Origin of the sequence: Massilia sp. TWR1-2-2 (assembly GCF_049897565.1) — a bacterium.
In the GTDB taxonomy this organism is placed as follows: domain Bacteria; phylum Pseudomonadota; class Gammaproteobacteria; order Burkholderiales; family Burkholderiaceae_D; genus JAFCUW01.
The window spans coordinates 1-57,671 of sequence record NZ_JAFCWM010000022.1; the positions used below are offsets into that span (position 1 = coordinate 1).

Consider the following 57,671-nt stretch of genomic DNA (forward strand, 5'->3'; position numbering starts at 1 on the left):
CAACCCGATCGCGATGGAAGAAGGCCTGCGCTTCGCCATCCGTGAAGGCGGTCGTACCGTCGGCGCCGGCGTCGTTGCCAAGATCCTCAGCGAAGGTAAATAATCTTAGGGGAAAGACCCTGTGGGTCCGTCTCCTCCGATCATTGCAGTACAAGAGGGGATCGGCCCTGGGCCGGTCCCCTTTGTAGATTTGGGATCGTGTGATTCCAGGTCGAGGAAGTTGGCGGCTTGCCCGGACGCGTGTCCGATGGTACAATCGTCGATTCCACTGAAGTTTTACGTAGGGACGTAGCTCAATTGGCAGAGCGTCGGTCTCCAAAACCGAAGGTTGGGGGTTCGATGCCCTCCGTCCCTGCCACCGTTCTGGTGCTGGGCACCGAAAGTAAAAAAGTATGTCTAATCAAACCGTGCAAACCGTAAGCACGTCGAACGACAAGTTTAAGGTGGCGCTGGCAGTAGTTGCCGCGATTGCAGGGGTCGTCGGGTTCTTCTACCTGAAAGGCCAAAATAAACCAGCTTTGATGTGCGCCGGCGCACTCGTGGCTGGTTTGGCTATTGCCGTCCTGCTTTTGTGGACTTCCGCCACGGGCCGTGAATTCCTCAGCTTTGCCAAGGAAGCTGTTCGCGAGACCAAGAAGGTTGTCTGGCCGACGCGCAAGGAAGCGACGCAGATTACCATGATCGTGTTCGCGTTCGTGCTGGTGATGGCGATGTTCCTGTGGGGTACGGACAAGATCCTGGAATTCCTGCTGTACGACTTAATCCTGGGTTGGAAACAATAATGAGCGAAATTGTACAAGACGATGCGGCCGGCGAAGAAGTCCCGGCACAAGACGCTGGTGCACCGCTGAGCGTTCCAGTTAGCAACAAGCGCTGGTATGTCGTGCACGCGTATTCGGGCATGGAAAAGAGCGTCATGCGCGCCCTGACCGAGCGCGTCGAACGCGCCGGCATGCAAGACCAGTTCGGCCAGATTCTGGTGCCGGTCGAAGAAGTCGTCGAAGTCAAGAACGGCGTCAAGTCGGTCTCCGAGCGTCGTTTCTTCCCTGGCTACGTGCTGGTCGAGATGGAAATGACCGACGAGACGTGGCACCTGGTGAAAAACACCAGCAAGGTCACCGGTTTCATCGGCGGCAAGTCGAACAAGCCGACGCCGATTCCGGCGCGCGAGATCGACAAGATCATGCAGCAGATGCAAGAGGGCGTCGAGAAGCCGCGTCCGAAAGTGCTGTACGAAGTGGGCGAGCAGGTGCGTATCAAGGATGGTCCGTTCACTGACTTCAACGGCAACGTCGAAGAAGTCAACTACGAGAAATCCAAGGTGCGTGTCTCGGTCACCATCTTCGGCCGCGCAACGCCAGTCGAACTCGAATTCGGCCAGGTCGAGAAAGTCTAAACATATTGGTGTCAATGCTGCGCACCGCAGGTGCGTTGCTTTGATACCGACATTTCAGATAAACATCCGCCTAACCGGGGCGGCGCCGAAGTCAGGCAAATCCCGGTAAGAGGAGCCTCGCCATTGTAATTCCGGCGGGGCGCTACTACTCAAATCAAGATAGGAGCCATCATGGCAAAGAAAATCATTGGTTTTATCAAGCTGCAAGTACCGGCTGGTAAAGCAAACCCATCTCCACCGATCGGCCCGGCACTGGGTCAGCGCGGCCTGAACATCATGGAATTCTGCAAGGCGTTCAACGCCCAGACCCAGGGTGTCGAGCCAGGTATGCCAATTCCAGTCGTGATCACCGCGTTTGCGGACAAGTCGTTCACGTTCGTGATGAAGACGCCGCCTGCGACCTACCTGATCAAGAAAGCCGCCGGCATCACCAAAGGTTCGCCAAAGCCACATACCGACAAAGTCGGTTCGCTGACCCGCGCCCAAGCTGAAGAAATCGCAAAAACAAAACAGCCAGATCTGACCGCTGCCGACATGGATGCCGCAGTGCGCATCATCGCCGGTTCCGCGCGTTCGATGGGCATCACGGTGGAAGGGATCTAATCATGGCAAAACTGTCCAAGCGCGTCAAAGCAATCAAGGCCAAGGTCGACCGTAACAAGTCGTATGGCTTCGACAATGCAGTAGCCCTGATCAAGGAATTCGCCACCGCCAAGTTCAACGAGTCGATCGACGTCTCGGTGCAGCTGGGTGTGGATCCGAAGAAATCGGACCAGGTTGTCCGCGGTTCCGTCGTGCTGCCAGCTGGCACCGGCAAGACCGTTCGCGTTGCAGTGTTCGCCACCGGCGACAAGGCTGAGCAGGCGAAAGCTGCCGGCGCCGACATCGTCGGCATGGAAGACCTGGCTGAGATGGTCAAAGCCGGCAACATGCCTTTCGATATCGTCATCGCGTCGCCAGACACGATGCGTATCGTCGGTACCCTCGGCCAGATCCTCGGACCACGCGGCCTGATGCCTAACCCGAAAGTCGGCACCGTTACCGCCGACGTCGCTACCGCGGTGAAAAACGCGAAAGCCGGCCAGGTTCAGTACCGTACCGACAAGGCAGGCATCATTCACGCCACCATCGGCCGCAAGTCGTTCGCCGATGCTGACCTGAAGAGCAACCTGGTCGCGCTGATCGATGCACTGAACAAGGCCAAGCCAGCCACGTCGAAGGGTGTGTACGTACGCAAAGTATCGCTGTCGTCGACCATGGGCGGCGGCGTGCGCGTCGACCAGACCAGTCTGGCAGCTTAAGAATCAAATCCGCGCGCTTCGGCGTGCGGTAAATCTTTGGGCTGGTCGGGGATTTTCCCCGGCCAGACAATCAAAGACCGTTGGGCCAAAGGCAGAAGGTGAGCCGGAGGTTAAAAGGACTTACCCAACGCAGATGGTGTACCCGAGCAAGTTTTGTAGTCCATGCTGCGTGAATTCATCCGCTCAGTTGTACTCTTTACTTCGGACGCCGTTGTTCGAACCGATGCGAGGCATTTGCCGAGCATCATTTAAGGAGGTTGACCGTGGGTCTCAATCTGAATGACAAAAAGGCCGTCGTCGCCGAAGTTTCCGCAAAAGTAGCATCTGCGCAAACGATCGTCGTGGCCGAATATCGTGGCATCCAGGTTGGTCACTTGACGCAACTTCGTGCTAAAGCGCGTGCTCAAGGCGTGTACCTGCGTGTGTTGAAAAATACGCTCGCTCGTCGCTCCGTCGAAGGCACGCCGTTTGCTACCCTGGCTGACGCCATGACCGGTCCGTTGATCTACTCGATCTCGGACGATGCAGTTGCAGCAGCGCGAGTCATCAATGACTTCGCTAAAACCAACGACAAACTGGTCATCAAAGCTGGTAACTACGCAGGCAAGTCGCTCGATAAAGCGGCCGTTGCAGCGTTGGCAAGCATTCCTAGCCGTGAAGTTCTCATCGCGCAGTTGTTGGGCGTGATGCTGGCTCCGGTGTCGGGCTTTGCACGTGGTCTGGCTGCCCTGGCAGCGAAAAAAGGCGAAGGCGCCGCTCCAGCAGAAGCTGTTGCAGAAGAAGCCCCAGCAGCAGCGTAATCGTTGCGCTTTTTTCAGTTAATACCAACTTGTGGGGCAGATCCAGGCGCAGCCTGGTCTGTCCTCAACACTATAAGTACACAAATTAGGAGTTTCAAATGGCAATCAGCAAAGACGACATCCTGGCAGCAGTTAGCGAAATGTCCGTAATGGACCTGAACGACCTGGTCAAGGCATTCGAAGAAAAGTTCGGCGTTTCGGCAGCAGCAATGTCGTCGGGCCCAGCGGCCGGCGGCGCAGCAGCAGCTGCTGTTGAAGAGCAGACCGAGTTCAACCTGGTCCTGTCGGACTTCGGCGCGAACAAAGTCGGCGTCATCAAGGCAGTTCGCGAAATCACCGGCCTGGGCTTGAAAGAAGCTAAAGACCTGGTCGACGGCGCACCGAAGACGGTTAAAGAAGCAATCTCGAAAGCGGACGCAGAAGCTGGCAAAGCCAAGCTGGAAGCCGCTGGCGCGAAAGCTGAAATCAAGTAATAGCAGTATCAGGCGGCAGTACCGCGCCAGAGTCAAAGCTTGCGGTTTCCCTCTGAAAGGAGGGGAATGCGGCTTTGGCTCTTTTGTCGTCCCCGTCGTATATGTAGTAAGGTAGTACCCTGTATCTGTTCGATCTTCTTTTCACCTGACATAAAGTTCGAGACTTGAGGCCTTTCCAGTGCGCCGGACCCTGGAAATTCCTGAATTCTCATCCTTTAGTCACTCACGGAGTGTCCATGCACTACTCATTTACTGAGAAGAAACGCATTCGCAAGTCATTCGCGAAGCGCGCCAACGTTCACAACGTTCCTTTCCTTCTGGCTACCCAGCTTGAATCCTACGAGAACTTCTTGCAAGCGGATACCATTCCGTCGACCCGCAAGAACGACGGCCTGCAGTCGGCTTTCACCTCGATTTTCCCGATCGTGTCGCACAATGGTTTTGCGCGCCTCGAGTTCCTGTCGTACGTCCTGGGCGACCCTGCCTTCGACGTCAAGGAATGCCAACAGCGTGGCCTGACGTTCGCGTCGCCGCTGCGCGCCAAGGTGCGCCTGGTGATCCTGGACAAGGAATCGCCGACCAAGCCTGTGGTCAAGGAAATGAAAGAGCAGGAAGTGTACATGGGCGAACTGCCGCTCATGACCACCACCGGCTCGTTCGTCATCAACGGTACCGAGCGCGTCATCGTGTCTCAGCTGCACCGCTCGCCTGGCGTGTTCTTTGAGCACGACCGCGGCAAGACCCACTCGTCGGGCAAGCTGCTGTTTTCCGCGCGTATCATTCCTTACCGCGGTTCGTGGCTCGACTTCGAGTTCGACCCGAAAGACATCCTGTTCTTCCGTGTCGACCGCCGCCGCAAGATGCCTGTCACGATCCTGCTCAAAGCGATCGGCATGTCGCACGAGCAGATCCTGGCGAACTTCTTCGTGTTCGACAATTTCAATCTGCGCTCGGAAGGCGCCGAGATGGAATTCGTCGCCGAGCGCCTGCGTGGCGAAGTGGCCCGTTTCGACATCGTCGACAAGTCCGGCAAGACCCTGGTGCTGAAGGACAAGCGCATCAACAGCAAGCACGTGCGCGACATCGAAGCGGCTGGCATCAAGCACATTTCCGTGCCTGAAGACTACCTGCTCGGCCGCGTGCTGGCAAAGAACATTGTCGATCCGGAAACCGGCGAAGTCGTGGCATCCGCCAACGACGAGCTGACCGAAGAGCTGATGGGCAAGCTGCGCGAAGCCGACATCACCGAAATCCAGACGCTCTACACGAACGACCTGGACCAGGGCGCCTATATTTCGCAGACCCTGCGCATCGACGACACCGCCGACCAGATGGCCGCGAAAGTGGCGATCTACCGCATGATGCGTCCTGGCGAGCCGCCGACCGAAGACTCGGTCGAGGCGCTGTTCAACGGCCTGTTCTACAGCCCTGAGCGTTACGACCTGTCGGCCGTCGGCCGCATGAAGTTCAACCGCCGCATCGGCCGCGACGAACTGACCGGCATGATGACCTTGTCGAACGACGACGTGCTGGCCGTGATCAAGATCCTGGTGGAACTGCGCAATGGCCGCGGCGAAGTCGACGATATCGATCACCTCGGTAACCGCCGCGTGCGTTGCGTGGGCGAACTGGCCGAAAACCAGTTCCGCGCCGGCCTCGTGCGCGTCGAGCGCGCCGTCAAGGAACGCCTCGGCCAGGCCGAAGCGGACAACCTGATGCCGCATGACCTGATCAACAGCAAGCCGATTTCGGCCGCGATCCGTGAATTCTTCGGTTCGTCCCAGCTGTCGCAGTTCATGGACCAGACCAACCCGCTGTCGGAAATTACCCACAAGCGCCGCGTATCGGCGCTTGGACCCGGCGGTCTGACGCGCGAACGTGCTGGCTTCGAGGTGCGCGACGTGCACCCGACCCACTACGGCCGCGTGTGCCCGATCGAAACCCCTGAGGGCCCGAACATCGGCCTGATCAACTCGCTGGCGCTGTTTGCCCGCCTGAACGAATACGGCTTCCTCGAGACGCCGTACCGCAAGGTCGAAAACAGCATGGTCACCGACAAGATCGACTACCTGTCCGCCATCGAAGAAGGCCGCTACATCATCGCTCAGGCGAACGCGACCATCTCGCCGGAAGGCGCGCTGTCGGACGAACTGGTCTCGGCCCGTGAAGCCGGCGAGACGATCCTGGTGTCGCCGGAGCGCATCCAGTACATGGACGTGGCCCCAGGCCAGATCGTGTCGGTTGCAGCGTCGCTGATCCCGTTCCTCGAGCACGATGACGCGAACCGCGCATTGATGGGTGCAAACATGCAGCGCCAGGCGGTTCCTTGCCTGCGCCCTGAAAAAGCATTCGTCGGTACCGGTATCGAGCGTACCGTCGCGGTCGACTCGGGCACCACCGTGCAAGCATTGCGCGGCGGCGTGGTTGACTACATCGATGCAGGCCGTGTGGTGATTCGCGTCAACGACGACGAAGCGACCGCGGGCGAAGTCGGCGTCGACATCTACAACCTGATCAAGTACACCCGTTCGAACCAGAACACCAACATCAACCAGCGTCCAATCGTGCAGGTTGGTGACCGCGTCGCCAAGCGTGACGTGATCGCCGACGGCGCCTCGACCGACCTGGGCGAATTGGCCCTGGGCCAGAACATGCTCGTGGCGTTCATGCCATGGAATGGTCTGAACTTCGAGGATTCGATCCTGATCTCGGAAAACGTCGTCAAGGACGACCGCTACACCTCGATTCACATCGAAGAGCTGTCGGTTGTTGCACGTGACACCAAGCTGGGCGCGGAAGAAATCACCCGCGACATCTCGAACCTGGCGGAGAACCAATTGGCTCGCCTGGACGAGTCGGGCATCGTCTACATCGGCGCTGAAGTGCAAGCCGGCGACACGCTGGTCGGCAAGGTCACGCCAAAAGGCGAGACCCAGCTGACGCCTGAAGAAAAGCTGCTGCGCGCGATTTTCGGCGAGAAGGCATCGGACGTCAAAGACACCTCGCTGCGCGTGCCATCGGGCATGATCGGCACCGTCATCGACGTCCAGGTCTTCACCCGTGAAGGCATCGTTCGCGACAAGCGCGCCCAGCAGATCATCGATGATGAGCTCAAGCGCTTCCGCCTCGACCTGAACGACCAGATGCGTATCGTCGAAGGCGACGCTTTCCAGCGTCTCGAAAAAATGCTGATCGGTAAAGTCGTCAACGGCGGCCCCAAGAAGCTGGCCAAAGGCGCCAAGATCGACAAGGCCTACCTTGACGACCTCGACAAGTACCACTGGTTCGACATCCGTCCGAGCGAAGACGACGCTGCCACCGCCCTCGAAGCGATCAAGGAATCGATCGCCGAGAAGCGCCACCAGTTCGACCTGGCCTTCGAAGAGAAGCGCAAGAAGCTGACGCAAGGCGACGAGCTGCAGCCAGGCGTACAGAAGATGGTCAAGGTCTACCTGGCCGTCAAGCGCCGCCTGCAGTCGGGCGACAAGATGGCCGGCCGTCACGGTAACAAGGGTGTCGTTTCCCGTATCGTGCCAGTCGAAGACATGCCATACATGGCGGACGGTACCCCGGCCGACGTGGTGCTGAACCCACTGGGCGTTCCTTCGCGAATGAACGTTGGTCAGATTCTTGAAACGCACTTGGGCTGGGCCGCGCGCGGTCTGGGCCTGCGCATCGGCGAAATGCTGAAGGCGCAAGCGAAGGTCCAGGAAATGCGCAAGTTCCTGAACACGATCTACAACGAGACCGGCAAGCAGGAAGACCTCGACAGCTTCAGCGACGACGAAATCATGTCGCTGGCGGACAACCTCAAGAGCGGCGTGCCGTTCGCGACGCCGGTATTTGACGGCGCGCACGAGTCCGAGATCCATCGCATGCTGGACCTGGCCTACCCGGACGAGATTGCCAAGAAGCTGGGCATGACGCCGTCGAAGAACCAGGTCACGATGTATGACGGCCGCACCGGCGAATCGTTCGAGCGCAAGGTTACCGTTGGCTACATGCACATGCTCAAGCTGCACCACCTGGTCGACGACAAGATGCACGCGCGTTCGACCGGTCCGTACTCGCTGGTGACGCAGCAGCCACTGGGCGGTAAAGCCCAGTTCGGCGGCCAGCGCTTCGGTGAGATGGAAGTGTGGGCACTGGAAGCGTACGGCGCATCGTACGTGCTGCAGGAAATGCTGACGGTCAAGTCGGACGATGTGAACGGCCGTACCAAGGTCTACGAGAACCTGGTCAAAGGCGACCATGTGATCGAAGCCGGTATGCCGGAATCGTTCAACGTGCTGGTCAAGGAAATCCGTTCGCTGGGTATCGACATCGACCTGGAACGGAACTAAGTCCAAGGGTCTGACCCCACGGGTCAGACCCAGATTTAACTGCCGCCGTAGTACGGGACCTCGGTCCCAAGTATTTAGAAATTCAATCACCTGGAGTGATACATGAAAGCACTGCTCGATCTATTCAAGCAAGTTCAAACGAATGAAACCTTCGACGCCATCAAGATTGGCCTGGCGTCGCCTGAAAAAATCCGTTCGTGGTCCTACGGCGAAGTCAAAAAGCCGGAAACCATCAACTACCGTACCTTCAAGCCTGAGCGCGACGGCCTGTTCTGCGCCAAGATTTTTGGTCCTATCAAGGACTACGAGTGCCTGTGCGGCAAGTACAAGCGCCTGAAACACCGCGGCGTGATCTGCGAAAAGTGCGGCGTCGAAGTCACGCTGGCCAAAGTGCGCCGCGAGCGCATGGGCCACATCGAGCTCGCTTCGCCAACCGCGCACATCTGGTTCCTGAAGTCGCTGCCGTCGCGTCTGGGCATGGTCCTCGACATGACCTTGCGGGACATCGAACGCGTCTTGTACTTCGAAGCATACGTGGTCACCGACCCGGGCATGACGCCGCTGAAGAAGTGCCAGATCATGTCGGAAGACGACTACGCCGCCAAGTACGAAGAGTACGGCGACGACTTCACCGCATTCATGGGCGCCGAAGGCATCCGTGAGCTGCTGCGTTCGATCGACATCCACCGCGATGCCGAGGCGCTGCGCGTCGAGCTGAAAGAGTCGAAGTCCGAAGCGAAGATCAAGAAATACGCCAAGCGCCTGAAAGTGCTCGAGGCATTCCAGCGTTCGGGCATCAAGCCGGACTGGATGATCATGGAAGTGCTGCCGGTGCTGCCGCCGGAACTGCGTCCACTGGTCCCGCTGGACGGCGGCCGCTTTGCGACCTCCGACCTGAACGACCTGTATCGCCGCGTCATCAACCGTAATAACCGCCTGAAGCGCCTGATGGAACTGCGCGCGCCGGAAATCATTACGCGTAACGAAAAGCGCATGCTGCAAGAAGCGGTCGACTCGCTGCTGGACAACGGCCGTCGCGGCAAAGCGATGACCGGCGCCAACAAGCGTCCGCTGAAGTCGCTCGCCGAAATGATCAAGGGCAAGGGCGGTCGTTTCCGTCAGAACTTGCTGGGCAAGCGTGTCGACTACTCGGGCCGTTCGGTCATCGTGGTCGGTCCTCAGCTCAAACTGCACCAGTGCGGCCTGCCGAAACTGATGGCCCTCGAACTGTTCAAGCCGTTCATCTTCAACAAGCTCGAACTGATGGGTCTGGCAACGACGATCAAGGCCGCCAAGAAGCTGGTCGAGATCCAGGAACCGGTCGTCTGGGACATCCTGGAAGACGTGATCCGCGAACACCCGATCATGCTCAACCGTGCGCCTACGCTGCACCGTCTGGGTATCCAGGCATTCGAGCCGGTCCTGATTGAAGGCAAGGCCATCCAGCTGCACCCACTCGTCTGCGCGGCGTTCAACGCCGACTTCGACGGTGACCAGATGGCTGTCCACGTCCCGCTGTCGATCGAAGCGCAGATGGAAGCGCGCACGCTGATGCTGGCGTCGAACAACATTCTGTTCCCGTCGAACGGCGAGCCGTCGATCGTTCCTTCGCAGGATATCGTGCTCGGTCTGTACTACGCGACCCGCGAAGCGATCAACGCCAAGAACGAAGGCATGTTGTTTACCGACGTGTCGGAAGTCATTCGCGCCTACGACAACAAGGAAGTGGAACTGACGACCCGTATCACGGTCCGTATCGTCGAGAACCCGAAAGATGCCGAGACCGGCGAATTCGTGCGCACCGTCACGCGCTACGAAACCACCGTCGGCCGCGCCATCCTGTCCGAAATCTTGCCGCATGGCCTGCCGTTCTCGGTACTGAACAAGGCCCTGAAGAAGAAAGAGATTTCGAAGCTGATCAACACGTCGTTCCGCAAGTGCGGCCTGCGTGCCACCGTCGTGTTCGCCGACAAGCTGATGCAGTCCGGTTTCCGTCTCGCGACGCGCGCCGGGATCTCGATCGCCGTCGACGACATGCTGGTACCGCCGCAGAAGGTCACCCTGATCGCGGCCGCGGAGCAGGAAGTCAAGCAGATCGAACAGCAGTATTCGTCCGGCCTGGTCACTTCCGGCGAGCGTTACAACAAGGTCGTCGACATCTGGGGCAAGACCTCGGACGAAGTCGGCAAGGCGATGATGGACCAGTTGAAAGTAGAAGATGTCATCAAGCGCGACGGCACCAAGTCGACGCAGGAATCGTTCAACGCCATTTACATGATGGCCGACTCCGGCGCGCGCGGTTCCGCGGCCCAGATTCGCCAGTTGGCCGGTATGCGAGGCCTGATGGCCAAGCCGGACGGTTCGATTATCGAGACGCCGATTACCGCGAACTTCCGCGAAGGCCTGAACGTGCTTCAGTACTTCATCTCGACCCACGGCGCTCGTAAAGGCCTGGCCGACACCGCGCTGAAAACCGCGAACTCGGGTTACCTGACGCGCCGCCTGGTCGACGTGACGCAGGATCTGGTTGTCATCGAGGACGATTGCAACACCACCAACGGCGCGCTGATGAAGGCGCTGGTCGAAGGCGGTGAAGTCATCGAGCCGCTGCGCGACCGTATCCTCGGCCGTGTCAACGTGCACGACATCGTCAATCCGGAAAGCCAGGAAACGCTGTACGAAGCAGGTTCCCTGCTCGACGAAGACATGGTCGAAGAAATCGAACGCCTGTCGATCGACGAAGTCAAGGTCCGTACGCCGCTCACTTGCGACACGCGCTTCGGCCTGTGCGCCATGTGCTACGGCCGTGACCTCGGCCGCGGCAGCATGGTCAACGCCGGCGAAGCTGTCGGTGTGGTCGCTGCGCAGTCGATCGGTGAGCCAGGTACCCAGCTGACGATGCGTACGTTCCACATCGGTGGTGCGGCATCGCGTGCTGCGGTGGCGTCGTCGGTGGAAGCGAAGTCGAACGGTACCATCCGTTTCACCGCGACCATGCGTTACGTCACCAACGGCAAGGGTTCGCAGATCGTCATTTCCCGTTCCGGCGAAGTGCTGATCACGGACGACCATGGCCGCGAGCGCGAGCGTCATAAAGTGCCGTACGGCGCGACCCTGAACGTCAAGGATGGCAACGTCATCAAGGCCGGTACGGCCCTGGCGACGTGGGATCCGCTGACCCGTCCGATCATCACCGAGTACGCAGGAACTGTGCGCTTCGAGAACGTGGAAGAGGGCGTCACCGTTGCTCGCCAGGTCGATGAAGTGACCGGCCTGTCGACCCTGGTGGCGATCGATGCGAAGCGTCGTGGTTCGCTGACCAAGACCTTGCGTCCACAGGTCAAGCTGCTCAACGAGAACAACGAAGAAGTCAAGATTGCCGGCACCGAACACAGTGTGGCGATCGGCTTCCAGGTTGGCGCGCTGATCATGGTCAAGGACGGCCAGTCGGTATCGGTCGGTGAAGTGCTGGCACGTATCCCGACCGAATCGCAGAAGACGCGCGACATTACCGGTGGTCTGCCACGGGTTGCCGAGCTGTTCGAAGCGCGTTCGCCGAAAGACGCCGGCATGCTGGCGGAAGTCACGGGTACGGTTGCGTTCGGTAAAGAAACCAAAGGCAAGCAGCGTCTGGAAATCACGGACATGGACGGCAACAAGCACGAGTTCCTGATCACCAAGGACAAGCAAGTGCTGGTACACGACGGCCAGGTAGTGAACAAGGGCGAGATGATCGTGGACGGCCCGGCCGATCCACAGGACATCCTGCGTCTGCTGGGTATCGAAGCGCTGGCCCGTTACATCGTCGACGAAGTGCAGGACGTCTACCGTCTGCAGGGCGTGAAGATCAACGACAAGCACATCGAAGTGATCGTGCGTCAGATGCTGCGCCGCGTGCAGATCGTCGAAGCTGGCGATGCGAACTACATCGTCGGTGAACAGGTCGAGCGTTCGGAACTGCTGGACGAAAACGACCGCGTCACTGCCGCCGGCAAGATCCCAGCAACGTACGAAAACGTACTGCTGGGTATTACCAAGGCATCGCTGTCGACCGATTCGTTCATCTCGGCTGCATCGTTCCAGGAAACCACCCGCGTCCTTACCGAAGCGGCGATCATGGGCAAGCGCGACGGTCTGCGCGGCCTGAAGGAAAACGTCATCGTCGGCCGCCTGATTCCTGGCGGTACGGGTCTCGCGTTCCATCGCGCCAAGAAGGAGAAAGAAGCGTGGGAAGTCGAAGAGCGTGCAGCGTTGCTGCAGCAGGAGAAGGCCAACATGGCTTCCGAGCTGCAAGCGATGGAAGACAGCACCGCAGCAGCAACCCATCAGGGCGACGACGCGTAATTAGCTAGTCACCCAAACGAAAACGGCACCGAGGAGAGCTCCCGGTGCCGTTTTTTTTGGTTGAATCGTTTGCCATGGCTACCTTTCCGAATGACCATAAGGAAGTCATTCTGCACAGGGAGCAGCCCACCCCTCTGTTTCGACAGTTCATCGCTAGGCTCGATCAACACGGATGCGGCGCTGCTATTGTTAAAACTCCAAATAAGAGGATAAATCCAATGCGCATCCGTTCTGTTTCGATATTCCTGTCCGTCCCGATTTCTATTCTTTGCGGCAGTGCACTTGCGGCAGCTACCGCCGCCGGCACGCCTGCCATCATTCCTGACGCCGGCCCACACGCCGTCGGCCTGCGTATCGTGCAGCAATATGACTACAGCCGTGTCATGGAAGCGCAGGTCGATGCATTCGGCAAAACTGTCAACGCCGAATCGGCGCGGCCAATCCAGATCATGATCTGGTATCCGGCCAAGCGCACCAATGCAGCGCCGATGCAGATCGCTGATTATCGCCAGGCCGCGCTGAGCGATGTCGACTTCGCTTTGCCAAGCGCCGAGGCAGCGAAGCAGCGGGCGGCCTGGATGGCGGGTCCGCAGAAAGTGCAGTATGGCGCGTCCACCTTGGCAGTGCGGGGCGCCGCTTCCGCTGACGGCAGCTTTCCGGTAGTGATCTACGCGCCTAGCTTCGCCTCCAACGCTTTCGAAAACCTCGATCTGTGCGAATACCTGGCCAGCCAGGGCTACGTGGTCATGGCAAGTCGCAGCCTGGGCGCACGCGCTCCCATGATGACCGACGATATCGAAGGCGTCGAGGCGCAGGCGGCCGATATCGCGTTCCTCGCCAATTATGCGCAAACGCTGCCGCAGGCCGACATCACGAAAGTCGCGGCGGCTGGCTTCAGCTGGGGCGGCATGGCCAATGTGTTTGCGGCCGCGCGCTCGAGCCGCATCAAAGCGTTGGTAAGTCTTGACGGCTCCATCCGCTTCCATCCGAAGATCTGGAGCGCGGCGACCTATGTGCGGCCGGCGCGCACGGCGGTGCCGATGCTGTTCCTGGGTGCCCGCACAGCGACGGCCGAGGCGATGGAGCGCAGCGAGAAATTCGGCGCCAGCTACCTCAACGCGATGAAATATTCGGATGTGTATGTCACGACCATGCCCCCGATGACGCATTCCGACTTCAGTTCATGGCACCTGCGCTTTGCCGGCGACAATGCGTTCGGCGACTACCAGCGCGCCGATGTGCTGCACGCATACCGCAGCGGTGCACTTTACGTGCACAAGTTCCTGGACGCTTATCTGAAAAGCGATGCCAAGGCGCTGGCATTCATGAAGAAATCGCCAGCGGGCCATGGCATCGGACCGCAGGTAATGTCGATGGAAACAGTTCCTGCGAAGTTTGTCCCGGTTGGCGAGGCAGACTTTTTGCGCGCGTACGCCAAGGCCGGCTTTAAGGACGCGCAAAACATTTATACCGACATGGCCGCGTCATCGCCGGACTTTAAGGTCAGCCCCATCAACCTGAATACCTGGGGCTATCAACAGCTGGGTATAAAAAACGCGCGCGCTGCGGTGGAGATGTTCAGGCTGGCGACACACATCGAACCGAATTACGGCAATGCCTACGATAGCGAGGGCGAAGCATATGAGGCGCTGGGTGAGACAGCGTTGGCAATCGCGGCTTACGAAAAGGCAGTCGCGGTGGACAAACGGCAGACGAACGCCATTGCGCGGCTGAAGGATCTGCGCTCAGGCGGCGTGAAATAAGCGGATAAACCGCACCAGGGAGAGACTTCAGGCGCCGCGGGTTGACGATAGGGCCGGCTCGAAGCAGATGGGTTGCCGCAGTGCGGCCGAGGTCGACTTCTGTATCGACCTCCAGCATTGCAGGGTGCCGGCCAGGCGACCAAGGAAGTAGCCGCTAAAAATGCCGAGCGAGGCGCATACAACAGTCGAAAAGAGCGGATCGTGGCTGGCTAACGGCTTGATCACGAGCGTCACGGCGGTGGCGTACTTGGTGAAGAAGATCGCCATCATCATCGCCAACGGCGCCCAGCTGCCGTGGACACGCACGAGGCCAGGCGAGGCACCAGCGCTGATGCCTGCGCTGCTGAACTTCCAGACCAGCAGCGTCATCAGCACCGCACCGCCTGCCCAGGCCGACAGCGGCATGAACTCGGCGCCGAACTTTGCCACGACGTCCTGCAGCGACAGGGCGAGCATGATGACGGGGATGATGAACAGCTTCCGGATCGTCACCTCGCGCCCGCGCATTGCCACGACGCCCCGATAAACCAGCAAGGCAAGAATCGCCCATACGTAGAAAGGGGTGTGGGTCACAATTTGAATCAGCATCGCATGGTCCGCAAAGTTGGTTAAGTTGCTGCCACTTTGCCCGAGAGCGGACTGATGCTGGGGCCCATGCGACGAATGAATGTATGCGGACGTGAAATGCTGCCAGGCAGCGCCAAATGCAGTGCGGCCAGTGCCTTTGCTACGTCGCTTTGTGCGCGCTTTTGGGGGGTGTGCGTACTGAACGGCGCACAAAGGCGTAATATCTGTGTTCTATATTAGACCGGAGATACAAATGGCTTTTGAAAATTTCTTGTCGAAGCTGAAGAGCAAAGCCAGCGAGCTGAAGACGGAAGCGCTGAAGTACAAGAACAAGGACTTCCTGAACGCGGCTATGGCGGGTTCGGCGCTGGTGGCGATGGCGGACGGCAGCGTCAGCGCGGAAGAAAAGCAGAAAATGGTTAAGTTCATCGAAAGCAACGACGCCATGTCCGTGTTCACGACCAGCGACGTCATCAAGGCGTTCCAGGATTTTGTCGGCCAGATCGAGTTCGACAAGGACATCGGCGAAGCCAAGGCTTACGCCGCGCTGCACAAGATGAAATCCAACGAAGGCGCCGCGCGCCTGCTGGTGCGGATGGTCATCGCGATTGCTTCGTCGGACGGAAACTTTGACGTGAGCGAACAGGCAGTCGCTAAACGGATCATCAAGGAGTTGGGTTTGACTCCTGCGGAGTTTGAACTGACGTAAGCGTCAGCTCGCTGGTCATCCAGAATGAAAGGCACCGGGGCGCAAAGTCAGGTGCCTTTCACCATGTCCAAACCCGAATCGACCAGATCAAAGTTCCACTACCGACACTCCTGCCGCCAGCATGTCGCGTAGATGCTGCCAGCGGCGCTCAAGAGATGAGATCGACACTACGGCAATTCCCTGATCGCCCCGAGATTACTTGCGGTGGAATTCCCTTTGAAGGGGAGCGTCGCGAACGTGAGTGCAGGAAATTCCGGCTCTATTCAGATGTAGAGCGAGCGCTGGAGGAAGTTGGCTATCGATGAGCAGGTTCAAGTCGGCGCCAAGTCAGTTCGGTCGACTTGAGCTGCCGCGTAATTTAACGCCGCGAAGATATCTTCGGCTTACGTCCACATATACACGATCCTATAGTAAACGTTGACGGCCAGCCGACGATCGTCGCACAGTGATCCTCGAGGGCGGACGCCCTTTGCCATATGCCGATATACTCGCCGTTTCCAATAGGCAAAAGGCAGTCCGTTTCATGAAATTCGAACACTCAGTAATCGTCGCGGCGATGTTGCTCGCGATAGCACCGGCGCAAGCCGCCGAAACCGAACAGCACTTGTTGCGTTGCGCCGTCCTCGGTGATTCAAGCGCCCGGCTCGGTTGTTTTGATGCCTTGTCCAAGCAGGTAGAGAAGGCATCTACCGCCAAACCAGCTACCCCTGCAGCTCCCGCCGAGTCCGCCGCGATCGCGACCATCGCCGCGCCAGCCGCACCGGCCGCACCAGCCGAAGCCGTCGTCGCCGCAGCGCCCGAGAAGAAGGTGATGAAGCCGGACACCCCGATCTCGCGCATGTCGCAGGAGTGGGAACTGAACACCGCCGCCAAGCGCGGCCGCTACGCGGTGCACCAGCTGCTGGACAACTACCTGCTCGTTGCCAACCAGAGCAACGCCACCAACGACCGCCCGTTCCGCACATTCCTGCCGGAAGGCTACAAGTCGAAGCACGTCGAGCTGACGTACCAGCTCAGCTTCAAGGCAAAGCTGATCGAGAGCATCGCCGATACGCCGATCGACATCTGGGCCGGCTACACGCAGAAAAGTTTCTGGCAGGCGTACGCACGCCGCGAGTCGAGCCCGTTCCGCGAAACGAATTACCAGCCGGAAGTGATGGCGGTGATGCCGATCAATAAGAACATCGGCAACGCGAGCGTGCGCTTCGCCTCCGTCGGCTTCGTGCACCAGTCGAACGGCCAATCGTCGTCGCTGTCGCGCAGCTGGAACCGGTTCTACGCCCAGCTTGGCATGGAAAGCGGCGACCTCGGCGTTACCGCGCGCGTCTGGAAGCGGCTCGACAATGCCAAGTCGAACAACGACAACGCGGACATCACCGATTTCATGGGCCACGGCGACGTGCGCATCACCTACCGCGACAAAGGGTATGAGTATTCAGCGATGTTGCGCCGCAATTTCGACACCAGGCACGGCGCGGTACAGGCCAGCGTCGCGTTTCCGCTGGTGGTCAACCTGAAGGGTTATGTCCAGGTCTTCACCGGCTACGGCCAGAGCCTGATCGACTACAACTACGCGCAAAAATCGATCGGCGTTGGCGTGCTGATGGACTTCTAAGAACACACACGGTCTTTTTACGAGAACGGCGTTAGAGTTTCTGGCGCCGTTTTTCATTTAAACAGCTGCGCGTATCAAGCCTGCGGCTCGATGCGGCTTGTAGGTAGGCGGCCAATCTTGCGCCGGTTGTGCCGGTGATGCCGGCGCCCGCCAGCACTGCCGATCTTGCTTGGCACCTGGTCGGACCGGCGTCTCCGGCGCGGCGGAAATTGCCCAGCAATCGCTGTGCAACACCGCCCTTGCCATCCTCGCCATCAGCAGCCTGGTGCGGCTGTGGCCCAGGTCGGAATCCCTGCGTTCGCGAGCATGGCGTGCGTGAAAGTGGTCGTGTTGCGCCTTCTGTTCAAGCCCGCCGTGCCGTCAACCTATCGGCAGTACGTATTGACAGCGTGGCAAGCGCTCAGCAAACTGACATCGCGGTACGATCTGGGTACACAACTTTGAGAGGACGACAATGAAACTACCTGTGTGTGCAGTCGCACTGGCGCTGGCCTGCGCGGTGGGAGCGGCGGCGGCAGCCGACATTCGCGTACCGATGAAACTCCTGACCGACGCCGGCGAGGATGCCGCCGCCGGCACCGTCACCATCAGCGAAAGCCGCTACGGCCTGGTGTTCACGCCATCGCTCACTGGCTTGCCGCCTGGCCTGCACGGTTTCCACGTGCACGAAAACGCCAGTTGCGCGACCGGCGTCAAGGAAGGCAAGCCGGTCGCAGGCCTTGCCGCAGGCGGCCACTACGATCCCGCCGGCAGCAAAAAGCATGGCCTGCCGTGGGGCGACGGCCACCTCGGCGACTTGCCGGCACTGGCCGTGGACGCGGCCGGCAACGCGAGCAACCCGGTGCTCGCGCCGCGCCTGAAACTGGCCGACCTCAAGGGCCGCTCGCTGATGGTCCATGTGGGCGGCGACAACCATGCCGATCATCCGGCCGCACTGGGCGGAGGTGGCGCGCGGCTCGTCTGCGGCCCTATCCCTTGAAGCAAGAACGGCACCGGGGAAACCCACGGTGCCGCCTGGCTCTCTGCGTTGAGCAGCCGCTGCTATACGGCGCGCTTTGACTTGGCGTTCCGGCGCAGCGTCAATCCTAGCCCGGCGAAACCGATCGCCAGCAATCCGAGCGAGCCGGGCTCAGGCACCTGTGCGCTGACGCTGTTGTCAGCGTAAGTGCGGAACGTCAGATCGAAACTGGCGTACCCTGTCGTAGTTCCGGCGAAGACGGCGTTACCGCTGGCGTAGTCTGGAGACCCGAACGATGCGACGATCGAATGCGTCGATTGCATGATCAAGAAATACTGTGCACCGCTGGTGATCGCCACCGGATTCCAGAAAACGTCGACCCATTCTGAATTTTTATTGACGCCAGACACTGTGCCCGAGGCAAGCAGATTAGATGAGGTCGGGGCGTAGCCACTGTAGAGCGAAATAGTCACGCTGCCGGCGCTGCCATCGCCATATCCAGGATCGACGAAGAATCCCGCGCCTGAGATATTCGAGGCATTCTGCCGAAACGACTGGCCACAGGCGCCGTTATCGTTGGTGAAACAAAACCCGCCCCAACGCACCGGATTGCTCTGATCGACGATGGGCGCCGCCGACACTGGCGCGTGAAGGGCGACGACGGCGAGCAACGTTGCCGCCAATTTCAGAAATGATTTCATTGGTATTCCCCAGGTTGGTTATTGTTAGCTACTCCTGTTACATGAGCACGATCCGTGCCTGCTGGAAATTACCGTTGCGAATCATGGTCTTAAAGTTTTATGGAAACGAAAGTTGCCATAATGTGTAAGTAATTTCGACGAGGAAATAGCGAGGTATGTGGGAAAATGAGTGTGGCGCCGCGCTGTCTGGCGACGCCACGGTATTGCTGGTATTACTGCGCGCCGGCGCGGATCTTGCCGAAAGCGTCGCCCGCCTTCCAGGCCGGCATCTTCGGCGCGTTGGCAACGGCGCGGCCAAGGTTCAGCGTGAACTGCGCCTGCTGCACCATGCCCGACAGGTCCCAGCTGGCGTCGTATTCATCCGACACTTGGTGATAGCGCTGGTTGTAGGCCTTCGCTTTGACCTTGCCCGCTTCGGCGTCCTTGGTGTAATCGCTGCCGCCGCCGACCGAAAATGCAGGGATGCCCGACTTGGCGAAGCTGAAATGGTCGCTGCGGAAGTAGCCGCCGGCCAGGTCCGGCGTCGCCGGCGCCACCTTCATGCCCATCGCCTTGGCCACCGCTTCGGCCATCGCACCGAGCTCGGTGCGCTCGCTGCCCTTGGTGCCGATGTCGTTGGTCGCGCCGACAAAGTTCAGGCTGTCGAGGTTCAGGTTGGCCGCAGTTTTCGCTGCCGGCCACAAAGGACTGGCGGCATAAGCGGCGCTGCCGAGCAGGCCCTGTTCTTCCGCCGCCACCCACAGGAACATCTGGCTGCGCCTGGCCGGCGCCTTGACCGCTTCCTGCGCCATCGCCAACAGGCCCGCCGAACCGGACGCGTTGTCGACCGCGCCGTTGTAGATTGTGTCGCCCGTGCTGCCCTGCTTGCCCAGGTGGTCCCAGTGCGCGCTGTAGATGACGACTTCGTCCTTCAGCTTCGGATCGGTGCCTGGCACCAGGCCGGCGACGTTGAACTGGTCGATCATGCGGATTTCGGCGCGCGTTTCGCCCTTGACTCTGGCGCCCAGGGCGACCGGATTGAAGTCCTTGCTTTCAGCCGCCGCGCGCAGCTTGTCGAGGTCCTGGCCGGAGGCGGCGAACACGCCGCGCGCGGTCGCTTCGGTCATCCAGCCTTCCATGCTGGCGCCGCCCTTGCCGCCAGCGAGCTGGAAGCGCTCGGCCATCCAGCTGTTCTGCACCACGCTCCAGCCGTACGAGGCCGATGCGTCGGTATGGATCAACAGCACGCCTGCCGCGCCGCGCCGCGCCGCTTCTTCGAACTTGTAGGTCCAGCGGCCGTAGTAGGTCAGGCCCTTGCCGCCGAAGCGATCCGGCTCGGCGGCCGTCGGCATCGGGTCGTTCACCATCATCACCAGGATCTTGCCCTTGGCGTCGAGGCCCTTGTAGTCGTCCCAGCCTTGCTCCGGCGCGGTGATGCCATAGCCGACGAACACCAGCTCGGCGTCCATCGCGTGCGCCGCCTGTGCGTCGCCCGGCGCCCACACCCAGTCTTTGCCGAACGCCAGCGACTGCGCCTTGCCGCCCGCTTCCAGCACGACCTTGCTGTCCTGCGGCGCCGACTTGACGCCGGCGATTTTCACGCTCTGGCGGAAGCTGGCGCCATTGGCAGGCTTCAGGCCGGCGGCCATCGCCTGCGCCTCCAGGTAGGCGACGGCGAGGTCGCCGCCGCGCTGGCCGGTGCCGCGCCCTTCGAGCATGTCGGAAGACAGGAACGACAGGTGGGCGCGCAGCGGCGCTTCGCGGACGGTCGGCGTGGCGGCGGCAGACGCCTTGGCGGCGTGGCTTGGTGCGGCCAGCACCAGGCTGGTGGCCAGTGCGCTTGCAATGGCGGAGGAAAGCTTCATTTGCATGGGTTCCGAATTCGATCAGGTTGAAGTGGGAAGTCTGTTCGCCGCCTTGTAAGCGGCGAGACATTGTACCGTCCCTACCTGAACAGCAGCGTATCGGACAGGATCGTCGTTTCCGTCATCGGCGTCGTCAACGGCAGCATGCCCGGCGGGCGTGCGCCGGCCGCATTCGGCGGCAGGCCGGGGATCCGCTCATGGATGAAGATGCGCGACAGTTCATCCGAATTCAAGTCGAAGCGAAAGTGCAGCAGCTGGCCGCCCATGCCGTACAGGGAGAGGGTCCAGTTGCTGGTGTGTTCCAGCGTCAGCGGCCGGCCGTTGATGCTGGTGCGCAGCGTGCCTGCGCCTTTCAATGTGACGTCGATGTTCGGCACCTCCGGCTTGGCCTGCAGCGTGAATTCGACCGAGCGACCCTTCGGCAGCACCTCGTCCTTGAGCACCCGGATGTCGGGATAGTCGAGTCGGTGGTCCGGCGCCCGCGCCAGCCACATTTTCGGGCTGTTGTGGCCGAACGCGTCGACCTGCACCTGGGGCCGGATGGCGTTCGGAAAGAACTGCTTCGACCACGCGTCGAGCGGTACGGCCGGCAGCATCCAGTACGACTTCCAGTTGTACGCGTCCTTCAGGTAGGCCATGCGGTTCGGCTGCGGAATCGGCGCCGATCCGTAAGGCGGGATGGTTGCCGCGACGGCGATGCAAGCGGCGCACATCGCCAGCAGGCCGCGCACCACAAAGCGCCGCTGCGCCGTCAGCAGCAGCGCCGTCAGGCCAAGCAGCAGGGCCAGCGCCGCCATCGGCAGGTTCATGTTGTCGGGCGAGGTGACGGTAAATATCTGCGGCACCAGCGGCGCCACCAGCAGCAGCGCCGGCACCGAGCCGGCCAGCAGGATCAGCGCGCGCTGATAGCCGCGCAGGCGATTGGCGAACGGCGAATACAGCGCGCCGTATGCCAGCAGCGTGCCGGTCAGCGGCCAGGCCAGCGCGTAGCTCGCGCCAGGCAGCTTCCACGTTGCCAGCGGCAGCAGGATGGCGATCAGCAGCAGCGGGCCGAGCGCCGCGGCGGCGTGGCCGACCGCGCGCCGCAAGCCGCGCTGGAACCCGATGAACATGGCGGCGCCGAGCGCCGCGAAGCCGGCCAGGAACCATTGGTCGCCGGCGCCGGCGCCGTTGCTGCGGAAGTCGTGGCCGGTGTGCAGCGACGGGAACGCGGTCCAGATCAGGAACGTGGCCAGTGCACCGATAACACTGATGAACACGAAGCCGAGCGCGCCGTTGACGATGTCGCCCGGCCCGGCGTCGCGGCGATACACCGCCATCCAGCAGACGATGACGAACAGCAGGCAGGTCACGCGCGTCAGCATCCACGTCGCTTCGGCCGGATAGTGGACCACGCCAAAGCCCGGCAGGTTGAAGTACACCGCGGCGCCGGCGATGCGGGTAGCAGGCGCATCGCCGAAGTGGCGTGCCAGCGCGGTCATGGTCTCGCCCATTGCCCGCACGCTGGCCGGGTCAAGTCGGTCCGGCGTATCGCGCGAGCCGAACGCATGGCCGTTGCTGCTTTCAAGGTTGGCAAAGTGCAGGCGCGCGCTGCCCAGCGTGTCGAGCGCGCCCATGTCCGGCGTGCCCGGCATGAACTGGTACACCGCCTGCATCAGCGACGAGCCGCGCGGGTTTGGCGCCGCCCTGGCCCAGCCGCCGATGGCGCCGCGGTTGTCGCCGCTCGAGCCGATCAGCACCGGCGCGCCGGCGCTGCCGCGGCCATCGAAGCGGATCACCACGCCGGCGCGCTTGGCCAGCCGATGCTGGCCGGCGAAGGCGCGCGCGCCCAGGCCGCCGACGTTCTCGCCGTCGGCGAACAGCACCAGCAGGTCGTTGGCGCGCGGCGCGCCTGCCTGCAGCATGCGCAGCGTTTCCAGCATCGCCGCCACCGGCGCTGCCGACGACGCCGCGCCCACGCTGCGCTCGGCCGTGTCGTAGCTGGTGGCGAGCAGCAGCGCCGGCCGGAGCGCATGGCCCGGCGCGTTGCCCGGCACCTGCACCACGATGTTGTTGACCACGCCGAGCGCGACGCGCGCATTGTGTTGGCGGTCGATCCAGGTCTTTTGCGCGGTGGCGGTCTGCACCTGCGGCTCCAGTCCCATGGCCCGCAGCTGCGCGACGATGTACTGGCGCGCCTCGGCATTGGCGACGCTGGCGACCGGGCGCGGCGTGGCGGCCAGGAAGCGCACATCGGACATCGCGCGCGGTGTAGAAAAGCCGGCGGTTGCCGCTGGCGTCGCCGAAGGCGCCGGCGGCGCCACGGGCCGCAGCACCGCCCAGGCAAGCGCCGCGCATGCGAGCAGCGTCGCGGCGAGCTGTGTGCGCGGCAGGCTTGGAGTAATCAGCATGATGGTGTTTCCCGTCTCTTGTTCTGGTGTCTGGCAGTGGTTGGCTTGCAGCGCAGTTGTGGCAATGGCGACCGCTTGTTTCGGTGGTAAAAAAACCCCGCCCGGCTGAGGCGAGGCGGGGAAAGGCTCAACTGGTAACGGTTAGTCCAGCGTCCAGACATAGGCGATCTGCGCCCAGCCTTGCTCGGCGACGCCGCCATTGGTGGCCGGCTTGAACTTGCAGGTGCTCAGCGCGGCCACGGCAGCCTTGTCGAGTTCACTCGAGCCGCTCGAACTGTGGATGCGCGAACCGGCCACGCGGCCGTCGGCGCCGACCAGCAGGGCCAGGGTCACCGTGCCCGATTGGTTTTTGCGTACGGCATTGACGGGATAATCCGGCCTGACGCAGCCGTTGGCGCGAAGATCGCGTGAAATACCGCGACCACCGCGATCTTGCTTGCCTTGCTGCTGTGACCGTTGTTCATGTGCGAGAAGTGCATGGCGATCTCCTTGTTGTAGCGGCTGGGAGTAATCAAATTTACAAGCGGAAAGAACGTTAAGAAACTAAGCTATGGAAGAAATATATGCCATCTACTAGCAACTGAACAGCTATTTCGTAGCATTTCTGATGAGCCTTCTATGAACGCGGAGGAGAACAGGCTGGCAGAATTGCCCCTCGCGCCCCGCGTCGATGTGTGAAATAATCCTAACGTCAGGAATATGTTTCCGTTCGATGGCATCTTCCGTTGCCAGCTGATGGTAAGTCGATAGAGCAGGCGCCGCGGCGCCGCAGGGAGAGCAAATGGAAGCTGTAACCAAACCGGTCCGCGTGATGCTGGCCGACGACCATCCGATCGTCATGACCGGCTTCGCGCTGTCGCTTGAAGGCGTCGGCATGGACGTGGTGGGCCAGGCCCGCGCGCCCGAAGAAGCGGCCACCATGTATGCGGACCTTCTGCCCGACGTGCTGGTGCTCGACATCCGCTTCGGCACCGAGCTGACCGGGCTCGATGCGGCGCGCTCGCTGCTGGGCGCCTACCCGGCGGCCAATATCGTCTTTCTCAGCCAGTTCGACCAGGACAGCCTGATCAAGGAAACCTACCGGCTCGGCGCGCGCGCTTTCGTCACCAAGGATTGCGATCCGGCCGACCTGGCCACCGCGGTGCGCCATGCGAACGAGGGCAAGCTGTACTTCCTGCCGCAGATCGCCGAGCGGCTCGCCAACCTGTCGGTGCGCGGCGACGTCTCGCCGCAGTCGCAGCTCGACCAGCGCGGGCTGGAGATATTCAAGCTGATGGCCGAAGGCCTGACCAACGCCGAAATCGCCGAGAAGCTGGAGCTGTCGACCAAGACGATCAGCAATATCAGCCAGTCGATCAAGGAAAAGCTGGGCGTGCACCGCCAGGCCTACATTACCAAGCTGGCCGTCAAGCACGGCCTGATCGAACCCTAGTGCGAGCCGGCGCGCGGCGGCGGCTGTTGGCGGCGGCGCTGTTCGCGCTGGCCGCGCCGTTCGCCTGCGCCGAGCAGGTGCACGGCTACCGCTTCCATATCGTCACCGGCGACGACAGCGCGCAGACGCGCCGCATTGCCGACGACCTGTACCAGCGGCTGGTGCCGCTGTCGGCGATGTTCCGCACCGAGCTGGCGCAGCGACGCCGCATGGTCTACATCGCCATCGGCCCGGCCGCGCTGCGCGACGTCGCCGCCCGCAAGGACGACTGCGTCGTCATCTCCGCCTTTACCTCCAGCGCCGTGTGGCGGGCGGTGGTCGCCGGCGCCACGCCGGCGCGCGCAGCGGCGATGACGGCGGTATATGCGGAGCCGGCGCCGGCCAGCCAGCTGCAGCTCGCCGCGCTGCTGTACCGCCGGCCGGTCAAGGCCGCTGTCATCCTCGGCGCCGAAACGGCGCATCTGAAAAGCGTTCTGCACGGCGCCGCCGCGCTCGAGGAACTGGCGCCGGGCGAGGACATCAACCGCGTCCTCAATCGCATCGCTTCCCACGAGGTGCTGTTGGCGATGCCCGACAGCGGCGTCTACAACGTCGACACGCTGCGCAACATCCTGCTGTCGACCTACCGCCACAAGCAGGGCGTGATCGGCTTTTCGGCCGACATGGTCAAGGCCGGCGCGCTGGCGTCGACCTACTCGGAGATCGAAGATATCAACGCGCAGGTGGCCGACATGGCAGCCGCCTTTGTCGCCACCGGCGAACTGGCGCCGCCGCAGTTTCCGCGCTATTTTCAGACGATCATCAATGAGGGCGTGGCGCGCTCGCTCGACCTCGATGTCGGCAGCGCCGCCCGAACGTTCGCGCGCCGAGCGCCGGCCCGGCCGCGATGAAGCCGCGCTTCTGGCAAAGCTGGAGCATCGGCACCCGCATGATCTTCATCACCATGCTGCCGGTGGTGTTCCTGTTTGCGTCGCTGATTGGCTACTCGTGGTTTTCGCACCGCGCCCAGGTCGCCGAGGAGCTGGCTGAGCGCGGCCGCATCCTGGCCCGCGCGCTGGCCGAAACGAGCGAGTACAACGTTATCTCCGGCAACCTGTCCGACCTGCGCCTGACCATCAATGGCCTGGTCCAGTCGGACAAGAGCATCTACCGCATCGACGTGATGGACACCAATCACAAACCGGCCATCAGCGTCGCCTCGCAATTTGCCGTTCGCGCCGAGCCGCATTTCTACGAGGCGCCGATCAACAAGCAGGTGATCTGGGTGAACCTGTTTTCCGACAATGGCGCGCCCCACGTATCGGGCCCGAGCGACACCAAGCCGCCGACCCAGCCGGCCGAAGTAGTGGGCTGGGTGCGGGTGACGATGTCGCCGACGAACATGCTGGCCAAGCAGATGCGCCGCTTCCAGATCGAGGTGGCGATGGCGGCGCTGGCGCTGGCCGTCAGCGGCGCACTGGCGTGGTTCCTCGCGCGCAGCCTGACCTTGCCGCTGCGCGCGTCGATCGGCGCGCTGCGCAAGATCCGCGGCGGCGACTACCGCTCCGACCTGCCGGTGACGACCGGCGGCGAGATCGGCGAGCTGCAGGAATCGATCGCCGAAATGTCGCTCGCGCTCGACCAGTCCAAGCAGCACCTGGAGAACAAGGTCGACGAGCGCACCCGCGACCTGGTCGCCTCGCGTAACGAGGCGCTCAAGGCCGACGCCGACAAGCGCAAGCTGATCCAGAAAGTAAATTCCATCGTCGAGGACGAGCGCAAGAGCATCGCCATCGAAATCCACGACGAACTCAATGCTTCGCTGATCGCCGCGCGGCTCGAATCGCAAAGCATCCTGCGCCTGGCCGGCCAGGCGGGGGAGGGCGCGGCCATCGAGCAGATCAAGCAGAAGTCGCAGGCCATCACCAAGCTCACGCTCGACCTGTATGCCAGCGGGCGGCGGCTGGTGCGGCGCCTTCGTCCCGAGGTGCTCGACATGCTTGGCCTGCACGGCGCCGTCGAGGAAATGATGCGCCATTACGGCAGCGATTCCGGCTGTCGTTTCGACTTCCATTCAGAGGGCGATTTCTCGCACCTCGAAAACGAACTGGCCATTTCCGCTTACCGCATCATCCAGGAAGCGCTGTCTAACGTGATCAAGCACGCTATCGCCACCCACGTACAGGTGTCGCTGACGCTGTCGGCGGCCGTGCTGCATATCGAAGTGGCAGACAACGGCGCCGGCTTCGACGTCGCCGGTGCGTCCGCCGGCATCGGTATCATTGGCATGCGCGAGCGGGTGTACGCGCTCGGCGGCACCATCGGCTTCGCGTCGGACGCCAACGGCACCGTCGTCGCCATCGCGCTGCCACTTGGCGCGCCATCTGCTGTATCGTAGCGAAATCGCTTTTTTACCTATACCCGCCATGAACGAACTCCTCACGCCCTACGAGCAGGGCAACAAGAACCAGACCACCACCTGGGCCGAATGCGTCGCCTGGTACGAGATGCTGGCGCAGCGTTTTCCGGCGGTGCTCAGTTTTGGCCAGGTCGGCACGTCCGACGCCGGTGTGCCGATCCACGCAGGCGTGGTCAGTGCCGACGGCGTGTTCGACCGCGCCCGCATCAAGAGCGAAGGGCGGCCCGTCTTCTTCAACAACAACGGCATCCATCCGGGCGAGCCGGAAGGCGTCGATGCCTGCATGGCGCTGGTGCGCGACTTCTGCGTCGAGCCGGCGCGCCTGGCCGCGCTGGGCGAGACGGTGTTCCTGTTCGTCCCGATGTACAACGTCGACGGCAGCCTCAATCGCGCCGACACGTCGCGCGTGAACCAGGACGGGCCCGAGCAGTTCGGCTTTCGCGGCAACAGCCGCCACCTCGACCTGAACCGCGACTTCGTCAAGTGCGACACGCTCGCGGCGCGCGTGTTCAACCAGCTGTTCACCGCGTGGGACCCGGATGTGATGGTCGACACTCATACTTCCAACGGCGCCGACTACCCGTACACCATGACCTTGATCCACACCCAGGCCGACAAGCTTGGCGGCGCGCTCGGCGCCTTCCTCACCGACACCATGCTGCCGGCGATGTTTGCCGACATGGCCCGGCGCGGCTGGCCTACCTGCCCGTACGTCAATCCCGTCAAGGACAGTCCGGACCACGGCATCGCCGAATTTTTGGAGACCCCGCGCTTCTCGACCGGTTACGCCGCGCTGCACCACACCATCGGCTTCATGCCCGAGACGCACATGCTCAAGCCCTTCGCCGACCGCTACGACTCGATGCGCGCGCTGGTCGAGAGCGCGCTGGCGTTCACGGTTGAACATGCGGTGCAGATCGAGGAACTGCGGCGCGCCGCGAAGGACGAAGGCAAGACGCGGCCCGAGTGGCCGGTGCACTGGTCGATGGACGAATCGAAGCCATCGAGTTTCCGCTTCAAGGGCTATGCCGCCAAATATTCGCCAAGCCTGTTGGGCGACTACACGCGCCTGTCGTACGACCGCAGCGAAGCGTGGGAGCGCGACATCGCCTACTTCAACAGCTTCCCCGCCGACGTCACGGTCAAGGCGCCGCGCGCCTACGTGATTCCGCAGGCGTGGCGCGAAGCGATCGAGCGGCTCGAGTGGAACGGCGTGCAGATGACGCGCCTGGCGGCCGACACCGCGATGGACGTCGACTATTATCAGGTCAAGTCGGTGGTATCGCGCGCGAATGCGTACGAAGGTCACATGTTCCACGATGACGTGGTGCTGGAAAAGCGCAGCGGGCGGGTCAACCTGCGGGCCGGCGACTATGTCGTCGCGCTCGACCAGGACCAGGCTCGCTATGCGGTCGAGATGCTCGAGCCGCAGGGACACGACAGCTTCTTCCGCTGGGGCTTTTTCAACAGCGTGCTGGAGAAAAAGGAAGCGTATTCCGATTACGTATTCGAAGACCATGCGCTGGACCTGCTGCGCGACGAGCCGGAGCTGAAGGCCAAATTCGAAGCATGGAAGGGCGCCAATGCGGCGCTGGTGTCGGACCAGGGCGCGGTGCTTGACTTCATCTTCGCCAATTGCCAGCGCTACCGCGAACCCGAGTGGAGCCGCTACCCCGTCTTCATGCTCGCCTGGCGCCAACGTTAGAAAAAATCGCCATTCTTCCAGCCGTCATTGCTGCCACTGGCAGAAATGACGGTCATTCGTGTGGTGGTCTGGATTGCTTGTTGGCCGCGATCCAGCGATCCACCTTCGCTTCGAGCAGCGACAACGGCAGCGTGCCATCGCCCAGCACTACCTGGTGGAACGCCGGCAGACTGAACTTCGGACCCAGCGCGGCAGTCGCGCGCGCCCGCAACTGCGCGATCTTCAGCGATCCGATCTTGTACCCCAGCGCCTGTCCCGGCCACACCATGTAGCGCTCCGTCTCGCTCTTGGCGACGTCGGAGTAGCCCAGCGTATCCTTCATGTACTGGATAGACTGCTCGCGCGTCCACCCCTTCGCATGCATGCCGGTGTCGACCACCAGCCGCACCGCCCGCAGCATCTCGTCGCTCAAGTGGCCGAAGTAATCCTCCGGCTTGTCGAACAGCCCCATCTCCTTGCCCAGCGTTTCCGCATACAGCGCCCACCCTTCGGTGAACGCGTTGTTGCCGCCGAATTTACGGAAGTTCGGCAGGTTCAGTTCCTGCAGCAGCGCGATATGGAAGTGGTGCCCCGGCTGCCCTTCGTGCAGGAACAAGGTCACCATGCCGGTGCTGCCGTACTGCTTCGGATCGTTCACCACCGACCAGAACACGCCAGGCCGCGAGCCGTCCGCCGCCGGCGCCGTGTAGTGGTCGGACGCCGTCGCGCGGCTCAGTTCAGGCTCGAGCCGCAGGTCGAGCGGCGCCTTCGGCGTCAGCGTGAACAGCGCCGGCAGCTTGGTGCGCAGCTTCGCATCGAGCTCGCGGTACACGTCGATCACCTGCTTCTCCGTGGTGAACGGGCGGTACTTCTCCTGTTCCGCGACCCACGTCGGCAAGCCGTTGGCCGGCCCGGTGTAGCCCATTTTCGGTCCGACCACGCCAAACTCGCGCTGGATGCGCGCCACTTCCTGCAGGCCGATTGCGTGGATTTCTTCCGGCGTCATCGTCGTCGTGGTCTGGCTGGCCACGCGTGCCATGTACCACTCCATGCCACCTGGCAGTGCGCTCCAGCCGGTGCTGGTGCGCGCCGCCGGAATGTATTCGTTCTCGAGGAACGTGGCCAGCCGCGCCAGTGCCGGCGCCAGCTTCTTGTCGATCGTCAGGCGGTACGCCGCGGTGAGCGATTTTTTATCGGCCGCCGAAAAGCCGGCCGGCAGGTTGGTGATCGGCGTATAGAAGATGCTCGCTTCCGGCGTCGCGCTGACCAGCTTCTTGAACTGGGGCAGGGCGGACAGCATCGGCGCCTTCGGCTGCGTGATGCCCTGCTTGACGCCTTCGCGCATGTTGGCGATCGCCTGGTCGATCCACGCCGGCAGCTGGTTCAGCCGGTTCAGGTAAGCCCTGTAGCCCTTGACGCTGGTGAGCGACTGCGCCGCCTGGCCGCCGGCGTAGTTCGCCAGCGTCACCGGCATGCTGTCCATCTGGTCGATCGGCAGCAGGTGCTGCGGGAACTTCTCCAGGCTGAGGATCGATCGCAGTTCGTATGCCAGGATGTCGTAATTGACCTGGCCCTTCGCGCTCAGCGCATTGCGCGAAATGCTGCGCAGCTTGTCCTGAAAGCCGCGATACAGCCCGTACTGGCGCGCGCGCATCGTCGGGCTGATCGACATGCCGATCTGGTCGTCGAAGCGGCCGTCGCCGTTTTCGGTCGCGCCAACCGGCTCGAAGCGCGCCACCGCATCGTAGTACTGGCTGGCCAGCAGGTCGAGCTGTTTGCCGGCTTGTGTGGCGCCGGCGGTATGTGCGGCGGCTGCCTTGGCCGTGGCCGCGCCGGCTGGCGCGCAGGCGATCAGGATCGCGGCGCCGATCGCGCCGAGCGTGAAGTGCTGTTTCATGGGTTCCTGCCTTTTTGTTAGTAGCTTGCGAGCGGCACCGGAACGCCGTCCTTGAAGGTGTAGATCGTCACCGTCGACGTCTTCAGGTTGCCCTTGGCGTCGTACGCGTAGTTGCCGACCACGCCCTTGTGGCTCATGTTGTGCATCGCCGTCGCCACCACCGACGGGTCGAGCGAACTGGCGCTGCGGATGGCCTGCGCGATGAACATCGTCTGGTCGTAGAACGGCGCCGCATACACGTCGGGATTCTGCTTGAAGCGCGCCTTGTAGCGGGCCTGGAACGCCGGCCCCGCTGCCTGCTTCTCGAGCATCGCGCCGGCCTGCGCGCACAGCACGTTGCTGCCGACCGCGTCGCCGCCAAGCTTGCCCATCTCGGGGCTGCACAGGGTGTCGCCACCAAGCAGCCTGGCGTTCAGGCCGAGCTGGCGCATCTGGCGCGCCATAGGCGCTGCCTGCGGCGCGTAGCCGCCGAAGAAGATCGCATCGACCTTCTTCGATTTGAGCGCCGTCAGGATGGCGGCGAAGTCGGTCGCCTTGTCGGTGGTGAATTCATGCGCGGCGATGGTCATGCCGGCCGCCTTGGCCTGGCGCTTGAATTCGGTGGCGATGCCCTGGCCGAACGCGGTGCGGTCGTCGATCACGCCGACGTTCTTCAGCTTGAGCTGCTTGGCCGCATAGTTCGCCACCGAGGAGCCGACCTGGGTGTCGCTGGCGACGATGCGAAACACCGCGCCGTAGCCGCTTTCGGTGATCTTCGGATTGGTGCCGACGGTCGACATCACGATGCCGGCGTCGTTGTACACGCGCGACGCGGGAATTGCCACGCCCGAATTGTAAGGGCCGAGCACGAAGCGCACGCCGGCGTCGGCAAACTTCTGCGCGACGATGACGCCGGCCTTCGGGTCGCCCTGGTCGTCTTCCGACATCAGTTCGAACCTGAGCGTCTTGCCGCCCACCGCCGCGCCTTTTTTGGCGTTGAGTTCTTCGATGGCGAGACGCACGCCGTTTTCGTTGTCCTTGCCGGCGAACGCGTTGGCGCCCGACAGCGGGCCGGAAAGGCCGATCCTGACCACCTGGTCTTGGGCGCTGGCGGCGCCGCACAGCATCAGCGACGCCAGCGCCAGCGGAATGATTTTTTTACGGGTCATCGGAAAATCTCCTGGTGGTTTTTTATGTGGGCAGCTTATGCGCGATCAGGTCGAGCGGCAGCGCCGTCGAGTACTTGATCTGCTCCATCGAAAACGCCGACGACACCCCGGTCAGGTTCGCCGTCGTGATCAGCTTCTTGTAGAACCGGTCGTAGCCGCCGATGTCGGTGGTGACCACCTTCAGCAGGTAGTCGACGTCGCCGCTCATGCGGTGAAACTCGAGCACCTCCGGCAGCGCGATCACCGCGGCGGCGAAGCGCGCCAGCCACGCTTCATCGTGGATGGTGGTGCGCACGCTGACGAACACCGTCACCGGCAGCCCCACCTTGTTGCGGTTGATGAGGCTCACCCGGCTTTCGATGTAGCCCTCTTCCTCGAGACGCTTGACGCGCTTCCAGCACGGCGTGCTCGAAAGCCCCACGCGCTCGGCCAGGCTGGCGATCGACAGCGTGGCGTCGCCCTGCAAGGCGGCCAGTATCGCGCAATCGAACTTATCGAGTGAATTCATCATCGCTTTTCGCTCATATCGGAATGTCCATGCTGGATTCAATGAAATAAAGAGAAAATATAGCATGTATTCCCTTGGGCAACGCCGTACCATATTACCCAACAAAATCGCATTCAACACCTCTTTTTGATCGTCCCGCCATGCACAGCGAAATCTACCTCGACGCCAACGCCACGTCGCCCACCCTGCCCGCGGCGATCGCCGCCGCCGCCGATGCGCTCGGCCAGCGCTTCGGCAACCCGGGCAGCAGCCACGCGGCTGGCCTGAAGGCCAAGGCGATGCTCGACGCCGTGCGTGCGCGGGCGCGTGGCCTGATCGGCGCGGGCGACGGCCAGCTGACGTTTACCAGCGGCGCCACCGAAGCGATCCAGACGGCGGTGCTGTCGGCGCTGTGCGCGGTGCGCGCGCGCCAGCTGCAGGGCCTACCGGTGGGCGAACTGCTGCTGTACGGCGCCACCGAACACAAAGCGGTGCCCGAATGCCTGGCGCACTGGAACGCGCTGCTCGGCACCGGCCTGGCGCTGTGCGCGCTGCCGGTCGACGGCGACGGCCTGCACCGGCTCGACGTGCTGCGCGAGCTGGCGCCGCGCGCGGCCATGGTCTGCACCATGGCCGCCAACAACGAGACCGGCGTCATTTCAGACCTGGCCGGCATCGAAGCGGTGCTGGCCGACTGCGCGCCCGCCGCCCTGTGGATGGTCGACAGCGTGCAGGCGCTCGGCAAGCTGCATCTCGACCTGGCCGCCACCCGCATCGACTACGCGCCGTTTTCCGGCCACAAGCTGTACGCGCCGAAGGGCATCGGCATGCTGTACGCGCGCGCCGGCGCGCCCTACACCGCGCTGATGGCCGGCGGCGGACAGGAAACCGGGCAGCGCTCCGGCACCGAGAACATGGCCGGCATCGCCGCCCTCGGCGCGGTGCTGCGGGCGCTGGAAGACGGTGACGGCTTCAGTGCAGCGGCCCAGCTGGCGCGGTTTCGCGAGCAGCTGACCGACGCCCTGCGCCAGGCATTCCCCGGCGTGGTCTTCAACATGCCGTTCGCCGGCTCGCTGCCGACCACCCTCAATTTCTCGGTACCTGGCATGGCCGGCAAGGAGCTGCTCGACCTGTTCGACGCCGCCGCCGTGCGCGTCAGCGCCGGTTCGGCCTGTTCCGCCGCGCGCGCCGCGCCAAGCTTCGTGCTCGAGGCGATGGGCCTGCCGGCGTGGCGCTGCGCCGCCGCGGTGCGCATGTCGTTCGGGCCGATGGCCGACCAGGCCTTCATCGACGCTGCGTGCGCGCGCATCCGGCGCTGCGGCGAAGCCTGGCGCGCCTGTGCAGGCCTGGTGCGCGATGCCGCCGCGCTCGACAGCGGCGGCACCGACTGCACGGGCGCCGTGCTGGCGCCGGAGGCGCTGCAAGCGTTCCTGCTGGCGCACCCGGATGCGCGCCTGGTCGACGTGCGCGAAAGCTTCGAATACGCGCTCGGCCAGGCGCCGGCCGGCAGCCACGGCGTCGAGAACGTGCCGCTGTCGCGCCTGCGCGGCGAGGCCGCCGAATGGCTGCGCGGCGAGCAGCCGCCGCTGGTGTTCATCTGCCGCAGCGGCAGCCGCAGCCTGAAGGCGCTGCACTACCTGCATTCGCTCGGCTACCGCAACGCCTTTCATGTTGCCGGCGGCTTGGCGCTGGCCGCCTAAGCACCGGGTCCACCGGGGGGCCACCGGGGGGCCACCGGGGTCAGTGCTACCGGGGTCAGTGCCGACATTCGGACACGGCCTCAGCGCTACAGACCGGAGCGCGGATGAGCCTGTGTCCGATTGTCGGCACTGACCCCGCTGTGAGGTGGCACGCGGCCAGGGGCCTCGCGCTGGGCGCCTGCGCAGGTCCCGCCACGGGCTGGCCGAGGCGTACTGTACGCTGGCGCACAGTCATTTGCGCCGCCATGCGGTACCATCGAAGCAGCCGTTCGCTCATGCTTTCCCGCTTTGAACCGACCCGGTCGCAACCCGCTGTGTGGCGGATTGGCAGCTCACGCCTTTGCGAGGTCACCGTTGAAACAAGAAAAAACTATCCTGGCGGAAACGCTTTATACGTGGAAGAACGCCAACGGCGGCGCCGAGGACGACGAGCTGCCACTGCGCTCCGAACTGTTCAGCGCCGCCCAGATGGCGGCCCACGGCAAGCACCTGGCCGCGCGCCACCAGTTGAGCAAACGCGGCGGGCCGGACCGCCTGCTGGCGCGGCTGAGCGAAAACGCCGAGGTCATTGCCGGCACCTGCGCCGAGCTGACCGCCGCCATCAAGGCCGGACGCCAGATTACCCCGGCTTCCGAATGGCTGCTCGATAACCTCTACCTGATCGAAGAGCAGATCCGCACCGCGCGCCGCCACCTGCCGAAAAACTACAGCAGGGAGCTGCCGCGCCTGTCGAACGGAGAAGCGGGCGGCAATCCGCGCGTCTACCAGATCGCCCTAGAGATCATCTCGCACGGCGACGGCCGCGTCGATCCCGAGAGCCTGGCGCGTTTCGTCGACGCCTACCAGGACAGCGCGCCGCTCAAGCTGGGCGAGCTGTGGGCCATTCCGATCATGCTGCGCATCGCGCTCATCGAGAACCTGCGCCGGGTCGCCGCGCGCGTCTACGACAACCGCACCCAGCGCGACCAAGCCAACACCTGGGCCGACCAGATGAGCGAGACGGCCGAGAAGAATCCGAGCGACCTGATTTTGCTGGTGGCCGACATGGCGCGCTCCGGCCAGCCGATGACAAGCGGCTTCGTCGCCGAACTGGCGCGCCGCCTGCAGGGACAAAGTTCGGCGCTGACGCTGGCGCTGCAATGGGTCACCACGCGGCTGGCCGACATGGGCCTGACCATCGAACAGCAGATCCAGTCCGAGATCCAGCAGCAGGCCGCCGACCAGGTCACCATCAGCAACAGCATCGGCAGCCTGCGCTTCCTCGGCACGATGGACTGGCGCGAATTCGTCGAGACCATGAGCGCGGTCGAACAGACCTTGCGCTGCGACCCGGCCGACACCTACGGCAAGATGGACTTCGCCACGCGCGACAACTACCGCCACATCGTCGAGCAGCTGGCCAAGCGCTGCAGCCACACCGAAGTGCAGGTCGCCGAACAGGCGCTCGAACTGGCGCAGGCCAATCGCGCGCCGGCCCAGGGTGGGCTCGACATGCGCACCCGCCACATCGGCTACTACCTGGTCGGCGCCGGCCTGCCGGCGCTGGAAAAACGCCTGCAGGTGCACGCCGCGCCCGGCGCCGCACTCGCCACCGTCGGCCGCGCCGCGCCGCTGGCCGTCTACCTCGGCGCCATCGTGCTGTTTACCGCGCTGTTTACCGCCACCGTCACCTTGACCGCATGGCGCGGCGGCCTCGAAGGCGCGCTGCTGGTGCTGCTGGCGACGCTGGCGGCGATCGGCTCGAGCCAGCTGGCGCTGGCGCTGGTGAACTTCATGGCCACCCAGCTGACGCAACCGCACCCGCTGCCGCGCATGGACTTCAAGGACGGCATTCCGGACGACGCCCGCGCCATGGTGGTGGTGCCGACCTTGATCTACAGCGCCGAGAACGTCGCCGCGCTGTGCGAGATGCTCGAAGTGCGCTACCTGGCCAACCGCGATCCGGGCCTGCGCTTTTGCCTGCTGACCGACTTCGCCGACGCCCCCGCCGAGGTGATGCCGGAAGACGCCGAACTGGTGGCGCTGGCCAGCGCCGCCATCGCCCAGCTCAACGCCAAGTACCACGATCCCGAGGGGCCCGGCCCGCTCGGCTTGCCGGTGCTCGACGGCGTGCCCGACATCGACATGCCGCCGCAGCCTTTCCTGCTGCTGCACCGCCCGCGCGTCTGGAGTGAAGGCGAACGCGCCTGGATCGGCCATGAGCGCAAGCGCGGCAAGCTGGCCGACCTGAACGCGTTCCTGCGCGGCGGCGCGCGCGACAAGTTCTCCGCCGTGGTAGGCGACACCGACGGCCTGCTCAATATCCGCTACGTCATCACGCTCGACACCGACACCCAGCTGCCGCGCGATTCGGCGCGCCAGTTCATCGCCACCATGGCGCACCCGCTCAACCAGCCGAAGCTCGACGCTTCCGGACGCCGCGTCATCGAAGGCTACGGCATCCTGCAGCCGCGCGTGACCGCCTCGCTGCCGAGCGAAAACTCGTCGCGCTACGAGCGCCTGTGCGGCGGCGAAGCCGGCATCGACCCCTATACCCGCACCGTTTCCGACGTCTACCAGGACGTGTTCTACGAAGGCTCCTTCATCGGCAAGGGCATCTACGATGTCGACACCTTCGAGCGCCTGCTCGGCAACCGCCTGCCCGACAACCAGATCCTCAGCCACGACCTGCTCGAAGGCTGCTACCTGCGCGCCGGCCTGCTGTCGGACGCCCAGCTCTACGAGACCTACCCGCCGCGCTACAGCGACGACGTCAGCCGCCGCCACCGCTGGATCCGCGGCGACTGGCAGCTGGCCGGCTGGCTGCTGCCGCGGGTGCCCGGCTTTAACGGCAAGCGCGAGCCGAATCCGCTGTCGGCGCTGTCGCGCTGGAAGCTGTTCGACAACCTGCGCCGTTCGCTGGTGGCGCCGGTGCTGACCGTGCTGCTGCTGCTGTGCTGGGCGATGCTGCCGTCGCCGTGGTTCTGGAGCGCCGCCATCCTGGCCGTGATCTTCCTGCCTACGTTCGTCAACGCGCTGTTTGGCCTGATCGAAAAGCCGCACGACATCAGCTGGGGCCAGCACATGGCCGGCGGCCTGTCGAGCCTGCGCATCATGTTCGCCCACGCCGTGCTGCAAATGGCTTTCCTGCCATACGAAGCGTGGTTCAGCCTCGACGCCATCGTGCGCACCGGCTGGCGCATGCTCGCCTCGCACCGCCGCCTGCTCGAATGGCGCCCGTCCAACCTGGCGCGCTCGTCGACCGACATGGAAACGAACTGGAAGCGCATGTGGTTCTCGCCGGCGCTGGCCGTCGGTGGCGCGCTGATGCTGTCGTACTACAATCCGGGCGCGCTGTTTGCCGCCGCGCCGGTGCTGCTGCTGTGGTTCATGGCGCCGGTCATCGCCTGGTGGATCAGCCTGCCGACCGAGCGCGACGCGGCCGAACTGTCGGCGCAGCAGACGCTGTTCCTGCACACCCTCGGCCGCAAGACCTGGGGCTTCTTCGAAGACTTCGTCGGCGCCGAGGACAACTGGCTGCCGCCCGATAACATGCAGGAGCATCCGGCCTGGGTGGTGGCGCACCGCACGTCGCCGACCAATATCGGCATGTCGCTGCTGGCCAACCTGACCGCCTGGGACTTCGGCTTCGCCACGCTCGACCAGGTGCTCTCGCGCACCGGTGCCACCTTCGCCACGATGGCACGCATGGAACGCCATCACGGCCACTTCTACAACTGGTACGACACCCTGACGCTCGCGCCGCTGCAGCCGATGTACGTGTCGGCGGTCGACAGCGGCAACCTGGCCGGACACTTGCTGACGTTGGCGCCGGGCCTGAGCGCGCTGGCCGACCAGCCCATCTCCAGCGCACAGACGCTGAACGGCATCGCGATCACGCTCGAAGTGGTCGACCAGTACGCCGGCGGCGCCAGCCCGGAAGCGGTGGCGGCGATCGCCACCATGCGCGCCCTGCTGGCCGAGCGCATGCGCGAAGCGCGCACGTTGCCGGGCCTGGCCGACGCGCTGGCGCAGCTGTCGAAAGCGGCCGCCGCGCTGCTTGAAGCGGTCGCGGTTGGCGAGCCGCTGCTGCAGTCGTGGACCGAGAAACTCGCCGAACAGTGCCGCGGCGCGCACGCCGAACTGCTGGAACTGGCGCCGTGGATGCGCTCGGCGCAGGAATACGTCGTCGACTCCAGCCTGACGCGCATTCCGACGCTGCGCGAGCTGGCCGCGTTTGCCCTCGTCGGCAGCCCGGGTAGCGACCTGGCGCCGGCCGAGCGCGCGCGCCAGCACGCGCTCACGCAGCTGGTGGCCGAAGGCGCCGCTGCGGCGCAGCGCCGCCTGCTGCAGATTGCCGACCTGGCCGAGCGGTCGCGCCAGTTCGCCGACATGGATTTCGGCTTCCTCTACAACAGCACCACGAACCTGCTGGCGATCGGCTATAACGTGTCGGAACGCCGGCTCGACGCCAGCTACTACGACCTGCTGGCCTCCGAAGTGCGCCTCGCCAGTTTCGTCGGCATCGCCCAGGGCCAGTTCCCGCAGGAGCACTGGTTCGCGCTCGGCCGCCAGCTGTGCATCGTCGGCGGCAAACAGCTGCTGCTGTCGTGGAGCGGCTCGATGTTCGAGTACCTGATGCCGCTGCTGGTCATGCCGACCTACCAGAACACGCTGCTCGACCAGACCTACAAGGCCATCATCAAGGCGCAGGTCGACTATTCGAAGCAGCGCGGGGTGCCATGGGGGATTTCCGAGTCCGGCTACAACACCGTCGACGCCAACCTCAATTACCAGTACCGCGCGTTCGGCGTGCCGGGCACCGGCATGAAGCGCGGCCTGGCCGACGACCTGGTCATCGCGCCGTACGCCACCATGATGGGCCTGATGGTCGACGCCGAAGCGGCGTGCGAAAACCTCGAGCGGATGGCCGGCCTCGGCTTCATGGGCAAGTACGGCTTCTACGAAGCGATCGACTACACCACCGCGCGCCTGCCGCGCGGCCAGGAGTTCGCCGTCGTGCGCTCCTTCATGGCGCACCACCAGGGCATGGGCTTTTTGTCGCTGTCGTACATGCTGCACGACCGCCCGATGCAGCGCCGCTTCGAATCCGATCCGCTGTTCCAGGCCACCATGCTGGTGCTGCAGGAGCGCGTGCCGAAAGCGTCCGCCTTCCATTCGCACACCGCCGACCTGGCCGCGATGCGTTCACCGGTCGCCGAAACGGCGATGCCGATGCGGATCATCACGACCGCCTCGACCGCGCAGCCGGAAGTGCAGCTGCTGTCGAATGGCCGCTACCACGTGATGATCACCGCCGCCGGCGGCAGCTACAGCCGCTGGAAGGACCTGTCCGTGACGCGCTGGCGCGAAGACGCCACCGCCGACAACTGGGGCAATTTCTGCTACGTGCGCGATGTCGACAGCGGCCATTTCTGGTCCACCACGTTCCAGCCGACCCTGGTCGAGCCGAAGAAGTACGAAGTGATCTTCTCGGAAGGGCGCGCCGAATTCCGCCGCCACGACCGCGGCCTCGACCTGTACACCGAGATCGTCGTCTCGCCGGAGGACGACATCGAGATGCGGCGCACCCGCATCACCAACAAGTCGCAGGTGGTGCGCACGATCGAATTCACCAGCTACGCCGAAGTGGTGATGGCGCCGGCCGCGGCCGACGCGGCGCACCCGGCGTTCTCGAAACTGTTCGTGCAGACCGAAATTTTGCGCAACGAGAACGCCATCCTGTGCACCCGCCGGCCGCGCGCCAAGGACGAGCATTCGCCGTGGATGCTGAACCTGATGACGGTGCACGACGGCGTGCTGCTCGACGCATCGTTCGAAACCAGCCGCGCCGACTTCATCGGCCGCGCCAACAGCACCGTCGCGCCGCGCGCGCTGCTCGAGCCGCAGGCCCTGGGCGGCGGCGAAGGCTCGGTGCTCGATCCGGTGGTGGCGATCCGCTACAAGCTGACCTTGCAGCCGGACCAGGTCGTGGTGCTCGACGTCGTCACCGGCATGACCGAGACGCGCGAAGCGGCGCTGCACCTGATCGACAAGTACCAGGACCGCCACCTGGCCGACCGCGTGTTCGAACTGGCGTGGACCCACAGCCAGGTGGTGCTGCGCCAGCTCAATGCGACCGAATCGGACGCGCAGCTCTACAGCCGCCTGGCCAGTGCGATCATCTACCCGAACGCGGCGCTGCGCGCCGACGTCTCGATCCTGATCCGCAACCACCGCGGCCAGTCCGGCCTGTGGGCGTATGCCATTTCCGGCGACCTGCCGATCGTGCTGATGCAGATCAAGGACCCGGCCAACATCGATCTGGCGCGCCAGATGGTGCAGGCGCACGCCTACTGGCGCCTGAAGGGGCTGGTGGTCGACCTGGTCATCTGGTACGAGGACAACTCCGGCTACCGCCAGGCGCTGCACGACCAGATCATGGGGCTGATCGCCTCCGGCATCGACGCCCAGGCGATCGACCGCCCGGGCGGCATCTTCGTGCGCCTGCTCGACCAGATCTCCAACGAAGACCGCGTGCTGATGCAGTCGGTGGCGCGCGCCATCGTCAGCGATGCGCGCGGCAGCCTGGCCGACCAGATCAAGCGCGCCGCCCCGGTGCAGCCGAAGCTGCCGCTGGCAGCGTTCGAAGCGCGTCCGGAAGCGTACCAGCGGCAAGGCGGTGTGCCCGCCTCGCGCGCGCCTGCCCTGATCCTCGACAACGGCATCGGCGGCTTCTCCGCGGACGGGCGCGAATACGTGATCCGCACCGACGCCAGCAGCCGCACGCCGGCGCCATGGGTCAACGTGCTGGCCAATCCGAGCTTCGGCTCGGTGGTGTCGGAAAGCGGCCAGGCCTACACCTGGAGCGAGAACGCCCACGAATTCCGCCTCACGCCGTGGGACAACGATCCCGTGTCGGACCGCGGCGGCGAGGCGTTCTACATCCGCGACGAGGCCACCGGCCGCTTCTGGTCGCCGACCGCGCTGCCGGTGCGCGCCGAAGGCGAATACCTGACGCGCCACGGTTTCGGCTACAGCGTGTTCGAGCACGACGAGCAGGCCATCCGCAGCGAGCTGACCACCTTCGTCGCGCTGGATGCGCCGATCAAGTACTCGGTCGTCAAGCTGCGCAACGACAGCAGCGTGCCGCGCAAGTTGTCGGTGACCGGTTACGTCGAATGGGTGTTGGGCGACTTGCGCTCGAAATCGTCGATGCACGTGGTGACCGAGATCGATGCGCTCACCGGCGGCCTGTTCGCGCGCAACGCCTACAACACCGAGTTCGCCGGACGCGTCGGCTTCTTCCATGTCGAAGCGCAGAACAAGACGATGACGGCTGACCGCAACGAATTCATCGGACGCAACCGCAACCTGGCCAGCCCGGCGGCGATGGGCCGCGCGCGCCTGTCCGGCAAGGTCGGCGCCGGCCTCGATCCGTGCGCCGCGATCCAGGTGATGATCGAACTGCAGCCTGGCCAGGAGCGCGAGCTGGTGTTCATGCTCGGCGTCGGCGGGCGCCGCAACGCCGACGCCGCCGGCATGGTGCAGCGCTACAACGGCAGCGCCGCTGCTGCCGCCTCGCTCGACATGGTGCGCGAGCACTGGAACAATACCCTCGGCGCGGTGCAGATCGAAACGCCCGAGCCGATGGTCGACGTCATCGCCAACGGCTGGCTGATGTACCAGACCATCGCCTGCCGCATGTGGGCGCGCAGCGGCTACTACCAGTCCGGCGGCGCGTTCGGCTTCCGCGATCAGCTGCAGGACGCGATGGCAATGATCCACACCCAGCCGCACATCCTGCGCGAGCACCTGCTGCTGTGCGCGGCCCACCAGTTCGTCGAGGGCGACGTCCAGCACTGGTGGCATCCGCCGTCGGACCGCGGCGTGCGCACCCATTGTTCGGACGACTACCTGTGGCTGCCGCTGGCGACGCACCGTTACGTGATCGGCACGGGCGACCGCAGCGTGCTGACCGAGCCGGCGCCGTTCCTCGAAGGGCGCATGCTGGCGCCGGAAGAGGAGTCGTATTACGACATGCCGGGCCACTCGCACCAGAACGCCGACCTGTACGAGCACTGCGTGCGGGCGATCAAGCGCGGCCTGCGCTTCGGCGAGCATGGCCTGCCGCTGATCGGCACCTGCGACTGGAACGACGGCATGGACCGCGTCGGCAACGAAGGCAAGGGCGAGAGCGTGTGGCTGGCCTGGTTCCTGTATGACGTGCTGACCAAGTTCGCCGAAGTGGCGGTGCTGCACGACGATCCGACGTTTGCCGACAGCTGCCGCAACGAAGCGAAGCAGCTCGCGCAAAACGTCGAGGCGCACGCGTGGGACGGCAACTGGTACCGCCGCGCGTACTTCGACGACGGCACCCCGCTCGGTTCGTCCACCAACGACGAATGCCAGATCGATTCGATCTCGCAAAGCTGGGGCGTGCTGTCGGGCGCGGCCAATCCGCAGCGCGTTGCCAGCGCGATGGCGGCGGTCGACGAGCGCCTGGTGCGGCGCGACTTCGGTCTGGTCCAGCTGCTCGACCCGCCGTTCGACAAGGGCGTGCTCAATCCAGGCTACATCCGCGGCTATGTGCCGGGGGTGCGCGAGAACGGCGGCCAGTACACGCACGCCGCGATCTGGACGGCGATGGCGTTTGCCCGCATGGGCGACAGCGCCAAGGCGTGGGAGCTGCTGCGCATGATCAATCCGGTCGAGCATGGCAGCACGTCGCAAGCGGCGGCGCTGTACAAGGTAGAGCCGTACGTGGTGGCCGCCGACGTGTATGCGGTGTCGCCGCACATCGGCCGCGGCGGCTGGAGCTGGTACACCGGTTCGTCGGGCTGGATGTATCGCCTGATCGTCGAATCGCTGCTCGGCCTGGACCTCGCCGGCGACCAGCTGACGATCGCGCCGCACCTGCCCGACACCTGGGAAACGTTCAAGATGCAGTACCGCTATCGCACGTCGAACTACGCGATCACGGTCACTGCCGGCGACGGCGCGGCGCTTAGCGTCGACGGCGTGGCGCAGCAGGGCAACGCCGTCACGCTGCTCGACGATGGCCGCGACCACGTGGTGCAACTGACGGTCGTGCGCCCGGCCATCGGTCACTAGCGTCAAAATGCCGGTGCCAGGTCTGACATTCGGACATTTCGTTTCGAAATGTCCGAATGTCAGACCTGGCACCGGTTCGTTTATTGGGCCCAGGAAACCCATAAGCGCCATCCGTTAGTCGGTGTCAATTAAATACTGAAAGCAACACCAGCTTGTATTCCTTGCATCAACTTGCCGACATGCCAAGTTGCGATCATTGCAGCATCGATCGGCTTCAAGTGAGGACAAGATGGTCACCAAATCGCTGCTGCGCGCACTTGCCCTGATGCTGGCGCTGTGCGCTGGCGCCGCTGCCGGCGGCGCCGACCACCGCGAATTCGACGCCACCTTGCATGCTCCCTATCACGGCGACGCCGCCGGCGAAGCGCGCACCTTCACGATCGCCTTCGATTACCCGCAAGTCGACGCCGCGCAGCTGGTCATCTGGGGTCTCGACCTGCTCAGCGCCGACGGCCGCGTCGCCGGCCAGTGGTCCGGCGCGACCTCGCTGTTTCGCGATCCGGTCAGCATCGACGTGCGCTGGGACGGCATGGCCGAAGGCGCCGCCGCGCCGGCCGGCATCTACCGCGTCCGGCTGCGCGCGTGGTCGCGCGACGAAAACGCCGCCGGCACGGTCGGCCCGGACGACATCGTGGAACAAGGGTGGGACATCGCCGTCGGGCGTGTTGTCGCGCCGCCGATGCCGCCGTTTCGCATGCTGCCGCGCCACGGCGCCGCCACGAGCGTCGCGCCGGCAACGGCGTCGCTGCCGTACACCGTGTTCCTTGGCAACCTGCACAGCCAGACCGGGCACAGCGATGGCGGCGGCGAGCTGACCAACTGCAAGAGCGCGCAGCAGGCCCAATCCGCCCTGGCCGGCCCGGCCGAAGCGTACGCCTACGCCAGCAAGCGCGGCCTCGACATCCTCGTCACGTCCGAGCACAACCACATGTACGACGGCTCGTCCGGTACCGAGCCGAGCGCCGACCCGCTCGCCGCGCGCAACCTGTTCCGTTCCGGGTTGGACGCCGCCGCCCGCTTCAATGCCGGCAATCCCGGCTTTCTCGCCGTGTACGGACTCGAGTGGGGCGTGATCGACAAGGGCGGCCACATGAATATCTTCAACAGCCCAGAACTGCTCGGCTGGGAGCGCAACGGCGATGGCAAGTTGCTGGCCGATATACTGACGCCGAAGAACGACTACGCCGCGCTGTATCAACTGATGCGCAAGCGCAACTGGGTCGGCCAGTTCAACCATCCGGCCCGCAGCGGCCAGTTCATCGTCGGCGGCGTGCCGATGGGCTACAGCGAAGACGGCGACCACGCGATGGCGCTGTGCGAAGTGGTCAACACCCATGCATTCTCGGTCAACACCAGCGAAACGGAAACGCGCCGCAGCAATTACGAGCTGGCCTGCAACCGCGCGCTCGAGGCCGGCTTTCACGTCGCCTTCAGCTCGAACCAGGATAATCACTGCGCCAACTGGGGCGCTTCCTACACCAACCGCACCGGCGTGCTGATTCCGGCCGGCAGCGCGCTGACGCAAGACAGCTTCCTCGACGCGCTCAGGGCGCGGCGCGTATTCGCGACAATGGACAAGGGCTCGCAACTGGTGCTCACCGCTAACGGCAAGTTGATGGGCGAGCGCTTCGTCAACAGCGGCAGCCTGACTTTGCTGGCGCACTTTGCCAGCACGGCCGGCAAGGCGGTGTCGTCGCTGGTGGTATTCGAAGGAGTTCCAGGACGCAACGGCACGGTGATGGAGTTGTCGCACGCCCCGTCGACGACGATTACGCCGTCGCCAGGCGAACACTTCTACTACGCCCGCGTGACCCAGCAAGATGGCAACATGCTGTGGTCGGCGCCGGTGTGGGTCACGCAAAAAGCGGTCGTGCAGTAATTGCCAGCGCATTGCGAATGAAACAATGCTGCGCGACCCGACGGCGTCAAAAGCCGAAACTGGCGCCGGCGCCGAGCAGCGTGCCGATGCCGAGTAGCGCGAAGATCAGCGCGGCGATGCCGTGCACCAGCCGCAGGGGCATGTTGCGCGCAATCCGTTCGCCGAAGATCACAGCCGGCACGTTGGCCAGCATCATGCCGAAGGTGGTGCCGGCGATCACCGCGATGATCGATTCGTAGCGCGCGGCCAGCGCGACAGTGGCGATCTGCGTCTTGTCGCCCATCTCGGCGAGGAAAAACGCGATCAGCGTAGTGACAAACACGCCATATTTTGCCAGACTCGCCTCGTCCCCGTCGATCTTGTCGGGCACCATGATCCAGGCCGCCATCGCCAGGAACGACAGGCCCAGCACCCAGCGCATCACATCCGGGCCCATTGCGCTGGCGACCCAGGCGCCGACGACCGCCGCGAACGCGTGGTTGACGATGGTGGCGACGAAGATGCCGAGCACAATCGGCAGTGGCCGGCGGAATTTCGCGGCCAGCAAAAACGCCAGCAACTGGGTCTTGTCGCCGATTTCGGCGAGGGCGACGATGCCGGTCGATACTAGAAATGCATCCATACAATCACTGCCTGAAAGAAAGCCGGATGATAGCAGAGCCGCGCCACCCGCGTACCTTGCCGGGCGCGTCAATACCCCCCCCCCGAGCTTACTGGCGTGCTTTCGTTGGCCCCGCGAAAGTGCTATTCTGCACGCGCCCGGCAGCTGTGCCGGTGCCGATCCCGACCCGAAGAAACCATGAACAATTCGACCATCCTGCGCACCGCGGCCTGCGCCATCCTCGCCCAGTGGAGCGCGTACGCGTTCGCGCTCGATCCGCTCAGCTACGCGCGCTACGACCAGGTCAGGACGTCGGCGCTGCACCTGGACCTGAAGGCCGACTTCGCGCGCAAGACGCTGTCCGGCTACGCCGAGCTGTCGCTCGACTGGATCGACAAGTCGGCGCGCACGCTCGATCTCGACACGCGCACGTTGACCATCGCCCGCGTGCAGGCGCAAGACGCCGGCGGCCAGTGGAGGCCGGTGCCGTACACGCTCGCCAAGACCGATGCGGAGAAGGGCCAGGCGCTGCGGATCAAGCTGGCGGCGCAGCCGGGCAAGGTGCGTATCTACTACCGCACCGCGCCGACCGCCACCGCGCTGCAGTGGCTCACGCCGCAGCAGAACATGTCCGGCAAGCGGCCGTTCATGTTCAGCCAGTCGCAGTCGATCGAGGCGCGTTCGTGGGTGCCGGTGCAGGATACCCCGGCCGTGCGCTTCACCTACAGCGCGCGCATCGACGCGCCGCAGGGCCTGCGCGTGGTGATGAGCGCCGATAACGATCCGCGCGCCACCGGCAAGGGCGGCTGGCGCTTCTCGATGCCGCAGGCGATTCCGTCGTACCTGCTGGCGATCGGCATCGGCGAACTCGAAGCGCGCACGCTGGGGCCGCGCACCGGCGTGTACGCCGAGCCGCAGCGCATCAAGGCGGCCGAGTACGAACTGGCCGACACCGAGAAGATGGTGGCCGCCGCCGAATCGCTGTATGGCCCCTATCGCTGGGGGCGTTACGACATGCTGGTGCTGCCGCCGTCGTTCCCGATCGGCGGCATGGAAAACCCGCGCCTGACGTTTCTCACGCCGACCATGATCGCGGGCGATCGCAGCCTGGTCGACCTGATCGCGCACGAACTGGCGCACAGCTGGTCGGGCAACCTGGTCACCAACGCGTCGTGGAAGCACTGGTGGCTCAACGAAGGTTTCACCACCTACGTCACCACCCGCATCCTCGAGGTGCTGTACGGCGAGGAAGTGGCCACCATCAACCTGCAGCTCGAGCAGGAAGAAGCGTTGCAGCTGCTGGCCACCGTGGCCGCGCCCAGGCAGGCGCTGTTGACGAAGGATGCCGACACCGACTCGAAGACGTACACCGATCAAGCTCTGGCATATCCGAAGGGCGCCTGGTTCCTGCGCACGCTCGAGCAGCGCGCCGGCCGCGCCGCATTCGATCCATTCCTGCGCGGCTGGTTCGACCAGCACGCCTTCCAGAGCGTGACGACCGAGCAGTTCATCGACTACCTGCGCAAGAACCTGCTGGCGCAGCACCCGCAGGTGATGACCGACGCCGAGCTTGACGAGTGGCTGCACGGCGCCGGCATCCCGGCCAGCGCCAGGCGCGCCGTCTCGGCCCGCCTGGCCGCGCTCGACGCTGCCCGCACCGCCTGGCTGAAGGGCGAGCTGGCGACCGCGCGGCTCGACACCAAACAATGGAACGCCACCGAGTGGATGAAATTCCTCAACGATATCGACGGCAAGGCCAGCGCTGCGCAGCTGAAGGAGCTGGACCAGGCCTTCGGGCTGGCAAAAAGCGGCAACAACGAAGTGGCGTTTCGCTTTTACCGCGCCGGCATCAAGGCCGGCTACGGCGCCATCCGCGAGCCGCTGCACGCCTTCCTGATGAGCGTGGGGCGGCAGAAATTCGTCGTGCCGCTGTACGCTGCGCTGCTGAACAACCCGGCCGACAAGGCATGGGCGATCGGCGTCTACAAACAGGCGCGTGCGCGCTATCATCCGGCGACCCAGGCAAGCGTCGACAAACAAATGGCTAAGAAAGAAGGATAAGCAATGCACCCAATGAATAAACTCGCCGCAGCGATCCTGCTCGCGCTGTGCGCCGCCGGCGCCGGTATCGCCCAGACCCCGGCCGCGGCCGCGCCGGCATCGGCCACCGCTGCCGCCTTCGACCTCGACGCCGATGTCGCCCGCGTGCTGAAGAACTTCGACGTGCCGGGCCTGGCGATTGCCGTCGTCAAGGACGGCAAGGTCGTCGTCGCGCGCGGCTTCGGCGTCAAGAAGTTCGGCGAGGCGGCGCCCGTCGACGGCAAGACGCTGTTCGAGATCGCCTCGAACTCGAAGGCCTTCACCGCCGCTGCGCTGGCCATGCTGGTCGACGACGGCAAGCTGGCGTGGGACGATCCGGTGACCAGGCACCTGCCCGATTTTCAGATGTACGACGCCTATGTGACGAAGGAAATGACGGTGCGCGACCTGCTCACGCATCGCAGCGGCCTGGGACTTGGCGCGGGTGACCTGATGTGGTGGCCGACCACGTCGTTTACCACCGACGAAATCATCCACAACCTGCGTTACATCCGCCCGGCCACCAGTTTTCGCAACAGCTACGCCTACGACAACCTGCTGTACATCGTGGCCGGCAAGATCATCGCGCAAAAGTCCGGCAAATCGTGGGGCGAGACCATGCGCGAGCGCATCCTCAAACCGGTCGGCATGACCTCCACCACTACCAGCCTGGCCGAGAACGCGGGCAACTCGAACGTCGCCAACGCCCACAGCAAAATCGACGGCAAGATCGCCGCGGTCAAGGCGATGCCGGTGGCGAATGCGGTCGGCGCGGTCGGCATCAACACCAACGCCGACGACATCGCGCGCTGGATGAACGTGCTGCTCGATGGCGGCAAGTTGGACGGCGCCGGCAAGGACGCTGGCGGCAAGGAGATCCGCCTGTTCAGCGCGGCCCAGTCGCGCGAGATGTGGACGCCGCAAACGCCGATGAAGATCAGCGAGTCGAAGCCGCCGCTGGCGGCCACGAAGCCGAACTTCTTCGCCTATGGCCTCGGCTTCCAGCTGCGCGATTACAAGGGCCAGAAGCTGGCGCAGCACGGCGGCGCGCTGCAGGGCTTTTATTCGCGCGTGGTGCTGGTGCCCGAGTCGAAGCTTGGCATCGCCATCCTGACCAACGCCGAAAGCGGCGGCGCCATGACGGCGCTGCAGTATCGGCTGCTCGACCAGTATCTCGGCGCCGCGCCAAGCGACTGGATCAAGCTCATTGGCGACGTCGAAGCCGAAGCGCACGCCAAGGAACAGGCGCGCCTGAAGAATGCGACGTCGACGCGCGCGGCCAAGTCGAAACCGTCGCTGGCGCTGGCCGCCTACGACGGCGACTACCAGGACGCCTGGTACGGCAAGGCGACCATCAAGGCGGTCGGCAACAAGCGCGTGCTCAGTTTCGCCAAGACGCCCGACCTGACGGGCGAACTCGAACATTTCCAGCACGATACCTTCATCGTGCGCTGGAAGGAGCGCAACTTCAACGCCGACGCCTACATGACGTTCTCGCTGAACCCGGACGGCAGCATCGAGCGCATGAAGATGGCGCCGGTGTCGACCGAGACCGATTTCAGCTACGACTTCGCCGACCTGATGTTCACCCCGATAAAAGCCGACAAGCCAAAATAATCATTTGCCCCTGGAACAATCCCCGGGGTCAATCCCCGGGGGCAGCATCCCCGGGGGCAGTGCCGACAATCGGACACGGCCTCAGCATTGCACGGACGCTATGCCTGAGCTTGTGTCCGAATGTCGGCACTGACCCCGGCGGTTTGACCCCGGCGGTTGGATCGGGTCAACGCGGTGGCGGCCGCCGGCACGGATCGGCCATCATCGTGGCGCATGCATCGCTGCCGCCGAAGCGCTGCTGCGTCACCGTCAACGCCGCCGCCAGCGTGCCGCTGCTGCGCGACGACAGCGCGTACGCCGTGTGCCCGCGCTGCTTGCGCGACGGGTAGATGATGCCGGCGATGCGGCCATCCTGCTCGGCGACGACCGCGTCTAGCATGCAGCCTAGCCATTGCGTGCCCTCGTGGTCGGGGCTGGAGATATCGTCCGACAGGCCAAGTTTGCTCAGCGTGATGCCGGACAGGTCGAACAACGCCAACGGCGTTGCACAGAGGAGGCGCGCGATGATCGCCGCCTCGGCGCCCGGCGCCACATAGAAGGTGCCCGGGTCGGTGACGTCGTTGCGGCACAGGCCGGCCTCCCACACCGCCGTCATTTCGTCGGCCGCCGCATAATTCCAGTGAAACGGGGCCGCGCCGTCGACCCGCCATGCGGCCGGCGGGCCGAACCGGTAGGTGACGTCGACCCGCTGTGGAAACACGGCCGCGGCATGCCACGCAGCGCGCACCAGCGGCTGCCCGGCCGGAAACATGCGAATGCTCGCCAGCAGCGCTTGGCGCAGCAGCATGGCGCTGGGCAAGCGGGCGGCGACGTGGGGTGGCGGGGAGGGCAGGTCGATGGCGGTCGCGGGCATCCGCTCAGCCTATTACAACGGCCTTTCCGCTGGACTGTTGCTGCGCAAACGCGAGGACTTTTTGCTGGCGCTGCTGGCTCGGCAGGCCGAGCAGCGTACGCTGGCTCGCATGCAGCGCGCCGCGGATATCGAACGGGCAGCCGGCCAGCATTTCAGCCGGCGCCAGCTCGTTCAGTTCGTCGGCGCTGGTGACCCAGAACGCATGCACTTCGCTGCCCGCCTGCTGCGCCAGGCACGCCAGCACCGGGGCGATCAGTTCAGGCACCGGTTCGACGAATTGCCAGGCGGGGAATTGTTTGCCGTTGCTGCGCCCGCCGGGGGTGACGCTGTAGTAGCGCCCGCTGTCGGCGGCGCGGTACAGCGTGGCCTGCGACATGCCGGTGCGCCCGCCGGCGATGACATCGGCGGCGGACAGGCGCGCCACCGGCAGGCTGCGCGTATGATCGCGCGTTGGCGTCTCGAGCGCGTCGATGCTGGCGGAGAGTGCGGTGGTGGCAATGGCCACCAGCTCGCTGCGCGCGGCGCCCGGCAGCGCCGCGCCCAGCCGCTCGGCGACCTCGGCGGAAAAGCGTTCTACCAGCCGCCGCGAATATGCCCGTTGCTCAAAGCTGCCCATGCTGAGCTCCCGGTTGAATAGCTTACAAGGTAACAGCCTTTCTCACTTTTCTCAAGTTTCTCAATGTAATCGTATGCGCGGGCGCAGCTTACTTGCCGCCTTTGCCATTCCACACGTCGAGCATGTCTTGCGAGCCCTGCTGGCGGATGCCGTTGTCGGTCAGCACCGCGTCGGTCGCCTCGAGCATGGCCTTGCGCGGCAACACCATCGTTTCGCCGGCGCGCTGGTCGAAGTGGATCACCACCAGCTCGTCCTTCAGGTCGCGCAGCAAGGTCACCAGGTGGCGCAGGCTGCGTACCGGCACCTTGTTGATCGAGTAGATCACCGAGCCGAAGCGGTTGCCGTAGCCGGTCACCAGCTTGTGCGGGAAGAACGGCGAACTGACCACCACCAGTTCCTCGCGCTGCGCATCAGGCTGTTCGCCGCGGCGCGTCACCAGCGGGCTGGCGTTAAATGCCATCGCGTTCATCAGCGCCGCATTGGTGGTCATCCCCGCCATGAATTCCGGGCTGGCGCGCGAAAAGACGATCGGGCCGTAGATGAAGTAGGGCGGGTAGCCGCCGTTCAGGTCGGGAATCAAGAGCTTGCGCGCGCCGCCGACGGGCAGCTCGATCGCCATCTGTTTGCCGCCGCGCACGACCGTCAGCGGCAGCTTGCCGTCTTTGGCCAGCTGCTGCACGCGGTACTGGAAGCGCACCCGCAGGTTCGAGCCCAGCTTGACCATGCCCTGGTTGTCGATCGGATACTCGCCGATGCGGGTGATGACATCCCATTCCTTCAGCGGATAATTCGCGTCGCTCACGTACGGGCGCTGCACCACCACGCCCTCGACGCCTTTGTCGAGCTGCAGGAACTGGCGCAGCGCGGCGTTCTCGAGCGTCTGCACGTCGTCGAACATGCCGACCTTGCCGTCGTACTTGCCGTCGGACACATCCTTCAGGAACACTTCGACTTCCTCGTTCGGGATGATGTAGCCGATGTTCTGCGCGTTGGTGGCAGTCGAAAACGCCAGGCCGACCATCTTGTCGCCGGCGATCACCGGGCCGCCGCTGTTGCCCGGGTTGATGGCCGCGTCGATCTGGATGCGCAGGCCAGCGCTGCCGAAGCCGTACGGCACGAACTCGATGCGCGAAACGATGCCCTTGGTGATCGACAGCGAGGTGCCGCCGGTCGGGTAGCCGTACGCCAGCACCGCCTCGCGCACGTCGGGCAGCAGGCTGGCGCGCGGCACCGGCGGATGGGTGTCGAAGAACGATTCGTCATCGAGCTTGAGGATGGCCAGGTCGATGCCGCGCCCGATCGCCACCACGGTGGCGGTGAGCTTGTCGCCGGCCTGGTTGGCCTGGATCTGCACCTGGCTGGCGTAGCCGACCACGTGGGCGTTGGTCAGGATGCGCTTGCCTTCGATGACCACGCCCGAACCGGTGGCGTCCTGCGGCGCCGCCTTGCCCCATGGCTTCGAAGGATCCGGTCCGCGCAGTGTGGCAAACACCTTGACGACGGCGTTTTCGATATTCGGCGCACTCACCGGCGCGGCCGCCGCCGGTACGCTGGCGCCCCCGGCAGGGGCGACCTGGGCGTGGGCGGCAAGGCTGGCGGCGGCGAGCACGATGGCGGCGGCAAGACGGAACGTAGGCACGATATTTTTCATGTGGGTGGGCAACAAAGCCAATATACACGGTGTGTGGGGCAACAAGATGCACGGATTGTCACGCCGCGCGCGCCGGCGCCGACGGCGACCTTAGGGTTTCTTCGCTTCGGCACGGATCGACGCGTCGAGCCGGCGCGCCGCCTGCTGCGGCGTCACTTTCCCCGTCAATACATCCTGGATCAGCGGATGCAGCATGTCGATGGTGTTTGCCGCCAGCATTGAATAGTACGGGCTGCCGGTGACCGGCGCGCGCTCGACCGTGTCGACGTAGGCCACCAGGCGCGGGTCGCCGGCCATCTGGCCGCCGGCGAGGAACGGCGAAATGTTGTGCCGCTTGTTCTGCTGGATCGCGAAGCCGGCGCCGGTGATGAATTCGAGGAAGCGTATCGCCGCTTCCTTGTTTGGCGTCTGGCACACCGCGAAGCCGGTTTCGCTGCCGATCACCGGCACCGCCATCGAGCCTCTGTCGTTCCACGGCGGCACCATGACGCCGGTCTCGAAGCCCTTCGCGCTCATCAGCGAGCCGGACGCCCAGCTGCCCTGGAACGCCATCGCCGTCTTGCCCCCTGAGAACATCGCGATGGCGTCGTCGTTGTCCGAATTCATGTAGTCCGGTTGCACGTAGCCGCGCTGCGCCACCAGCCGGATCTTGGCGAAGATGTCGGCGCCGCCGCTGGTGGCCAGGTTCAGCGTGCCGTCGGCGATGCGCGCCTTCCAGTCCGGCGTGTGGGCGACGATGTTGTTGGCGAAGCCGAAGCTGAACGGCCCGTTGGCCAGCATGTTGGGAAAGCCGCCGTCCCAGAAGATCGGCGTGAAGCCGGCCCGCTTGAGGCGCTCGCAGACGTCGAGGAACTGGCTGAAGTTGGTCGGCAGGCGCTCGATGCCGGCCTGCTTGAACATGCTCTTGTTGTAGTAGATCAGCGTGGCTGCCACGCCGCCGGCAATGCCGAAACGCTTGCCGTTTTGCGTCATCCAGTCCCCCTTCAGCCCTGGCAGCACAGTCGCCCAGGCGGCGGTGTGGCCGACGTCGGCCAGCACCCCCTGGTCGGCCAGCGCCGCCGTGTAGGCGTTCGGATTGACCGACATCAGGTCCGGCAGATTGCGCGCGACCAGCCTCGGCTCAATGTTTTTCTCCACCGAATTGCCCGACATGAACTCCAGGTCGACCTTGACGTCCGGGTTGAGGCGCGTGAATTCGGCGGCGACCTTCTGCATTTCCTGCGGCCAGTCGGGCGCCCAGATCAGCGCCGTGATGGTGGTCGGCGCCGCCGCCGGCGGCGCCTTGCCGCCGTCGCGCCCGCAGCCGGCGACCGCCAGCACGCACAGCAGCGCGCCGGCCAGCCAGGCGCCCGAAGTCATCTTCCCCACCGGCTGCCGCTTACGGCTTGACGAACTTGAGCGTCATGCGGTCGCTCTCGCCGATCGCCATGAACGCGGCGCGGTTCTCGTCCTTCATCGCCAGCACTGGCGGCAGCGACCAGACGCCTTTCGGGTGGTTGGCCGTGTCTTTCCGATTGGCGTTCACTTCCGATTTTCCGGCCAGCTTGAAGCCGGCTTTCTCGACCTGGGCGATGACCCATGCCTCGTGCACGTAGCCGCTCGACGCCTTGGCGTCCTGCGCCATCGACGCCGGCAGGCGGTGGTCGACCAGGCCGAACACGCCGCCCGGCTTCAGGGTGGCATGGACATTTTTGAGCAGCGCCTGCATCTGCTCGTCGCCCAGCGAAATCCAGTTGTGCAGGTTGCGGAACGTCAGCACCATGTCGACGCTGTTGGCCGGCGCGATCGCGTACGAAGTCGGCGGCTCGAACAGGCCGATGCGCACCTTGTCGTAGACGGCGGCGTTGGTGTTGAGCTTGTCCATGAACACCTTGCCGTAGCGTTTATCCGGCGGCGAGCCGGCGCCGATCAACACGCCCTTGTCGCGTAAATACGGCGCCAGGATTTCGGTGTACCAGCCACCCTGCGGCGACAGTTCCACCACCGTCATGGTCGGCGCGATCCCGAAGAAGCGCAGCGTCTCGTACGGATGGCGCGCCGCGTCCCGCGCGACGTTGGCCGGCGCCCGGTGGCTGCCCGCAATCGCCGCCTTCAGGGCATCGTCTGCCTGCGCTACGCCGCACACGCTCATTGCCAGCATCGCTGCCAGGATCATTCGTTTCATGGTGGTGTCTCCGTTGATGTTGTTCGGGAAGGCGGGAAGCTGAACAGCGGCCGCAGGCGGGATCATCTGTCAAGCCGCTGGCGCGGTCAAGCGCCGCGTTACCGCGCGCGCCATTTAGTCCAGAAACGCCTCCCGTACACCGCGTCCACCTGTCCGGCCGTCCGCCTGCGGACAGCCGCGGACAGCGCCGGACAGTGGGCCGGCACCGCGGCCGTCATCAAAATCAAGCACTTAGTGACTGGCATAAAGATTGCCTATTCAAAGTCTTTTGCAACTGTTAAGGTTGCCAAGGTTTTTTTTAACATTAGCAATAAAGATCGACCCGATTCAGGTTGTGCCGCAACAGCGTTGCCACCATCGACAGGTGACGCTCCTTCGTCAGTGCTTAGTGAGTACTTCTTCAGGAGATTCAATGGAACGTCGTGCCTTTCTCAATATCAGCGGCCTCGCCTTGGGCACCATGCTGGTGCCGGTGGTTGGACGCGCGGTCGCCGCCGAAGAGCTGCTGACCCCCCTCGCCGCGAAATTCAAGAAGACATTGGCCGACGTTGGCCTCAACGCCGCCACCCAGGCCGGCGCCAGCTACTGCGACGTGCGCATCGGCCGCTACCTGAACCAGTTCATCACCACGCGCGACCTGAACGTCGAAAGCGTCACCAATACCGAGTCGGCCGGCGTCGGCGTGCGCGTCATCTGCAACGGCGCCTACGGCTTTGCCGCCACCTCCGACATGTCGCCCGACGGCGTCGCCGGCGCCGCCCGCCAGGCCGTCGCCATCGCCAAGGCCAACGCCCGCCTGCAGTCCGAGCCGGTGCGCCTGGCGCCCGTCAAGGGCGTCGGCGAAGTGGCGTGGGCCACGCCGATCAAGAAGGACTGGCGCGCCGTGCCGATCAAGGAAAAAGCCGAGCTGCTGATCGCCGCCAACAAGGCCGGCATGGACGGCGGCGCCAGCTTCATGCAGTCCTTGATGTTCCAGGTGAACCAGCAGAAGTACTTCGCCTCCACCGACGGCTCCTACATCGACCAGGACGTACACCGCATGTGGATGCCGGTGTTCGCCACCGCGGTCGACAAGGCCACCAACAAGTTCCGCTCGCGCCAGGGCCTGTCCTCGCCCGTCGGCATGGGCTACGAATACCTCGACGCCCGTCCCGAGCACAAGGTCAAGGCCGCCGGCGGCGTCTGCACGCTGTACACCGATTCGTATGACCTGATCGAGGACGCGCGCGCCTGCGGGCGCCAGGCCAAGGAGAAGCTCACCGCCAAATCGGTCGCGCCGGGTAAATACGACCTGGTGCTCTCGCCCGAACACATGTGGCTCACCATCCACGAGTCGGTCGGCCACCCGACCGAACTCGATCGCGTGCTCGGCTACGAGGCCAACTACGCCGGCACCAGCTTCGCCACGCTCGACAAGTGGCAGTCGAAGAAATTCAAGTACGGCGCCGACCGCGTCAACATCGTCGCCGACAAGACCGTTCCCGGTTCGCTCGGCGCCGTCGGCTACGACGACGAGGGCGTCAAGTGCAAGAAGTGGGACATCATCAAGGACGGCATGCTGGTGAACTACCAGGCCACGCGCGACCAGGCCCACATCATCGGCGAGAAGGAATCGCACGGCTGCTCGTATGCCGATTCGTGGAGCAGCGTGCAGTTTCAGCGCATGCCGAACATCTCGCTTTCGGCGGGAACGAAGAAGCTCACGCCGGATCAAATGATCAAGGACGTCAAGAAGGGCATCTACATCGTCGGCGCCGGTTCCTTCTCGATCGACCAGCAGCGCTACAACTTCCAGTTCGGCGGCCAGCTGTTCTACGAAATCGTCAACGGCAAAATCGGCGCCCCGCTCGAAGACGTGGCTTACCAGTCCAACACCCAGGAGTTCTGGAATGCCTGCAGCGCGATATGCGACGAAAGCGACTGGCGCATGGGCGGCTCCTTCTTCGACGGCAAAGGACAGCCGTCGCAGTCGAGCACCGTGTCGCATGGCTCGTCGACCACGCGCTTTAACGGCATCAACGTCATCAACACCGCCCGCAAGATCGGCTGACCATGAAACTACTTAGCCTTGACGAGACCCGCCGTATCACCGACCGCGTGATGTCCTTCACCAAAGCCGACCAGTGCACCGTCACGCTGACCGGCAGCCGCACCGGTAACATCCGCTTCGCCCGCAACAACGTGTCGACCGCGGGACTGGTCGACAACGCCCAGCTGTCGGTGTCGGTCGCCTACGGCAAGCGCCAGGGCACCGCCATCATCAACGAGTTCGACGACAAGTCGCTCGAAAAAGTCGTGCGCCGGGCCGAAGACCTGGCCCGCCTGGCGCCGGAAAATCCCGAGTTCATGCCGGCGGTCGCCAAGCAGGCCTACAAGCCAAGCGCCACCTTCAGCGCCAGGACCGCGGCCATCGATCCCGACATGCGTGCCCAGGCCGCCGCCTACAGCATCGAGGCGAGCCGCAAGAACAAGCTGGTATGCGCCGGCTTCTTCACCGACCGCACCTCGTTTGAAACCATCGCCAACTCGAACGGCGTGTTCGGCCACCAGCAGGCCACCTCGCTCGACTTCACCTGCACCGTGCGCACCGAAGACGGGCGCGGTTCGGGCTGGGTCAAGCGTTCGGCCGGCGACTTCGCGCTGTTCGATCCGCGCGAAGCGTCCGACGTCGCCATCGAAAAAGCGCTGCGTTCGGTCGAGGCCAAGGCGCTCGAACCTGGCCGCTACACCGTCATCCTCGAGCCGGCCGCCACGTCCGACCTGATCGGCTACATGCTGTCCGGCTTCGATGCCCGCCAGGCCGACGAGGGCCGCAGCTTCCTGTCCAGGAAAGGCGGCGGCAACCGCCTCGGCGAAAAGCTGTTCGACAGCCAGGTCAACATCTGGTCCGACCCGTGGGACAAAGATGTCGCCGTACTGCCGTGGGACAGCGCCACCATGCTGCCGCGCGAGCGCATGGCAATGATCAAGGACGGCCGCGTCGCCGCGCTGGACTACTCGCTGTACTGGGCCAGGAAGCAGGGCGTGCGCCCGGTCGGCTCGCCCGGCAACATGATCATGGCAGGCACCAGCAAGTCCACCGCGGAGCTGATCGCCAATACCAAGAAGGGCGTGCTGGTCACCCGCACCTGGTACATCCGCCTGGTCGACCCGCAGTCGGTGCTGCTG

General features: G+C 64.1%; 38 protein-coding genes, 1 tRNA gene and 1 pseudogene (1 of these 40 running past the window's edge). 25 read left to right on the top strand and 15 right to left on the bottom strand.

Annotated features, from left to right (window positions below):
• The 11 genes and pseudogenes from ACP7DD_RS19265 to ACP7DD_RS19315 form a co-directional block, all read left to right on the top strand.
• Nucleotides 1-103 (top strand): annotated as a pseudogene (locus ACP7DD_RS19265) (elongation factor Tu); the annotation flags it as partial.
• 179 nt (nucleotides 104-282) lie between these two features.
• Nucleotides 283-358: transfer RNA gene (locus tag ACP7DD_RS19270), tRNA-Trp, on the top strand.
• A 34-nt stretch (nucleotides 359-392) separates the two neighbouring features.
• Nucleotides 393-782 (top strand): preprotein translocase subunit SecE, encoded by a 390-nt coding sequence (gene secE, locus ACP7DD_RS19275; RefSeq protein WP_426176418.1) that lies wholly within the window; start codon nucleotides 393-395, stop codon nucleotides 780-782.
• Nucleotides 782-1,396 (top strand): transcription termination/antitermination protein NusG, encoded by a 615-nt coding sequence (gene nusG / locus ACP7DD_RS19280; protein WP_099793761.1) that lies wholly within the window; start codon nucleotides 782-784, stop codon nucleotides 1,394-1,396. Before secE ends, nusG begins: the two co-directional genes overlap by 1 nt.
• Nucleotides 1,397-1,567: 171 nt before the next feature.
• Complete coding sequence (gene rplK, locus ACP7DD_RS19285; RefSeq protein ID WP_099793763.1) at nucleotides 1,568-1,999, top strand: 50S ribosomal protein L11; 432 nt, start codon at nucleotides 1,568-1,570, stop codon at nucleotides 1,997-1,999.
• A 2-nt stretch (nucleotides 2,000-2,001) separates the two neighbouring features.
• A complete protein-coding gene (gene rplA, locus ACP7DD_RS19290; RefSeq protein WP_426176419.1) occupies nucleotides 2,002-2,697 on the top strand; it encodes a 50S ribosomal protein L1 in 696 nt (231 codons plus the stop codon).
• A 263-nt stretch (nucleotides 2,698-2,960) separates the two neighbouring features.
• A complete protein-coding gene (gene rplJ, locus ACP7DD_RS19295; RefSeq protein ID WP_426176420.1) occupies nucleotides 2,961-3,497 on the top strand; it encodes a 50S ribosomal protein L10 in 537 nt (178 codons plus the stop codon).
• A 98-nt stretch (nucleotides 3,498-3,595) separates the two neighbouring features.
• Entirely contained in the window at nucleotides 3,596-3,970 is a 375-nt protein-coding gene (gene rplL / locus ACP7DD_RS19300; RefSeq protein WP_426176421.1) for a 50S ribosomal protein L7/L12, read from the top strand.
• Between the two features lie 236 nt (nucleotides 3,971-4,206).
• Nucleotides 4,207-8,313 (top strand): DNA-directed RNA polymerase subunit beta, encoded by a 4,107-nt coding sequence (rpoB, locus tag ACP7DD_RS19305; RefSeq protein ID WP_426176422.1) that lies wholly within the window; start codon nucleotides 4,207-4,209, stop codon nucleotides 8,311-8,313.
• 102 nt (nucleotides 8,314-8,415) lie between these two features.
• Nucleotides 8,416-12,657 (top strand): DNA-directed RNA polymerase subunit beta', encoded by a 4,242-nt coding sequence (rpoC, locus tag ACP7DD_RS19310; protein WP_426176423.1) that lies wholly within the window; start codon nucleotides 8,416-8,418, stop codon nucleotides 12,655-12,657.
• Nucleotides 12,658-12,701: 44 nt separating this feature from the next.
• Nucleotides 12,702-14,420, top strand: a complete 1,719-nt coding sequence (locus ACP7DD_RS19315) for a dienelactone hydrolase family protein (protein WP_426176424.1) — start codon at nucleotides 12,702-12,704, stop codon at nucleotides 14,418-14,420.
• 27 nt (nucleotides 14,421-14,447) lie between these two features.
• Here ACP7DD_RS19315 and ACP7DD_RS19320 read toward each other — a convergent pair whose 3' ends face one another.
• Complete coding sequence (locus tag ACP7DD_RS19320; RefSeq protein WP_426176425.1) at nucleotides 14,448-15,008, bottom strand: DUF6622 family protein; 561 nt, start codon at nucleotides 15,006-15,008, stop codon at nucleotides 14,448-14,450.
• Nucleotides 15,009-15,258: 250 nt separating this feature from the next.
• Here ACP7DD_RS19320 and ACP7DD_RS19325 point away from each other — a divergent pair, with 250 nt between their 5' ends.
• The 3 genes from ACP7DD_RS19325 to sodC all read left to right on the top strand — a co-directional run bounded on the left by ACP7DD_RS19325 (nucleotide 15,259) and on the right by sodC (nucleotide 18,290).
• Nucleotides 15,259-15,696 (top strand): tellurite resistance TerB family protein, encoded by a 438-nt coding sequence (locus tag ACP7DD_RS19325; RefSeq protein ID WP_426176426.1) that lies wholly within the window; start codon nucleotides 15,259-15,261, stop codon nucleotides 15,694-15,696.
• A gap of 523 nt (nucleotides 15,697-16,219) precedes the next feature.
• Nucleotides 16,220-17,311, top strand: coding sequence for a phospholipase A (locus ACP7DD_RS19330; RefSeq protein WP_426176427.1), 1,092 nt, complete (start codon nucleotides 16,220-16,222; stop codon nucleotides 17,309-17,311).
• A gap of 454 nt (nucleotides 17,312-17,765) precedes the next feature.
• Entirely contained in the window at nucleotides 17,766-18,290 is a 525-nt protein-coding gene (gene sodC, locus ACP7DD_RS19335; protein ID WP_426176428.1) for a superoxide dismutase [Cu-Zn] SodC, read from the top strand.
• Nucleotides 18,291-18,352: 62 nt separating this feature from the next.
• Here the strand turns inward: sodC and ACP7DD_RS19340 are convergent, their stop codons facing one another.
• The 5 genes from ACP7DD_RS19340 to ACP7DD_RS19360 all read right to left on the bottom strand — a co-directional run bounded on the left by ACP7DD_RS19340 (nucleotide 18,353) and on the right by ACP7DD_RS19360 (nucleotide 23,683).
• The gene (locus ACP7DD_RS19340) at nucleotides 18,353-18,970 is read right to left on the bottom strand and encodes a PEP-CTERM sorting domain-containing protein (protein WP_426176429.1); all 618 of its coding nucleotides are present in this window, start codon (nucleotides 18,968-18,970) and stop codon (nucleotides 18,353-18,355) included.
• Nucleotides 18,971-19,182: 212 nt separating this feature from the next.
• Nucleotides 19,183-20,820: a M28 family peptidase gene (locus tag ACP7DD_RS19345; RefSeq protein WP_426176430.1), complete on the bottom strand. Its 1,638-nt coding sequence runs from the start codon at nucleotides 20,818-20,820 to the stop codon at nucleotides 19,183-19,185.
• A 74-nt stretch (nucleotides 20,821-20,894) separates the two neighbouring features.
• The gene (locus ACP7DD_RS19350; protein ID WP_426176431.1) at nucleotides 20,895-23,204 is read right to left on the bottom strand and encodes a M28 family peptidase; all 2,310 of its coding nucleotides are present in this window, start codon (nucleotides 23,202-23,204) and stop codon (nucleotides 20,895-20,897) included.
• A gap of 141 nt (nucleotides 23,205-23,345) precedes the next feature.
• Nucleotides 23,346-23,537 (bottom strand): TonB family protein, encoded by a 192-nt coding sequence (locus ACP7DD_RS19355; protein ID WP_426176432.1) that lies wholly within the window; start codon nucleotides 23,535-23,537, stop codon nucleotides 23,346-23,348.
• A complete protein-coding gene (locus tag ACP7DD_RS19360; RefSeq protein WP_426176433.1) occupies nucleotides 23,534-23,683 on the bottom strand; it encodes a hypothetical protein in 150 nt (49 codons plus the stop codon). The genes ACP7DD_RS19355 and ACP7DD_RS19360 overlap by 4 nt, the downstream gene beginning before the upstream one ends.
• A gap of 302 nt (nucleotides 23,684-23,985) precedes the next feature.
• Between ACP7DD_RS19360 and ACP7DD_RS19365 the strand changes: the two genes are divergently transcribed.
• Genes ACP7DD_RS19365 through ACP7DD_RS19380 form a run of 4 tightly spaced genes read left to right on the top strand, consistent with a single transcriptional unit; the run spans nucleotide 23,986 to nucleotide 28,739 of the window.
• Nucleotides 23,986-24,636 (top strand): response regulator, encoded by a 651-nt coding sequence (locus ACP7DD_RS19365; RefSeq protein WP_426176434.1) that lies wholly within the window; start codon nucleotides 23,986-23,988, stop codon nucleotides 24,634-24,636.
• Nucleotides 24,636-25,526: a hypothetical protein gene (locus ACP7DD_RS19370; RefSeq protein WP_426176435.1), complete on the top strand. Its 891-nt coding sequence runs from the start codon at nucleotides 24,636-24,638 to the stop codon at nucleotides 25,524-25,526. The genes ACP7DD_RS19365 and ACP7DD_RS19370 overlap by 1 nt, the downstream gene beginning before the upstream one ends.
• Nucleotides 25,523-27,013 (top strand): HAMP domain-containing sensor histidine kinase, encoded by a 1,491-nt coding sequence (locus tag ACP7DD_RS19375; RefSeq protein ID WP_426176436.1) that lies wholly within the window; start codon nucleotides 25,523-25,525, stop codon nucleotides 27,011-27,013. The genes ACP7DD_RS19370 and ACP7DD_RS19375 overlap by 4 nt, the downstream gene beginning before the upstream one ends.
• Before the next feature lie 28 nt (nucleotides 27,014-27,041).
• Nucleotides 27,042-28,739: a M14 family zinc carboxypeptidase gene (locus tag ACP7DD_RS19380; protein WP_426176437.1), complete on the top strand. Its 1,698-nt coding sequence runs from the start codon at nucleotides 27,042-27,044 to the stop codon at nucleotides 28,737-28,739.
• Nucleotides 28,740-28,791: 52 nt separating this feature from the next.
• On the opposite strand, the gene ACP7DD_RS19385 is transcribed toward ACP7DD_RS19380, so the two are convergent.
• The 3 genes from ACP7DD_RS19385 to ACP7DD_RS19395 are packed head-to-tail and all read right to left on the bottom strand — an operon-like array spanning nucleotide 28,792 to nucleotide 32,271.
• Nucleotides 28,792-30,615 carry a DUF885 domain-containing protein gene (locus ACP7DD_RS19385; RefSeq protein WP_426176438.1) on the bottom strand — a complete coding sequence of 608 codons (1,824 nt, stop codon included), beginning with the start codon at nucleotides 30,613-30,615 and terminating at the stop codon, nucleotides 28,792-28,794.
• Nucleotides 30,616-30,632: 17 nt separating this feature from the next.
• Nucleotides 30,633-31,763 (bottom strand): branched-chain amino acid ABC transporter substrate-binding protein, encoded by a 1,131-nt coding sequence (locus ACP7DD_RS19390; RefSeq protein WP_426176439.1) that lies wholly within the window; start codon nucleotides 31,761-31,763, stop codon nucleotides 30,633-30,635.
• Between the two features lie 22 nt (nucleotides 31,764-31,785).
• Nucleotides 31,786-32,271 (bottom strand): Lrp/AsnC family transcriptional regulator, encoded by a 486-nt coding sequence (locus tag ACP7DD_RS19395; protein ID WP_426176440.1) that lies wholly within the window; start codon nucleotides 32,269-32,271, stop codon nucleotides 31,786-31,788.
• A gap of 140 nt (nucleotides 32,272-32,411) precedes the next feature.
• On the opposite strand from ACP7DD_RS19395, the gene ACP7DD_RS19400 reads away from it, so the two are divergent.
• The 3 genes from ACP7DD_RS19400 to ACP7DD_RS19410 all read left to right on the top strand — a co-directional run bounded on the left by ACP7DD_RS19400 (nucleotide 32,412) and on the right by ACP7DD_RS19410 (nucleotide 44,922).
• Complete coding sequence (locus ACP7DD_RS19400; protein WP_426176441.1) at nucleotides 32,412-33,950, top strand: aminotransferase class V-fold PLP-dependent enzyme; 1,539 nt, start codon at nucleotides 32,412-32,414, stop codon at nucleotides 33,948-33,950.
• Nucleotides 33,951-34,304: 354 nt separating this feature from the next.
• Nucleotides 34,305-43,043 carry a GH36-type glycosyl hydrolase domain-containing protein gene (locus ACP7DD_RS19405; RefSeq protein WP_426176442.1) on the top strand — a complete coding sequence of 2,913 codons (8,739 nt, stop codon included), beginning with the start codon at nucleotides 34,305-34,307 and terminating at the stop codon, nucleotides 43,041-43,043.
• A gap of 229 nt (nucleotides 43,044-43,272) precedes the next feature.
• On the top strand, nucleotides 43,273-44,922 hold the full coding sequence (locus ACP7DD_RS19410) for a CehA/McbA family metallohydrolase (RefSeq protein WP_426176443.1): 1,650 nt from the start codon (nucleotides 43,273-43,275) through the stop codon (nucleotides 44,920-44,922).
• 46 nt (nucleotides 44,923-44,968) lie between these two features.
• Here ACP7DD_RS19410 and ACP7DD_RS19415 read toward each other — a convergent pair whose 3' ends face one another.
• Nucleotides 44,969-45,544, bottom strand: coding sequence for a TMEM165/GDT1 family protein (locus tag ACP7DD_RS19415; protein ID WP_426176444.1), 576 nt, complete (start codon nucleotides 45,542-45,544; stop codon nucleotides 44,969-44,971).
• Nucleotides 45,545-45,721: 177 nt separating this feature from the next.
• On the opposite strand from ACP7DD_RS19415, the gene ACP7DD_RS19420 reads away from it, so the two are divergent.
• Entirely contained in the window at nucleotides 45,722-47,584 is a 1,863-nt protein-coding gene (locus ACP7DD_RS19420; RefSeq protein WP_426176445.1) for a M1 family metallopeptidase, read from the top strand.
• A 3-nt stretch (nucleotides 47,585-47,587) separates the two neighbouring features.
• A complete protein-coding gene (locus ACP7DD_RS19425) occupies nucleotides 47,588-49,219 on the top strand; it encodes a serine hydrolase (RefSeq protein ID WP_426176446.1) in 1,632 nt (543 codons plus the stop codon).
• A gap of 166 nt (nucleotides 49,220-49,385) precedes the next feature.
• Here ACP7DD_RS19425 and ACP7DD_RS19430 read toward each other — a convergent pair whose 3' ends face one another.
• The 5 genes from ACP7DD_RS19430 to ACP7DD_RS19450 form a co-directional block, all read right to left on the bottom strand.
• Nucleotides 49,386-50,072 carry an RES family NAD+ phosphorylase gene (locus ACP7DD_RS19430; RefSeq protein ID WP_426176447.1) on the bottom strand — a complete coding sequence of 229 codons (687 nt, stop codon included), beginning with the start codon at nucleotides 50,070-50,072 and terminating at the stop codon, nucleotides 49,386-49,388.
• Between the two features lie 4 nt (nucleotides 50,073-50,076).
• The gene (locus ACP7DD_RS19435; protein ID WP_426176448.1) at nucleotides 50,077-50,688 is read right to left on the bottom strand and encodes a hypothetical protein; all 612 of its coding nucleotides are present in this window, start codon (nucleotides 50,686-50,688) and stop codon (nucleotides 50,077-50,079) included.
• A gap of 88 nt (nucleotides 50,689-50,776) precedes the next feature.
• Nucleotides 50,777-52,327 (bottom strand): trypsin-like peptidase domain-containing protein, encoded by a 1,551-nt coding sequence (locus ACP7DD_RS19440; protein WP_426176449.1) that lies wholly within the window; start codon nucleotides 52,325-52,327, stop codon nucleotides 50,777-50,779.
• Between the two features lie 102 nt (nucleotides 52,328-52,429).
• The gene (locus ACP7DD_RS19445) at nucleotides 52,430-53,698 is read right to left on the bottom strand and encodes an ABC transporter substrate-binding protein (protein ID WP_426176450.1); all 1,269 of its coding nucleotides are present in this window, start codon (nucleotides 53,696-53,698) and stop codon (nucleotides 52,430-52,432) included.
• A 19-nt stretch (nucleotides 53,699-53,717) separates the two neighbouring features.
• Nucleotides 53,718-54,503: a class I SAM-dependent methyltransferase gene (locus ACP7DD_RS19450; RefSeq protein WP_426176451.1), complete on the bottom strand. Its 786-nt coding sequence runs from the start codon at nucleotides 54,501-54,503 to the stop codon at nucleotides 53,718-53,720.
• A 412-nt stretch (nucleotides 54,504-54,915) separates the two neighbouring features.
• Here ACP7DD_RS19450 and ACP7DD_RS19455 point away from each other — a divergent pair, with 412 nt between their 5' ends.
• Nucleotides 54,916-56,553 (top strand): TldD/PmbA family protein, encoded by a 1,638-nt coding sequence (locus ACP7DD_RS19455; RefSeq protein ID WP_426176452.1) that lies wholly within the window; start codon nucleotides 54,916-54,918, stop codon nucleotides 56,551-56,553.
• Between the two features lie 2 nt (nucleotides 56,554-56,555).
• Nucleotides 56,556-57,671: the 5' portion of a TldD/PmbA family protein gene (locus tag ACP7DD_RS19460; protein WP_426176453.1), read on the top strand. 222 nt of this gene lie beyond the right edge of the window; only the first 1,116 of its 1,338 coding nucleotides appear in the window; its start codon is at nucleotides 56,556-56,558; its stop codon lies beyond the right edge, outside the window.

Coding starts and splice junctions, on each gene's coding strand:
- secE (WP_426176418.1), top strand. CDS start 393: ATGTCTAATCAAACCGTGCAAACCGTAAGCACGTCGAACGACAAGTTT.
- nusG (WP_099793761.1), top strand. CDS start 782: ATGAGCGAAATTGTACAAGACGATGCGGCCGGCGAAGAAGTCCCGGCA.
- rplK (WP_099793763.1), top strand. CDS start 1,568: ATGGCAAAGAAAATCATTGGTTTTATCAAGCTGCAAGTACCGGCTGGT.
- rplA (WP_426176419.1), top strand. CDS start 2,002: ATGGCAAAACTGTCCAAGCGCGTCAAAGCAATCAAGGCCAAGGTCGAC.
- rplL (WP_426176421.1), top strand. CDS start 3,596: ATGGCAATCAGCAAAGACGACATCCTGGCAGCAGTTAGCGAAATGTCC.
- rpoB (WP_426176422.1), top strand. CDS start 4,207: ATGCACTACTCATTTACTGAGAAGAAACGCATTCGCAAGTCATTCGCG.
- rpoC (WP_426176423.1), top strand. CDS start 8,416: ATGAAAGCACTGCTCGATCTATTCAAGCAAGTTCAAACGAATGAAACC.
- ACP7DD_RS19320 (WP_426176425.1), bottom strand. CDS start 15,008: ATGCTGATTCAAATTGTGACCCACACCCCTTTCTACGTATGGGCGATT.
- ACP7DD_RS19330 (WP_426176427.1), top strand. CDS start 16,220: ATGAAATTCGAACACTCAGTAATCGTCGCGGCGATGTTGCTCGCGATA.
- sodC (WP_426176428.1), top strand. CDS start 17,766: ATGAAACTACCTGTGTGTGCAGTCGCACTGGCGCTGGCCTGCGCGGTG.
- ACP7DD_RS19340 (WP_426176429.1), bottom strand. CDS start 18,970: ATGAAATCATTTCTGAAATTGGCGGCAACGTTGCTCGCCGTCGTCGCC.
- ACP7DD_RS19345 (WP_426176430.1), bottom strand. CDS start 20,820: ATGCAAATGAAGCTTTCCTCCGCCATTGCAAGCGCACTGGCCACCAGC.
- ACP7DD_RS19350 (WP_426176431.1), bottom strand. CDS start 23,204: ATGCTGATTACTCCAAGCCTGCCGCGCACACAGCTCGCCGCGACGCTG.
- ACP7DD_RS19360 (WP_426176433.1), bottom strand. CDS start 23,683: ATGCACTTCTCGCACATGAACAACGGTCACAGCAGCAAGGCAAGCAAG.
- ACP7DD_RS19365 (WP_426176434.1), top strand. CDS start 23,986: ATGGAAGCTGTAACCAAACCGGTCCGCGTGATGCTGGCCGACGACCAT.
- ACP7DD_RS19375 (WP_426176436.1), top strand. CDS start 25,523: ATGAAGCCGCGCTTCTGGCAAAGCTGGAGCATCGGCACCCGCATGATC.
- ACP7DD_RS19380 (WP_426176437.1), top strand. CDS start 27,042: ATGAACGAACTCCTCACGCCCTACGAGCAGGGCAACAAGAACCAGACC.
- ACP7DD_RS19385 (WP_426176438.1), bottom strand. CDS start 30,615: ATGAAACAGCACTTCACGCTCGGCGCGATCGGCGCCGCGATCCTGATC.
- ACP7DD_RS19390 (WP_426176439.1), bottom strand. CDS start 31,763: ATGACCCGTAAAAAAATCATTCCGCTGGCGCTGGCGTCGCTGATGCTG.
- ACP7DD_RS19395 (WP_426176440.1), bottom strand. CDS start 32,271: ATGAATTCACTCGATAAGTTCGATTGCGCGATACTGGCCGCCTTGCAG.
- ACP7DD_RS19400 (WP_426176441.1), top strand. CDS start 32,412: ATGCACAGCGAAATCTACCTCGACGCCAACGCCACGTCGCCCACCCTG.
- ACP7DD_RS19410 (WP_426176443.1), top strand. CDS start 43,273: ATGGTCACCAAATCGCTGCTGCGCGCACTTGCCCTGATGCTGGCGCTG.
- ACP7DD_RS19415 (WP_426176444.1), bottom strand. CDS start 45,544: ATGGATGCATTTCTAGTATCGACCGGCATCGTCGCCCTCGCCGAAATC.
- ACP7DD_RS19420 (WP_426176445.1), top strand. CDS start 45,722: ATGAACAATTCGACCATCCTGCGCACCGCGGCCTGCGCCATCCTCGCC.
- ACP7DD_RS19425 (WP_426176446.1), top strand. CDS start 47,588: ATGCACCCAATGAATAAACTCGCCGCAGCGATCCTGCTCGCGCTGTGC.
- ACP7DD_RS19430 (WP_426176447.1), bottom strand. CDS start 50,072: ATGCCCGCGACCGCCATCGACCTGCCCTCCCCGCCACCCCACGTCGCC.
- ACP7DD_RS19435 (WP_426176448.1), bottom strand. CDS start 50,688: ATGGGCAGCTTTGAGCAACGGGCATATTCGCGGCGGCTGGTAGAACGC.
- ACP7DD_RS19445 (WP_426176450.1), bottom strand. CDS start 53,698: ATGACTTCGGGCGCCTGGCTGGCCGGCGCGCTGCTGTGCGTGCTGGCG.
- ACP7DD_RS19450 (WP_426176451.1), bottom strand. CDS start 54,503: ATGAAACGAATGATCCTGGCAGCGATGCTGGCAATGAGCGTGTGCGGC.
- ACP7DD_RS19455 (WP_426176452.1), top strand. CDS start 54,916: ATGGAACGTCGTGCCTTTCTCAATATCAGCGGCCTCGCCTTGGGCACC.